At 59.8% G+C, this 49,482-nt stretch carries 50 protein-coding genes and 1 pseudogene; 30 read left to right on the top strand and 21 right to left on the bottom strand.

The window, feature by feature from the left end:
- The first annotated feature begins 248 nt into the window (after positions 1–248).
- Positions 249–1,154: a tetratricopeptide repeat protein gene (locus tag PKC81_RS08500; RefSeq protein WP_324335143.1), complete on the top strand. Its 906-nt coding sequence runs from the start codon at positions 249–251 to the stop codon at positions 1,152–1,154.
- A 10-nt stretch (positions 1,155–1,164) separates the two neighbouring features.
- The gene (locus tag PKC81_RS08505) at positions 1,165–1,782 is read left to right on the top strand and encodes an LON peptidase substrate-binding domain-containing protein (protein WP_324335053.1); all 618 of its coding nucleotides are present in this window, start codon (positions 1,165–1,167) and stop codon (positions 1,780–1,782) included.
- Positions 1,783–1,817: 35 nt separating this feature from the next.
- On the opposite strand, the gene PKC81_RS08510 is transcribed toward PKC81_RS08505, so the two are convergent.
- The 6 genes from PKC81_RS08510 to PKC81_RS08535 form a co-directional block, all read right to left on the bottom strand.
- On the bottom strand, positions 1,818–2,441 hold the full coding sequence (locus PKC81_RS08510; protein WP_324335054.1) for a MarC family protein: 624 nt from the start codon (positions 2,439–2,441) through the stop codon (positions 1,818–1,820).
- The gene (locus tag PKC81_RS08515; protein ID WP_324335056.1) at positions 2,438–3,160 is read right to left on the bottom strand and encodes a hypothetical protein; all 723 of its coding nucleotides are present in this window, start codon (positions 3,158–3,160) and stop codon (positions 2,438–2,440) included. Before PKC81_RS08515 ends, PKC81_RS08510 begins: the two co-directional genes overlap by 4 nt.
- Positions 3,161–3,167: 7 nt before the next feature.
- Positions 3,168–4,064, bottom strand: a complete 897-nt coding sequence (gene folD, locus PKC81_RS08520; protein WP_324335058.1) for a bifunctional methylenetetrahydrofolate dehydrogenase/methenyltetrahydrofolate cyclohydrolase FolD — start codon at positions 4,062–4,064, stop codon at positions 3,168–3,170.
- Positions 4,061–4,357 (bottom strand): YggT family protein, encoded by a 297-nt coding sequence (locus PKC81_RS08525; RefSeq protein WP_324335060.1) that lies wholly within the window; start codon positions 4,355–4,357, stop codon positions 4,061–4,063. The genes folD and PKC81_RS08525 overlap by 4 nt, the downstream gene beginning before the upstream one ends.
- A 175-nt stretch (positions 4,358–4,532) precedes the next feature.
- Complete coding sequence (gene argB / locus PKC81_RS08530; protein ID WP_324335145.1) at positions 4,533–5,435, bottom strand: acetylglutamate kinase; 903 nt, start codon at positions 5,433–5,435, stop codon at positions 4,533–4,535.
- 49 nt (positions 5,436–5,484) lie between these two features.
- A complete protein-coding gene (locus PKC81_RS08535) occupies positions 5,485–6,156 on the bottom strand; it encodes a queuosine precursor transporter (RefSeq protein WP_324335062.1) in 672 nt (223 codons plus the stop codon).
- 209 nt (positions 6,157–6,365) lie between these two features.
- Between PKC81_RS08535 and PKC81_RS08540 the strand changes: the two genes are divergently transcribed.
- Together PKC81_RS08540 and PKC81_RS08545 are read left to right on the top strand one after the other, a co-directional pair.
- Complete coding sequence (locus tag PKC81_RS08540) at positions 6,366–7,595, top strand: NupC/NupG family nucleoside CNT transporter (RefSeq protein WP_324335064.1); 1,230 nt, start codon at positions 6,366–6,368, stop codon at positions 7,593–7,595.
- A 118-nt stretch (positions 7,596–7,713) separates the two neighbouring features.
- The gene (locus PKC81_RS08545) at positions 7,714–8,007 is read left to right on the top strand and encodes a GIY-YIG nuclease family protein (protein WP_324335066.1); all 294 of its coding nucleotides are present in this window, start codon (positions 7,714–7,716) and stop codon (positions 8,005–8,007) included.
- Positions 8,008–8,121: 114 nt separating this feature from the next.
- Here PKC81_RS08545 and mutS read toward each other — a convergent pair whose 3' ends face one another.
- Positions 8,122–10,752 (bottom strand): DNA mismatch repair protein MutS, encoded by a 2,631-nt coding sequence (gene mutS / locus PKC81_RS08550; RefSeq protein ID WP_324335069.1) that lies wholly within the window; start codon positions 10,750–10,752, stop codon positions 8,122–8,124.
- A gap of 157 nt (positions 10,753–10,909) precedes the next feature.
- Between mutS and PKC81_RS08555 the strand changes: the two genes are divergently transcribed.
- On the top strand, positions 10,910–13,174 hold the full coding sequence (locus PKC81_RS08555; protein ID WP_324335071.1) for an NADP-dependent malic enzyme: 2,265 nt from the start codon (positions 10,910–10,912) through the stop codon (positions 13,172–13,174).
- Positions 13,175–13,184: 10 nt separating this feature from the next.
- On the opposite strand, the gene bamE is transcribed toward PKC81_RS08555, so the two are convergent.
- A complete protein-coding gene (gene bamE / locus PKC81_RS08560) occupies positions 13,185–13,670 on the bottom strand; it encodes an outer membrane protein assembly factor BamE (protein WP_324335073.1) in 486 nt (161 codons plus the stop codon).
- Between the two features lie 125 nt (positions 13,671–13,795).
- Here bamE and PKC81_RS08565 point away from each other — a divergent pair, with 125 nt between their 5' ends.
- Genes PKC81_RS08565 through PKC81_RS08575 form a run of 3 tightly spaced genes read left to right on the top strand, consistent with a single transcriptional unit; the run spans position 13,796 to position 15,465 of the window.
- Entirely contained in the window at positions 13,796–14,329 is a 534-nt protein-coding gene (locus tag PKC81_RS08565) for a ubiquinol-cytochrome C chaperone family protein (RefSeq protein ID WP_324335075.1), read from the top strand.
- Positions 14,326–14,862 (top strand): DUF177 domain-containing protein, encoded by a 537-nt coding sequence (locus PKC81_RS08570; RefSeq protein WP_324335076.1) that lies wholly within the window; start codon positions 14,326–14,328, stop codon positions 14,860–14,862. Before PKC81_RS08565 ends, PKC81_RS08570 begins: the two co-directional genes overlap by 4 nt.
- Before the next feature lie 9 nt (positions 14,863–14,871).
- On the top strand, positions 14,872–15,465 hold the full coding sequence (locus tag PKC81_RS08575) for a CDP-alcohol phosphatidyltransferase family protein (RefSeq protein WP_324335078.1): 594 nt from the start codon (positions 14,872–14,874) through the stop codon (positions 15,463–15,465).
- Here the strand turns inward: PKC81_RS08575 and PKC81_RS08580 are convergent.
- The 4 genes from PKC81_RS08580 to PKC81_RS08595 are packed head-to-tail and all read right to left on the bottom strand — an operon-like array spanning position 15,457 to position 18,568.
- Positions 15,457–15,855: an acyl-CoA thioesterase gene (locus PKC81_RS08580; RefSeq protein WP_324335147.1), complete on the bottom strand. Its 399-nt coding sequence runs from the start codon at positions 15,853–15,855 to the stop codon at positions 15,457–15,459. The two genes, PKC81_RS08575 and PKC81_RS08580, sit on opposite strands and share 9 nt — an antisense overlap.
- 2 nt (positions 15,856–15,857) lie before the next feature.
- Complete coding sequence (locus tag PKC81_RS08585; RefSeq protein ID WP_324335081.1) at positions 15,858–16,259, bottom strand: type II toxin-antitoxin system HicB family antitoxin; 402 nt, start codon at positions 16,257–16,259, stop codon at positions 15,858–15,860.
- Between the two features lies 1 nt (position 16,260).
- Positions 16,261–16,449: a type II toxin-antitoxin system HicA family toxin gene (locus tag PKC81_RS08590; RefSeq protein ID WP_324335083.1), complete on the bottom strand. Its 189-nt coding sequence runs from the start codon at positions 16,447–16,449 to the stop codon at positions 16,261–16,263.
- A gap of 43 nt (positions 16,450–16,492) precedes the next feature.
- The gene (locus tag PKC81_RS08595; RefSeq protein ID WP_324335149.1) at positions 16,493–18,568 is read right to left on the bottom strand and encodes a S9 family peptidase; all 2,076 of its coding nucleotides are present in this window, start codon (positions 18,566–18,568) and stop codon (positions 16,493–16,495) included.
- A gap of 139 nt (positions 18,569–18,707) precedes the next feature.
- Between PKC81_RS08595 and PKC81_RS08600 the strand changes: the two genes are divergently transcribed.
- Complete coding sequence (locus tag PKC81_RS08600) at positions 18,708–20,516, top strand: aminopeptidase P family protein (RefSeq protein ID WP_324335085.1); 1,809 nt, start codon at positions 18,708–18,710, stop codon at positions 20,514–20,516.
- A 61-nt stretch (positions 20,517–20,577) separates the two neighbouring features.
- Positions 20,578–21,411, top strand: a complete 834-nt coding sequence (locus tag PKC81_RS08605; protein WP_324335087.1) for a TauD/TfdA family dioxygenase — start codon at positions 20,578–20,580, stop codon at positions 21,409–21,411.
- On the opposite strand, the gene PKC81_RS08610 is transcribed toward PKC81_RS08605, so the two are convergent.
- Together PKC81_RS08610 and PKC81_RS08615 are read right to left on the bottom strand one after the other, a co-directional pair.
- On the bottom strand, positions 21,412–21,807 hold the full coding sequence (locus PKC81_RS08610; protein WP_324335089.1) for a type II toxin-antitoxin system death-on-curing family toxin: 396 nt from the start codon (positions 21,805–21,807) through the stop codon (positions 21,412–21,414).
- Entirely contained in the window at positions 21,804–22,025 is a 222-nt protein-coding gene (locus tag PKC81_RS08615) for an AbrB/MazE/SpoVT family DNA-binding domain-containing protein (protein ID WP_324335091.1), read from the bottom strand. The genes PKC81_RS08610 and PKC81_RS08615 overlap by 4 nt, the downstream gene beginning before the upstream one ends.
- Positions 22,026–22,133: 108 nt before the next feature.
- On the opposite strand from PKC81_RS08615, the gene yghU reads away from it, so the two are divergent.
- The 9 genes from yghU (at position 22,134) to purU (ending at position 29,534) form a co-directional block, all read left to right on the top strand.
- On the top strand, positions 22,134–23,045 hold the full coding sequence (gene yghU, locus PKC81_RS08620; protein WP_324335093.1) for a glutathione-dependent disulfide-bond oxidoreductase: 912 nt from the start codon (positions 22,134–22,136) through the stop codon (positions 23,043–23,045).
- Between the two features lie 52 nt (positions 23,046–23,097).
- Positions 23,098–23,466, top strand: a complete 369-nt coding sequence (locus tag PKC81_RS08625; protein ID WP_324335095.1) for a VOC family protein — start codon at positions 23,098–23,100, stop codon at positions 23,464–23,466.
- A gap of 59 nt (positions 23,467–23,525) precedes the next feature.
- Positions 23,526–23,924, top strand: coding sequence for a cupin domain-containing protein (locus PKC81_RS08630; RefSeq protein WP_324335097.1), 399 nt, complete (start codon positions 23,526–23,528; stop codon positions 23,922–23,924).
- Between the two features lie 43 nt (positions 23,925–23,967).
- Positions 23,968–25,014, top strand: coding sequence for a GTPase ObgE (gene obgE, locus PKC81_RS08635; protein ID WP_324335099.1), 1,047 nt, complete (start codon positions 23,968–23,970; stop codon positions 25,012–25,014).
- On the top strand, positions 24,999–26,117 hold the full coding sequence (gene proB / locus PKC81_RS08640) for a glutamate 5-kinase (protein WP_324335101.1): 1,119 nt from the start codon (positions 24,999–25,001) through the stop codon (positions 26,115–26,117). Before obgE ends, proB begins: the two co-directional genes overlap by 16 nt.
- Complete coding sequence (locus PKC81_RS08645; RefSeq protein WP_324335103.1) at positions 26,117–27,037, top strand: NAD(P)-dependent oxidoreductase; 921 nt, start codon at positions 26,117–26,119, stop codon at positions 27,035–27,037. Before proB ends, PKC81_RS08645 begins: the two co-directional genes overlap by 1 nt.
- An 89-nt stretch (positions 27,038–27,126) precedes the next feature.
- Complete coding sequence (locus PKC81_RS08650; protein WP_324335105.1) at positions 27,127–27,369, top strand: acyl carrier protein; 243 nt, start codon at positions 27,127–27,129, stop codon at positions 27,367–27,369.
- A 95-nt stretch (positions 27,370–27,464) separates the two neighbouring features.
- The gene (locus PKC81_RS08655; protein ID WP_324335107.1) at positions 27,465–28,664 is read left to right on the top strand and encodes an aminotransferase class I/II-fold pyridoxal phosphate-dependent enzyme; all 1,200 of its coding nucleotides are present in this window, start codon (positions 27,465–27,467) and stop codon (positions 28,662–28,664) included.
- Positions 28,665–28,673: 9 nt separating this feature from the next.
- The gene (gene purU, locus PKC81_RS08660; protein WP_324335110.1) at positions 28,674–29,534 is read left to right on the top strand and encodes a formyltetrahydrofolate deformylase; all 861 of its coding nucleotides are present in this window, start codon (positions 28,674–28,676) and stop codon (positions 29,532–29,534) included.
- A 116-nt stretch (positions 29,535–29,650) separates the two neighbouring features.
- On the opposite strand, the gene PKC81_RS08665 is transcribed toward purU, so the two are convergent.
- From PKC81_RS08665 to PKC81_RS08675, 3 genes are read right to left on the bottom strand one after another with little or no spacing between them, the layout of a single operon-like run.
- Positions 29,651–30,511, bottom strand: coding sequence for a hypothetical protein (locus PKC81_RS08665; RefSeq protein ID WP_324335112.1), 861 nt, complete (start codon positions 30,509–30,511; stop codon positions 29,651–29,653).
- Positions 30,512–30,550: 39 nt separating this feature from the next.
- Entirely contained in the window at positions 30,551–31,519 is a 969-nt protein-coding gene (locus PKC81_RS08670) for a diacylglycerol kinase family protein (protein WP_324335114.1), read from the bottom strand.
- Between the two features lie 16 nt (positions 31,520–31,535).
- Positions 31,536–31,967 (bottom strand): DUF2141 domain-containing protein, encoded by a 432-nt coding sequence (locus PKC81_RS08675; protein WP_324335151.1) that lies wholly within the window; start codon positions 31,965–31,967, stop codon positions 31,536–31,538.
- Positions 31,968–32,133: 166 nt separating this feature from the next.
- Between PKC81_RS08675 and lptF the strand changes: the two genes are divergently transcribed.
- The 4 genes from lptF to PKC81_RS08695 all read left to right on the top strand — a co-directional run bounded on the left by lptF (position 32,134) and on the right by PKC81_RS08695 (position 37,338).
- A complete protein-coding gene (gene lptF / locus PKC81_RS08680) occupies positions 32,134–33,354 on the top strand; it encodes an LPS export ABC transporter permease LptF (protein WP_324335116.1) in 1,221 nt (406 codons plus the stop codon).
- Positions 33,355–33,357: 3 nt separating this feature from the next.
- A complete protein-coding gene (lptG, locus tag PKC81_RS08685) occupies positions 33,358–34,452 on the top strand; it encodes an LPS export ABC transporter permease LptG (protein WP_324335118.1) in 1,095 nt (364 codons plus the stop codon).
- Positions 34,453–34,567: 115 nt separating this feature from the next.
- Positions 34,568–36,112 carry an oligosaccharide flippase family protein gene (locus PKC81_RS08690; protein WP_324335120.1) on the top strand — a complete coding sequence of 515 codons (1,545 nt, stop codon included), beginning with the start codon at positions 34,568–34,570 and terminating at the stop codon, positions 36,110–36,112.
- A 62-nt stretch (positions 36,113–36,174) separates the two neighbouring features.
- Positions 36,175–37,338: an N-acetyltransferase gene (locus tag PKC81_RS08695; RefSeq protein WP_324335122.1), complete on the top strand. Its 1,164-nt coding sequence runs from the start codon at positions 36,175–36,177 to the stop codon at positions 37,336–37,338.
- On the opposite strand, the gene PKC81_RS08700 is transcribed toward PKC81_RS08695, so the two are convergent.
- Both PKC81_RS08700 and PKC81_RS08705 read right to left on the bottom strand, forming a co-directional pair.
- Positions 37,335–38,180, bottom strand: coding sequence for an ATP-binding protein (locus PKC81_RS08700; RefSeq protein ID WP_324335124.1), 846 nt, complete (start codon positions 38,178–38,180; stop codon positions 37,335–37,337). The genes PKC81_RS08695 and PKC81_RS08700 overlap by 4 nt on opposite strands.
- 114 nt (positions 38,181–38,294) lie before the next feature.
- On the bottom strand, positions 38,295–40,025 hold the full coding sequence (locus PKC81_RS08705; RefSeq protein WP_324335127.1) for an acyl-CoA dehydrogenase: 1,731 nt from the start codon (positions 40,023–40,025) through the stop codon (positions 38,295–38,297).
- A 46-nt stretch (positions 40,026–40,071) separates the two neighbouring features.
- Between PKC81_RS08705 and PKC81_RS08710 the strand changes: the two genes are divergently transcribed.
- From PKC81_RS08710 to galU, 6 genes are all read left to right on the top strand, one after another.
- Positions 40,072–41,025: an L-threonylcarbamoyladenylate synthase gene (locus tag PKC81_RS08710; protein ID WP_324335153.1), complete on the top strand. Its 954-nt coding sequence runs from the start codon at positions 40,072–40,074 to the stop codon at positions 41,023–41,025.
- Entirely contained in the window at positions 41,022–42,005 is a 984-nt protein-coding gene (locus tag PKC81_RS08715) for a M48 family metalloprotease (RefSeq protein ID WP_324335129.1), read from the top strand. The genes PKC81_RS08710 and PKC81_RS08715 overlap by 4 nt, the downstream gene beginning before the upstream one ends.
- A 72-nt stretch (positions 42,006–42,077) precedes the next feature.
- Entirely contained in the window at positions 42,078–43,151 is a 1,074-nt protein-coding gene (locus PKC81_RS08720; RefSeq protein ID WP_324335131.1) for an efflux RND transporter periplasmic adaptor subunit, read from the top strand.
- A gap of 33 nt (positions 43,152–43,184) precedes the next feature.
- Positions 43,185–46,265 carry an efflux RND transporter permease subunit gene (locus PKC81_RS08725; protein WP_324335133.1) on the top strand — a complete coding sequence of 1,027 codons (3,081 nt, stop codon included), beginning with the start codon at positions 43,185–43,187 and terminating at the stop codon, positions 46,263–46,265.
- Positions 46,258–46,785, top strand: a complete 528-nt coding sequence (gene msrA / locus PKC81_RS08730; protein ID WP_324335135.1) for a peptide-methionine (S)-S-oxide reductase MsrA — start codon at positions 46,258–46,260, stop codon at positions 46,783–46,785. Before PKC81_RS08725 ends, msrA begins: the two co-directional genes overlap by 8 nt.
- Before the next feature lie 32 nt (positions 46,786–46,817).
- On the top strand, positions 46,818–47,687 hold the full coding sequence (gene galU / locus PKC81_RS08735) for a UTP--glucose-1-phosphate uridylyltransferase GalU (RefSeq protein WP_324335137.1): 870 nt from the start codon (positions 46,818–46,820) through the stop codon (positions 47,685–47,687).
- A 6-nt stretch (positions 47,688–47,693) separates the two neighbouring features.
- Here galU and aqpZ read toward each other — a convergent pair whose 3' ends face one another.
- Positions 47,694–48,395 carry an aquaporin Z gene (gene aqpZ / locus PKC81_RS08740; RefSeq protein WP_324335139.1) on the bottom strand — a complete coding sequence of 234 codons (702 nt, stop codon included), beginning with the start codon at positions 48,393–48,395 and terminating at the stop codon, positions 47,694–47,696.
- Positions 48,396–48,535: 140 nt separating this feature from the next.
- Here aqpZ and PKC81_RS08745 point away from each other — a divergent pair, with 140 nt between their 5' ends.
- A complete protein-coding gene (locus PKC81_RS08745; RefSeq protein WP_324335141.1) occupies positions 48,536–48,841 on the top strand; it encodes a hypothetical protein in 306 nt (101 codons plus the stop codon).
- A gap of 81 nt (positions 48,842–48,922) precedes the next feature.
- Here the strand turns inward: PKC81_RS08745 and PKC81_RS08750 are convergent.
- A pseudogene (locus tag PKC81_RS08750) lies at positions 48,923–49,482 on the bottom strand (DNA-directed RNA polymerase subunit beta'); the annotation flags it as partial.

Raw genomic sequence — 49,482 nt, forward strand, 5'->3', positions numbered from 1 at the left:
CGACCCCAACCTTGGCAAGGTTGTGCTCTACCCCTGAGCTACGCCCGCTCTGGCGGCTGGAATCAGGTGATGTCCAGCGGGTGAGGCGCGCCATTAGCAGGCGTCATCGGGGGCTGCAACCCCTTTAATCACAGGAAATTTGCTTTGCTTTTTTTCCGCTCTGCAAGCCAATCTCTTGGCATATCCGCGCCGCACCCCACATAAAGCGCATAGATGATTCGGATAACGGGAGCAGTATTTTGGCCAGCATGGGTTTGACCACCGAAGAACAAAAAGCGGTGCAGGCATTTCGGGACGAGATTGTCGAGCCGTCGATGACCAAGCTCGTCATCCTCGATTTCTGGGCCGAATGGTGCGGGCCATGCAAGCAGCTTACCCCGGTGCTGGAAAAGGTGGCGGCGGACTATGCTGAAAAGGGCGTGGTGCTCGCCAAGGTCAATGTAGACGAGAACAAGTTCATCGCCGCGCAATTCCAGATCCGTTCGATCCCCACCGTTTATGCGATGTTTCAGGGGCAGCCGGTGGCAGACCTGACCAATGCGCGCACCGAACCGCAGCTGTCCGCGATGCTCGACCAGTTGCTTGCCAAACTGCCGGTGCAGGCGGGCGCTGCGGCGGATGCCGGACCGAGCCTCGACGAAGTGGCCGCAGCAGGCGCAGAGGCGCTGGCTGAAGGGGCGAATGAAGAGGCCTATGCCATTTTTACCGAAATTCTCGGGCATGATCCCGAACATAAGGCTGCGCTGGCTGGCATGCTGGAGGCATTGATTGCGCTCGACAGAAAGGAAGAGGCGCAGGCGATTCACGCCAGCCTGACCGAAGAGCAGCGCGCCGCTCCAGCGCTGGAACGCGTCGGAACGATGCTCGCCATTGCAGCACAGGCGCGCGATCCGGACGAAATTATTGCACTGAAGGCGGCGGTTGATGCCGACCCCGACAACCATCAGGCGCGGTTTGATCTGGCCAACGCCCTGATGGCAGCGGGCGACCGCGATGGCGCCGCAGACGCGCTGCTCGCGGTCATTGCTGCCGACCGCGAATGGAATGACGGTGTGGCACGCAGCCGGTTGCTGGAGATTTTCAGCATGATCGGTCTTGAAGACCCCTGGGTGTCGGCGACGCGGCGCAAACTGTCGGCGATATTGTTCGGCTGATGGCAAGTTGATGACAGTCAAGCGGATCTCGATCTTCCCGCTGTCCGGCGCAATATTGCTGCCAGACATGCAATTGCCGCTGCATATTTTCGAACCGCGCTATCGAGCGCTGGTCAGCGATGCGTTAGCGCGCGACCGGATGATCGGGATGATCCAGCCCAAGGGCGGCGGCGAAACCCCAAGCCTGTTCTCCGTTGGCTGTCTTGGGCGTATCGGGGATGTCGAGGCGCTGGAGGACGGACGCTATAATATCGTACTGGAAGGGCTGCAGCGCTTCACCCTGTTGCGCGAACTCGATGTGACGACACCTTTCCGCCAGATCGAAGGCGAACTGTGGGAAGAAGATGAAATCGGTGAAACGCTGTCGCTTGGCGAACGTGCGGCATTGGAAATCGAATCGCGCCGTTTTGCCGATGCACAGGGCTATGCGGTGGACTGGAACGCGGTCGGTCAGCTCGACGATTTCTCGCTGGTCAACGTCATCGCCCAGATTGCGCCTTTTGATGTTGCTGCCAAACAGGCTTTGCTCGAATCGAAGGGGCTGGCAACGCGCAGCGAGCTGATCATCCAGTTGATGCAGTTTTTCGGGCGGCACGACGGATCGGACGACCGGGTTACGCTGCAGTAAGGCCCTCCTCCCGCAAGCGGGAGGGGAGAACAGCGTTACCCGCCGAAGCTGGCGCGCAAACCATCGATCACAAATTGCGCCGCCAGTGCGCCGAGCAACACGCCGAGCAGGCGGGTGATGACGGCTTCGGCCTTTGATCCCAGCACACGCATGATCGGCCCTGCCGCAACCAGTGCGATCAGTGTCAGCAGCAACACGGCACCCAGTGCGCCAAGCACCACCAAAGAGCGGTCGAGCCCCTGATTCTGGCTCATCAACAACATTACCGAGGCAATGGAGCCTGGGCCTGCAATCATCGGCATTGCCATCGGAAAGACCGAGACATCTTCGATTTCGGGCGTTTCGATGATTTTTTGCGCGCGCTCTTCACGCCTTTCGGTGCGCTTTTCGAACACCATGTCGATCGCGATCAGGAACAGCATGATCCCGCCAGCGATACGAAAGCTGTTGAGTTCGATATGCAACGCGCCGAGCAGGTCTTCGCCGAACAGCGCAAAAACGAACAATATGCCAGCTGCGATAATGGAGGCACGGATCGCCATGCTGCGCCGCTGCTGTGCCGACGCGCCTTTGGTCAGGCTGGCATAGATGGGGGCGCAGCCGGGCGGGTCGATCACCACGAAAAAGGTGATGAAGGCAGAGATGAACAGGTCGATCACGAGGCGGGCGCCGCTACATTGTCGGCAATTACAGTGTCAAAGCTCTCGCCATTCCACAACCGCACCACCACCGACCGGGCACCATTGGGCATCACGACCCAGGTAAAATTGAGGCTCTGGTCGCGCGACAACCCCATTTTCATTTTCGCGCCCTCGGGCGGGGCCGATAGCGGAGCACTCGGCTGACCCTTGCAGCTGGCCACGCGCGTTTCGATCATTTCCGGCGCGGCGCGCGGTGCGGTCAATGCGTCGCCATGATCGACGACCCATTTCCATTCGCCGTCGCCAATATAGGAAGGCGGGGCCTTATTCGGGCGTTTGCCCTTTTCATGCCATTGCCAGACAGTCGTGAAATAGCCCACCGATCCGTCAGGGCGCTGCCAAGCGCCGGTGGTCACTCCGGTCTTGCCGTCGCAGGACATGAAGGCCTTGTGCGGCTGCCATGTCACGGACTTGGGCGGGTTGGATTTTTCCCTCAGCCATTCCTGTGCGAGATTTGGCTCGGGTACGAACATGACCGCATCTTTTGCCGCGGTTTCGCGAAAGGCGGTCCATTGCCCTTTTTCTTGCGCAAGCCGGTTGAAGGCGATTTCGGCAGCGATGATCGCGCTGGGATTGGCACTGGGTGCAGTGGCGCTGCGCGGCATTGGTTGCGCTACGCACCCGCTGGCGATCAGGCTGGAGCCGACGATAAAGGGTAGCAGTTGTTTGCCGGTCATCACCGGATCATAGCCCTTCGGGGTCGGCGAGGCCAGCCCGGCGGTGCGCGGCGACCAGAGTGTTGCGCAACAGGCAAGCGATGGTCATTGGGCCTACGCCGCCCGGCACCGGCGTGATTGCTGAAGCCAGCTCGAACGCGCTTTCATAATCGACATCGCCGACAAGGCGGCCTTTGGCTTCACCAGCGGTGGGTTCAAGACGGTTGATACCCACGTCGATCACCACGGTGCCGGGCTTCAGCCAGTCACCCTTGACCATTTCGGCGCGACCGACAGCAGCGACGACAATATCGGCCTGCTGAACCCGTTGTTTCAGATCGCGGGTGCGGCTGTGTGCGATAGTGACGGTGCAGTTTTCGGCGAGCAGCAATTGCGCCATCGGCTTGCCGACGAGGATGGAACGGCCAATCACAATCGCGTCCTTACCCGACAGATCGCCGATATGGTCCTTGAGCAGCATCAGCGAACCGAGCGGGGTGCAGGGCACAAGACCGGGCAGGCCCAGCGCAAGGCGGCCGGTGCTGATCGGGGTCAGGCCGTCGACATCCTTGTCCGGACTAATCGCCTCAACCACCGCCTGTTCGTCGAGATGCTTGGGAAGCGGAAGCTGCACCAATATGCCGTCCACGCTTTCATCAGCGTTGAGTTGGCGCATCAGCGCAATCAGCTCTTCCTGTTTGGTATCGGCAGGCAGGCGGTGTTCGAAACTCGCCATTCCGGCGGCGACGGTCGCCTTGCCTTTGGAGGCGACATAGACCGCACTTGCTGCATCGTCACCAACCAGCACCACGGCCAGTCCCGGCACGCGACCGGTGGCAGCGGTAAAGGCAGGTACCGCCGTGGCGATGCGCGCGCGCAGCCCGGCGGCAAACGCCTTGCCATCAATAACCGTCGCTCCGCTCATGCAGAAAATGAATTTCTATATAGTTGTTCGAGAATGATCTGGATCGAATAAAGAGCAAATATCAGCGCCATAGGCGAAAAGTCGATCATGCCGGTGTCAGGCATGATCTTTCGGATCGGGCGTAAGACTGGATCGAGTATGGCGTTAAGCGCTTGCCACAAAGCGGCAACGAAATTGTTTGTCAGACTGACAACATTGAATGCAATTAGCAAACTTAGGATAAACTGTGCGATCACAACCGTGACTACGATATTGATCAACATTCCTAGTATCTGGATAAGCGCGAGGAGCATCTTGGTCTTCCGAAAAGGGAACGATGCGCCCGATTAGCCGAGGCTGCGCGCTGTATCAACTATCTAGAACACTAAAAACGGACGTCGCCCCGGCGCAGGCCGGGGCCGCTGTAGGTTTATCCAACGATGAAAGAGCAAGCCGATAGCGGCCCCGGCCTGCGCCGGGGCGACGGTTTTACTTATGCACGAGCGTGCCCGCACCCCTTGCGGTAAAGATTTCCAGCAGGCTCACATGCGGAACCCGCCCGTCGAGGATGACCGCCGCCTCGGTGCCGCCTTCGACCGCGGCGATGCAGGTTTCCAGCTTGGGGATCATGCCGCCGGTAACTGTGCCGTCTTCGCGCAAGGCACCAATCTGTTTGGGATCAAGATCGGTGAGCAGGTTACCCGATTTGTCGAGCACCCCGGCAACGTCGGTGAGCAGGAAAAGGCGCGCCGCGCCGAGCGCCGCTGCAATCGCACCTGCCATGGTGTCGGCGTTGATATTATAGGTCTGGCCGGTCTTGTCGACGCCGATGGGGGCGACGACCGGAATCATCCCGCTGCCCGAAATCGTGTCGAGCAGGCTGCGGTCGATATGCTTGGGTGTGCCGACAAAGCCAAGGTCGACCGCGCGTTCGATATTGCTGTCGGGATCGCGGGTGGTGCCTTCGACCTTCTCAGCGATCACGAAACCGCCATCCTTGCCCGATATGCCAACCGCGCGACCGCCGGCTTGCGCAATCCAGCTGACCAGTTCCTTGTTGATCGCGCCTGACAGCACCATTTCCGCCACGCGCGCGGTCTCTGCATCGGTGACACGCAGGCCATCGACAAAGCTCGATTCAACGCCCAGTTTTTTGAGCATCGCCCCGATCTGCGGCCCACCGCCATGGACAACCACAGGGTTGATGCCGACCGCCTTCAGCAAAACCACATCCTCGGCAAAATTGTGCGCCGCCTCCGGATCGCCCATCGCATGGCCGCCATATTTGATGACAAAGGTCTTGCCCGCATAACGCTGCATATAAGGCAGCGCCTCGGTTAGCGTTTCGGCCTTGGCGAGCATCGCGGGATCAGGAGCGTGGTTGGTCATAATGGCGCGCGGGTTAGCGCCCCATCGCTTTGCACGCAACTATATTGCAGGCTCAGGCGGTCTTGCCGTCCAATCGTTGCCCGAGCTTGACGCAGGCGGTGATCAGGATCGGCACGAACACCACCACCAAGGTCAGCTTGGCGATGATCTGGCCGGTCATGATGTCGACAATCGGCATTTCCTGGCCGCTGCCTGGATCGACCACGCCATAGAAGGCGATGGTGATGAACAGTACGGTGTCGAGTGCCTGCGAGAGAAGGCCGGCAATCAACCCGCGTAGCCACGCCGCCCGCCCGCTGCCTTCGCCTTTCAGCTTGGTGAAGACATAGACGTTCAGGGTCTGTGAAATACCATAGGAAATCAGCCCTGCCAGTTGCAGCCGCGCGCCCTGGCCAAGGATGCCCGCAAACTGGTCCTGCAAGGTCCAGAAAGGTGCGGGGGGCATCCGGATGACGATGAAGATCAGCGCCATCGATAAGATCAGCGGGATGAAACCATAGCGGACGAGCTTGTCGGCCGTGTCCTTGCCATGCAGCTCGGCGACCGCGCTCGACAGCACTACCAGCATTAGGAACGCGAAAATGCCCGATTCGACATGCAGCGGGCCGATCTCCGAAATCTTGGTGCCGAGTACGCCCGCCAGCACCACCAACCCTCCATAGAGCAGCGCATAGACGAACAGCGATCGCGGGATCATCGTTCCACTGGCTTGGTTGTCGGTCATTGCGGCTTCCCCCGTTTCTGCTTTGCTGGCCAATGGTTAGCGGCTAATTTTATTGGCGCAAGGCGGAAGGGCGCGCTAACAGCTTTGGCATAACACGTCGCCCCTGCGCAGGCAGGGGCCGCAGCAGGTTGATCCTGCTCAATCGGCTTGGGCCTCCAACGGCCCCAGCCTTCGCTGGGGCGACGACATGAATTTGGGGGAAGACGAGAATGCAAATCCTGATGAGCCTTGCCGGAATGGTGCTGATCCTTGCGATCGCCTTCCTGCTGTCCTCCAACCGCAAGGCCATCCGCCCGCGCGTCGTGCTGTCGGCCTTTGCGCTTCAGGCAGGGCTGGCGGCGCTGGTGCTATATGTGCCGTGGGGCAACCGGGTTTTGCAGGGCGCGGCGACCGGCGTTTCGAACTTGCTGGGCTATGCCAATGAAGGCACCAAATTCCTCTTCGGCGGTCTTGCCACCGATCCCTTGGGGCAGAATTTTGCGATCCAGGCGCTGCCCGTCATCATCTTTTTCGCGGCCTTCATCTCGATCCTCTATTATCTCGGGGTGATGCAATATGTGATCCGCTGGATCGGTGGCGGCCTGCAGAAAATCACCGGCATTTCGAAGGTTGAAAGCCTGTGTGCGGCCTCGAACATCTTTGTCGGGCAGTCCGAATCGCCGCTGGTGATCCGCCCTTATCTGGCGACGCTCAACCCCGCGCAGCTGTTCTGCGTGATGACGGTCGGCATGGCCGGGGTCGCGGGGACGATCCTTGCGGCCTATGCCTCGATGGGCATCCGCATCGACTATCTGATCGCTGCCGCCTTCATGTCGGCGCCCGGCGGAATCTTGATGGCAAAGCTGATCATGCCCGACGATCCGAACGAACCGGCGGTCGACGATCCCAATATCGCGCTCGACATGCATGACGATGAAAAGCCGGCCAACCTGATCATGGCCGCCTCGCAAGGCGCGCAGACCGGCGTGAAGCTGGCGGTAGCCGTCGGCGCGATGGTGTTGGCGTTCGTGGCCCTGGTCGCTTTGGCCAACGGCGTCTTGGGTGGCCTCGGCAATCTGGTTGGGCTCAAGGGGCTTAGCTTTCAGGGCATATTGGGGCAGGTCTTTGCGCCGGTCATGTACCTGCTCGGCGTGCCGTGGAACGAAGCGGTGCAGGCGGGCGGGCTGTTCGGCACCAAGATCGTCCTCAATGAATTTGTCGCTTTCATCGATCTGGGCGCGCTGAAAACACTGTCGGCACCGACGGTCGCCATCGTCACCTTCGCGCTGTGCGGCTTTGCCAATTTCAGCTCGATCGCCATCCAGATGGCCGTCACCGGCGGCCTCGCCCCCAACCAGCGCCCGATGATCGCCAAGCTGGGGCTGAAGGCGCTGGCGGCAGGGTCGTTGTCAAACCTTATGAGTGCGGCGTTGGCGGGGCTGTTTTTGTCGCTCGGGTGATTTCGAGCCCTAAACCCACCATCGTCATGCCAGCGTATGCTGGCATCTCAGGCGGAGACGCGCTTCGGCTTGAGGCACCAGCGTTCGCTGGTGCGACGGCTCAGAAGAGGGCGTGAGCGTGAACAAGGGCGGCTGGGTCTACATAATGACCAACAAGCGCTATGGCGTTTTGTATGTGGGAGTCACCGCAAACCTACTCGCGCGGATTTATCAACATCGCACTGGCCGCGGCGCTCAATTCACCCGAAAATATAATCTGAAGCGCTTGGTCTATTACGAATTCTTGCCGTCGATCGAGGAAGCGATTGTTCGAGAGAAACGGGTCAAGGCGTGGCAACGTATGTGGCGGATTGAACTGATCGAAAGCATGAACCCGGGTTGGAATGACTTGTGGGAACAATTGAATGCGTGATCGCCATTTTCCAAATGAGCGTCATGCCAGCGAAAGCTGGCATCTCATGCGGTAGTGTAAGGCGGCCTGAGACCCCAGCTTTCGCTGGGGTGACGTTTGAGGTGAGGGGAAAGGTTAAGTCTCTCCAGCCAAGCCCTTCAACTCATACAACAAATCCAGCGCCTGCCTTGGGGTGAGGGCGTCGATATCCATTCCCGACAGCTTTTCACGCACGGCATCGACCTTGGCTTCGGCGGCATCGAGCGCGGCGCCGAATAGGGGCATTTCGCCGAGGCCGGCGGCTAGACCGCCGGTTTCGGCGCGCCCCTTTTCCAATTTTTCAAGCACCTGCGCGGCGCGGGCCAGCACTGGTGGTGGCAGGCCCGCCAGCTTGGCGACCGCGATGCCGTAACTGCGGTCGGCTGGACCGTCCGAGACTTCGTGGAGCAAGACGAGGTCACCCTTATACTCCTTGGCGCGGACATGGTGGAGCGAGAGCGCGTCGAGCGTGTCCGCCAAACGGGTCAGTTCGTGATAATGCGTGGCAAACAGGCAACGGCAGCGGTTGGCTTCATGGATTCCTTCGACCACTGCCCAGGCGATGGCGAGACCGTCATAGGTTGAAGTGCCGCGCCCGACTTCGTCGAGGATCACGAAGCTGCGCTCGGTCGCTTGCGCCAGGATGGCGGCGGTCTCGACCATTTCGACCATGAAGGTCGAACGACCGCGCGCCAGATTGTCCGACGCGCCGACGCGGCTGAACAGGCGGTCGACCAGCCCTAGCCGGGCGGTGCTGGCAGGAACATAGCTGCCCGCCTGTGCCAAAATCACGATCAGCGCATTCTGCCGCAAAAAGGTCGATTTACCGCCCATATTGGGGCCGCTCACCAGCCAGAGTCGTTTCTCGGGTGCCAGATCACAGTCATTAGCGATGAAGCGCTCACCCAGCCGCGCAAGCGCGCTTTCGACAACGGGATGGCGCCCGCCTTCGATATGCAGTTCGTTTCCGGAAACAAATTCAGGCAGGCACCAACGTCCCTCTGCCGCGCGTTCGGCCAGCGCCGCCGCGACGTCAATCCGCGCGAGCGCATCGGCGCTCGCCGCAATCGCGTCACGTCGCGCAAGGACATGCCCGATCAATTCTTCCAGATGCGCCGCCTCCGCTGCCAGCGCATGGCCGGACGCCTGGGTGATGCGCAGCGCTTCTTCGTGCAGTTCGGGCGAGTTGAACCGTACCGCGCCTGCCATCGTCTGCCGATGGGTAAAGCCGCTGCCTGCCGCCATCAGCGGGTCGGCATTTTTGGAGGGCACTTCGACGAAATAGCCGAGCACGCCATTGTGCCGGATCTTGAGCGTGGAAATGCCGGTCGATGCACGGTAGCGCGCCTCCATCGCCGCAACCGCTGCCCGCCCGTCGCGCCCCGCCAGCCGCAGCGCATCGAGTGCAGCGTCATAGCCCTCGGCAATATAACCGCCTTGCGAGGCTTCGGTGGGCGGCGTCGGCACCAGCGCGCGGGTGAACAGGTCAACCATCGCGCCATGTCCGTCGAGTGCAGGAAGCAGGCTTTCCAGCAAAACGGGTCGCTCCGCCATCGCCCCTAGCCGCTCACGCAAGATGCGGGCTCCATCAAGACCGTCCCTTATCTGCCCAAGGTCGCGCGGGCTACCGCGTCCGGCGACTACACGCCCCAAGGCGCGGGCGATATCGGGCAGTTGGCGCAACGCAGCGCGCGTGCTGTCGCGCAACAAAGGCGCGTCGTGGAACCATTGCACCAGCGCGAGACGCGCCTCGATCGCGCCTTTGTCCATCAACGGGGCGGACAGGTCCGCTGCCAGTTGCCGCGCGCCCGCTCCGGTAATCGTCCGGTCAACTTCGGCGAGCAGCGAGCCTGCGCGTCCGCCGCCATTGGCCGATCGGGTGATTTCAAGGCTGTCGCGGGTCGCCTGGTCGATCAGCAGATATTGCTGCACCTCGCGGCGAACGGGCACTTTGAGGAAGGGCATCTTGCCCTGCCCGACATGCTCCAGATACGCCAGCAGGCCGCCTGCAGCGGCCAGTTCGGCTCGGCTGAGCGAAGCAAAGTCGGTGCCGCTAAAATGCGCGGCGAGGGCACCCTTGCCCGCCATGCTGTCAAAATCATCGCGCGGACGTTCGATTGCGCCAAAGGGTTGGGCGGCAAAGCCTTCGGGCGCGACCACTTCGCTTGGCCCTAGCCGCGCCAGCTCGGCCTCGAGTGCCGAGGCAGACACGCAACTCACCTCGAAATAACCGGTCGAAATATCGGCGGCTGCCAGCCCGATCTCGCCACCGGCTTCTGCCAATGCCACAAGGATGTTCGACGACCAGCTTTCGAGCAAGCTGTCCTCGGTCAGCGTGCCCGCCGTGACGAAGCGGATGATGTCGCGTGCAACCAGCGCCTTTGATCCGCCACGCGCCTTCGCTTCTTCGGGCGTTTCGGTCTGCTCGGCAATCGCGACCCGGTGTCCGGCCTTGATCAGCCGTGCCAGATAGCCTTCGGCGGCATGCACCGGCACGCCGCACATGGGGATCGGCTGCCCGCCATGTTCGCCGCGCGAGGTCAGCGCGATATCGAGTGTTTGCGATGCCGCCTTGGCGTCGTCAAAGAACAGCTCGAAAAAGTCGCCCATGCGGTAGAACAGCATGCAGTCGCCGGCTTTCGCCTTCAGTTTCAGATATTGCGCCATCATCGGCGTCGGCGTTTCGAGGCCTGGCAATGCGACATTTTTGGCTGGGCGCGAGTCCATACCCGCCTGATACCGGCTTGCCGGGGCAAGGCAACAGGGGCCTGCCGATGATTTGTGGAATAAGTTTGCCCGCCCCAGAAGCATGCAGACTTGCGCCCCTACCGTGCTTGCCGCTAGGGCGGGCGCATATCAGAAGAAAAACAAGGCAAGTAATCCCATGAGCGCAAGCGACGTCCCCTTTACCGCCCGCGAAGCATTGCTGTTCCATTCGCAGGGACGTCCCGGGAAGATCGAGATCGTCGCGACCAAGCCGATGGCAACGCAGCGCGATTTGAGCCTTGCCTATTCGCCGGGTGTCGCTGTGCCGGTGCAGGCGATCGCTGACGATCCGGCGACGGCCTATGATTATACCGCCAAAGGCAATCTGGTTGCAGTGATTTCGAACGGCACCGCGATTCTTGGTATGGGCAATCTGGGCGCACTGGCCTCAAAGCCGGTAATGGAAGGCAAGGCGGTGCTGTTTAAGCGCTTCGCCGATGTCGACTCGATCGATATCGAGGTGAAGACCGAGGATGCGCAGCGTTTCATCGATGCCGTTGAACTGCTCGAGCCGACCTTTGGCGGCATCAATCTGGAAGACATTGCTGCACCCGATTGCTTTGTGATCGAACAGACTCTGCGCGAGCGCATGAACATCCCTGTCTTTCACGACGACCAGCATGGCACCGCGATCATCTCGGCGGCCGGCCTGATCAACGCCTGTTTGCTGACAGGGCGTGAGCTGAAGGATATCAAGGTTGTCTGCAACGGTGCGGGTGCAGCAGCGATTGCCTGTACCGAACTGATCAAGGCGATGGGCGTACCGCATGGCAATGTGATCATGTGCGACCGTAAGGGCGTGATTTATCAGGGCCGCACCGAAGGCATGGACCAGTGGAAATCGGCCCATGCCGTCCCCACCGAGGCGCGCACATTGGCAGAGGCGATCAAGGGCGCCGACGTTTTCCTTGGGCTTTCGGCGGCGAATGCGATGACCAAGGATATGGTCCGCGACATGGCCGACCAGCCGATCATTTTCGCGATGGCCAACCCCGATCCTGAAATCACCCCGCCCGACGCGATGGAGGCACGGCCCGATGCTATCGTGGCGACGGGGCGTTCGGACTATCCGAACCAGGTCAACAATGTCCTCGGCTTCCCCTTCATCTTCCGCGGCGCGCTTGATGTTCGGGCGACGACGATCAACGAGGAAATGAAGATTGCCGCTGCCAATGCGATTGCCGAACTGGCACGCGAAACGGTGCATGAAGATGTGGCGGCGGCTTATGGCGGCAATGCGCAAAGTTTTGGCCGCGATTACATCATCCCCGCCCCGTTCGACCCGCGCCTGATCGAGGTTGTATCCTCGGCGGTGGCCAAGGCAGCGATGGACAGCGGCGTTGCGCAAAAGCCGATTGCCGATATGGATGCCTATCGCGCCTCGCTGCGCGCCCGGCAGAATCCGACGACGTCGGTGATGGCACAGGTTTACGAAGCCGCCCGCGCGAAACCGAAACGGGTGATTTTTGCCGAGGCGGAGGAAGATGTCGTGCTGCGCGCCGCCGTGCAGTTCCGTCAGGATGGCTATGGCACGCCGGTGCTGGTCGGGCGCGACGCAACCGTGCTTGCCAAGCTACAAGCCATGGGCGTTGCCAACCCCGAAAGCTATGAGATCCACAACAGCGTTTCCAGCCCGCTGGTGCCCGCGATGGTCGACCGGCTCTATTTGCGCTTGCAGCGCCGGGGTTATTTGCGCCGCGATATCCAGCGCATGGTCAACCGTGATCGCAATATTTTCGGCGCGCTGATGCTGGCAATGGATCAGGGCGATGCGATGATCACCGGTATCACCCGCACCTTTGCGCAAACGATGCGCGAATTGCGGCGCGTGCTCGATCCGAAAAAGGGCGAAATACCCTTTGGCATTCATGTGCTTGTCGGCAAGACGCACACCGTCTTCATGTCGGACACCACGGTTAATGAACGTCCGAGTTCGGAAGAGCTGGCCTATATCGCCGAACAGACTGCACAAGTTGCGCGCCGTATGGGGCATACGCCGCGCGTCGCCTTCCTGTCCTATTCAACCTTCGGCAATCCGGCGGGAAATTGGCTGGGCAATATCCGCGAGGCTGTGGCGCTGCTCGACAGCCGCAAGGTCGCCTTCGAATATGAAGGCGAAATGGCCCCTGACGTTGCACTCAACCCGGCGCTGATGGCCAACTATCCCTTCTGCCGCCTGTCAGGCCCGGCCAATGTGCTGGTCATGCCGGGGCTGCAATCGGCCAATCTTTCGGCCAAGCTGCTGCGCGAACTGGGCGGCGATCAGGTGATCGGGCCGATGCTGGTGGGCATGGAAAAGCCGGTGCAGATCGCGACCATGTCGTCGAGTGCGTCGGAAATCGTGGCCTTGGCGGTGCTCGCTTCAGCCGGGGTGGCGCAATAAGCGCTGCGGCTTATGGGCGACCGCCCGAGCTTCCAGCGCCGCCAGCCCCGGGGGCACCCACCGCACCGATATTACCAAACAGCTCTTCGAAGAAGCTGGTGTCACGGCCAAGCGTCGGGGTTTTGTCACCTTCAGGGCTCAATTGCGCAACATTTTCCATGCCGCGCTGGTTCACCGCGATAACATTGCCCGCATTGTCGAATTGCACATGCAATATGGTCTGTGCGGTCGGGCGCGGGTTGCGGAATGCGAGTTGCTTGGTATCGCGTGCATAATAATACCAGTCATTCGGGCTGAACTGGCCCACAAATGTCGGGCGCCCCAAAGTCCCCTGCACCGAATCTTTATTATCCACCCCGGCCTGAACCGAAGAGATCAGCGTTGCATCACCAATATAGCCCTGATGCCCGCGAAACTGCGTGCAGCCTTGTGCCAACAGGGCGGTCCCCGCCAATGCGGCTAGTTTCAGGGCAGTCGAAATTCGGGTCTTCGGCATGTTTGGGCCTTTTAAGTCTTTAAGCGGCATTGCCATTGCATCCTTGGGCGGCAATGGCAATATCCATCGCGAAATGAACGGCGGATGAGCCGCCAGTCTAGCGCACCTATCGGGAGTTTTTCATAATGTTGCTGTTGCAGCGCCTGTTCGGAAAGAAAGAGGCCGATCCGCGTGATGCCCTGCGCCCGCTTTATGCGCAGATCATCGCCACCGCGCGCCAGCCACACTGGTTTGTCGAGGGCAAGGTGGCCGACACAATCGAAGGCCGCTTTGAAATGGTCGCAACCATATTGTCGCTGGTGCTGCTGCAATTGGAAAAAGATGTCGAGCAGGCCGGTGCGACCGCACTGCTGACCGAACTGTTTGTCGAGGATATGGACCCGCAGCTGCGCGAAGTCGGAATTGGCGATATGATCGTCGGCAAGCATATCGGGCGATTGGTTAGCGCACTGGGTGGCAGGCTGGGGGCGTATCGCGACGCACTGGATGCACCGGACAGAGCGGCTGCTTTTGAAGCGGCGCTGGTCCGCAATCTTTATGCGGGGGTGGGGCCTGGCGCTGCGGCGCTTGCCCATGTGCGCGACACCGCATTGGCCTTTGCCGACCGGCTGGCCAGCACGGAAGCAGATGCCATCCTCGCGGGCGGGATCGACGGATGACCTCCCTTCCTGCCCCTGAGTTCAGCGTCACCGTGCCCTTGTCGGAGATCGGTTCGACCGTGGTCCGTCGACAGCTTGCCGCCAACGCCACCGAGCGCGCCGCGCTCGCCAAGCGTTTTGACCTTTTGGCGCTCGACCTGCTTGAAGCGGACGTCCGTTATCACCGTGAAGGTGAGGCGATTGTCCTTGAGGGCCAGTTGCGGGCCGAGGTGCAGCAGGCTTGCATTGCCACCGGAGAGGCCGTGGCGGTCAAGGTACAGGAGCCGCTCAACATCCGCTTTGTAGCCGATCAGGGCCATGAACCCGATGCCGAAATCGAACTTGCCGCTGATGATTGCGATACGCTGACGCATGATGGGCGGGTGATTGATCTGGGCGAGGCCGTGGCCCAAAGCCTTGCTCTCTCGCTCGACCCCTTTCCGCGCAGCCCGAACGCCGATGCCGTCTTGAAGGCCGCCGGGGTGAAGGATGAAAGCGAGGCCGGCCCCTTCAGTGCGCTCGCGGCGCTCAAGGAAAAGCTGGAAAAGAAATAGGCTTAAAGATTGTTCGACACCCGCCTGCGCCAGCTGATTGATCCTTTGCTCAACCGGATGGGCGCGTGGGTTGCACGCAGCGGTATCGGCGCGAATGCCATTACATTGACGGGTGCAGCGCTGGTCGTGCCGCTTTTCTATTCGCTGCTGCTGCAAAATTGGCTGGCGGCGCTGGCTTTGCTTGCGGCCAACCGTTTGCTCGATGGCCTCGACGGCGCAGTTGCGCGCATTCGGGGCCCGAGCGTGTGGGGCGGCTATCTCGATAGCCTGTGCGATTATCTGTTCTACATCGCCGTGCCGCTGGGTTTCGCCTTTGCATCCCCCGCCAATGAGCTGTCGGCGCTGATTTTGGTGGCGAGCTTCACCCTCACCGCCGTCAGTTTCCTCGCGCTCGCCGCGATCCTGGCGGGGCGCGATTTGGGGCATGGGGCCAAGGCCTTTACTTACTCGACCGGACTGATGGAGGGGGGCGAGACAATCGCCTTATTCATCGCGATGTGCCTGTTTCCGGCGCTGTTCCCGCAATTGGCGATGCTGTTTGCAGCCTTGTGCTTTGTCACGGTGCTTCACCGGTTATGGCAGGCGCGAAGCCTGTTACGCTGACGCGAGAAAAGGCGCCGCCACTTCGGCGGGCACTCGCATCAGCCGCCCTGATGCCCGGTCGAGCATCGCCCAGGTGGTGTTCGCGCTGACAATGACCTTACCCGCCGCATTCACAAACTCGACCCGCCGGTCAAAAGTTGCCCCGCGCGGCGGCTTTTCGATCCAAGTTCGCCCGGTCACGCTCTCCCCTAGCGCCACATTGCCGCGATAGTCGATCTCGTGCCGCGTCACGACCCAGATATAGGCATCGACATGCTCGGGCGCTGCGGTCGCCGCCCAATGCGATGTCGCCATATCCTGAATCCACCGCACCCACACGGCATTGTTGACATGGCCCAGCTCGTCAATGTCTTCAGGGGTGGGGATGAAAGGGCGGGTGAAGGGTGTCAGACCTAAGCCGCTTTCTTGTCTTCAAGTGTCAGTTGCGCCACATAGCCCGAACGGCTTGATCCAGCTGCTTCTGCAAGCGCATCCAGTCGTTTCAGGACGCGACGCGGCAATGTGATGTTCACGCGTTCGATTGTATCATCAAGCAAGGCAGGATCGATGGACACAATAGCAAAAATCCAGCCCTCAAATTCCGGATTCAGACGAATATTATCCAAACTGGAGGGCGTGGGAATGGCATCCCCCGCATCCAGCGTAGAATCGATCCAAAGCGCAATCGCTTCTTCGGCATTTGACATCGCCTCGTCCAATGTATCGCCTGCCGAAAAGCAGCCGGGCAAATCGGGAACGACCACGCCGAAGGCCGTTGTTTCATCTCCCGGTTCGATCGCAATGGGATAGCGCATATCAGCCTCCTTTAGTTCCAGCCTGTTTGCGGATTGATGCGATCAGACCTTTGCCCAAGTCCTTTTTAGGGTGCGGCACGGACACATGCCCCGGTCGCTCCGCATGGACAAAGATATGGTGCGATCCGCGCACACGATGAAGGGTCCAGCCGATCGCCTGAATTTCACGGATCAGGTCGGCACTCCTCACAGTGTGTATAGCACACACACATTGAGATTTGTCAATGCCAATCTCACTCCCCCAACCCCAATTGCCAAACCAGAAACGCGGCCTCCTCGGCATTTTCGCGCAAACGGTCAAAGCGCCCGCTCTTACCGCCATGGCCTGCGCCCATATTGGTTTTGAGCAGCAGCACATTGTCGTCGGTCTTCATCGCGCGCAATTTTGCGACCATCTTGGCGGGTTCCCAATAGGTGACCCGCGGGTCGTTTAGGCCGGCGGTCCAAAGCATCGGCGGATAGGCCTTTGCCGCGACATTATCGTAAGGCGAATAGCTGCGGATATAGTCGAACGCCGCCTTGTCGGTGATCGGGTTACCCCACTCAGGCCATTCGCCGGGGGTCAGCGGCAATGTCTCGTCGAGCATGGTGTTGAGCACATCGACAAAAGCGACATGTGAAACGACCGCGCCGAAAATTTCGGGGGCCTGGTTCACCACCGCACCCATCAGCTCGCCGCCCGCCGAACCGCCGCTCGCAGTCAGCTTGCCTTTGCTCGTATAGCCCATCTCGATCAGCGCCTTTCCGGCGTCGACAAAGTCGTTGAAGGTATTGGTCCGCTTAGTCAGCTTGCCGTCGAGATACCATTGATAGCCAAGGTCATCGCCGCCCCGGATATGCGCGATCGCATAGGTAAAGCCGCGGTCGACATAGCTCAGCCGGTTGGCCGAGAAGCCCGGCGGCATCGCATAGCCATAGGCACCATAGGCATAGAGGTGGAGCGGCTGGCTGCCGTCCTTTTTGAAGCCCTTTTTGGATAGGATCGACACCGGCACCTTAGTGCCGTCGCGCGCGGTGATCATCACCCGCTCGGTCTGGTACTGGCCCGCGTCATAACCGCTGGGGATTTCCTGCACCTTCAGCGTTTCGAACGCGCCGGTGGCGACCGTGTAGTCGAACACCGTGTCGGGGGTGACCATCGATTCATAGTCTAGGCGCAGTTTCTGCACATCATATTCGGGGTTGTCGCCAAGCCCCGCGACATAACTCGCCTCGGCAAATTTGATGGGCTCGGCCTTGGTCGGGCTGTCGTACCGCCGCACCTCGACTTGATCGAGCCCGTCGATCCGGCCCTCGGTAACAAAGAAATCCTTGAACAGCGAAACGCCGGTCAAATAATGCTTGTCCGATCCCGCGATCAACGTGGTCCATTCGCCGGGAGCTTTAAGGCTGGCCGTGGCGACCCGGAAATTCACATGATCGTCGTTGGTCAGGATGTAGACCGTGCCGTCGCGGACATCGACGCTATATTCGCGGCCCACCTTGCGCGGGGCAACGAGGATCGGCTCGGCCAACGGATTGTCGGCAGGTACCAGCCGCACTTCGCTGGTCACATTGTCGCCGGTGGCGATGATGATCCAGTCCTCCTGTGCGGTGATGCCGACGCCGACGCCAAAGCCGATATCAGCTTCCTTGTAGAGCAGCTTGGCGTTCTTCGGATCGTCCCCCAGCCGGTGGTAATAGGCATTGTCCGTGCGCCAATTTTCGTTGGCGAGGCCATAGACAAGGCCCTTGCTGTCCTTGGTCCAGACGATGCTCGACAGCGTGCCCGGAATGATGTCGGCCAGCTCTTCGCCGGTTTCGAGGTTGCGGACGTGCAGGTCGAACCGTTCGGAGCCATTGTCGTCATAGGCATAGGCCAGCAGCTTGCCGTCCGGACTCACCTCGGCTGCACCCAGCCGGAAATAATCCTTGCCCTCGGCCAGTCTGTTTTCATCGAGGATCAGCTGGTCGGCGCCGCCCTTGACCGGCTTCCGGTAATGCTTCCGATACTGCGTGCCCTCATCGAATTTCGACCAATAGATGTAATCGCCGTCCTTCTGCGGGACCGAGCTGTCATCTTCCTTGATCCGCCCTTTCATCTCCTGAAAGATCGTTTCGACCAGCTTTTCCTGTGGCTTCATCTGCGCTTCGAAATAGGCGTTTTCCTTTTCGAGATGCGCCAAAATCTCTTCATTCTCGATCTTCGGATAGCCCTGATCGCGCAGCCAATGATAATCGTCGGTTATGGTCACGCCATGCACGGTGGTGCTGTGCGGGCGCTTTTCGGCGATGGGGGGCTGGACTTGGGTGTCGGTCTTGGCGGTCATGCTGTCTTTCTTCATATCGTCAGCCAGCACCGGTGCGGCGCTGATGCAAAGGGCAATCGAGGTTCCGAGTTTCAGGAGCAGTTTCATATGCGCGATGTCCTCACTATATGGGACAGACAATTAGATTCAGGAATCAGCCATGTCCACCTATGAAGCCCGCCTCGCTGCCTTGCGCGAACAGTTGAAGACTGACCGTTTGGACGGTTTCGTCATCCCCATCTGCGACGAGCATATGAGCGAGTATATCGGCGAATATGCCCAGCGTCTGGCATGGCTCACTGGCTTTGGCGGTTCGGCGGGGACGGCGGCAGTGCTTTCCGAGGAAGCCGCGATTTTCGTCGACGGGCGCTACACCATCCAGGTGCGCGAGCAGGTCGATGGCAAGCTGTGGCAATATCAGCAGGTGCCGCAGACGAGCGTTGCCGACTGGTTGAAGAACAATGCGAAGCAGGGCGCACGGATCGGCTATGATCCATGGGTGCATACAAAGGGATGGGCCGATGCGGCGGCTAAAGCACTGAAATCGGTCGGGGCGGAACTCGTCGCGGTCGGCGAAAACCCGATCGACAAGGTCTGGGCGGGCCGCCCCGATCCTTCCGACGCCAAGCTGATCGTGCTCGGCGACGAATATACCGGGCAGGGCAGTGCGGAGAAACGCGCAGCAATTGCTGACTGGCTGGCCGAACGGAAGCTGGATGCCGCAATCCTCTCCGCGCTCGATAGTGTAGCATGGGCGTTCAACATCCGGGGTAGTGACGTATCGCGCACCCCGGTCGCGCTCTCCTTTGCGGTGATCAATGGCGATGGTACAGCCGATTTCTATGTTGAGCCCGACAAGATCACCGACGAGGTGCGGCAACATCTGGGCAATGCCGTGCGGCTGCACCCACGCACCGCCTTTGCGCCTGCGTTGCAAGCGATGCAGGGCAAGAAGGTTGCCGTCGATCCCGAACGCGCGGTCGCGGCGATCTTCGACAAGCTCGCGGCGGGCGGGGCAGAAATTGTGCAACTGCGCGACCCCACCGTCATCCCGCGCGCGCAAAAAAATCCGGTCGAACAGGCCGGGCACCGCGCCGCGCAGGCACGCGATGGCGCGGCACTCACCCGCTTCCTCCACTGGCTGAGCATTGCAGCCCCCAAAGGCAGCGAGACCGAATTGAGCGCTGCCGCCAAGCTGCAAAGTTTCCGCGAGGCGACCGGCAAGCTGCGTGATCTGAGCTTCGACACCATCTCAGCCGCCGGGCCCAACGCCGCGCTGCCGCATTACAGGGTCGATGAACAATCGAACCGACGGATCGAGCCAGGCAGCATCTATCTGGTCGATAGCGGCGGGCAATATCTCGATGGCACCACCGACGTCACCCGCACCGTCTGGGTCGGTCCCGGGGAGCCCACTGCCGAGATGAAGGACCGCAACACCCGCGTGCTCAAGGGCCATATCGCGCTCACCCGCGCGGTCTTTCCCGAAGGCACGGCAGGCAGCCAGCTGGATGCCCTCGCGCGGCAATATCTTTGGGCCGCAGGTGTCGATTATGCGCATGGCACCGGCCACGGCGTCGGCGCATTCCTCTCGGTCCATGAAGGCCCGCAACGCATCGCCAAATCGGCAGGCGGTCAGGCCGGAACCGGCGAAACCCTCCTCCCTGGCATGTTCCTTTCGAACGAGCCCGGTTATTACAAGACCGGCGCCTACGGCATCCGCATCGAAAATCTCGTGCTGGTCGAAGAACGGCAGATCGAGGGCGCGGAAGGCACCTATTATGGCTTTGAAAACCTCACCTGGGCACCGATCGACAAGGCATTGGTGGATACGGACTTGCTAACCCGCGACGAACTGCGCTGGTGGGATGAATATCATACCCGCGTGCTGGAGATTGTCGGGCCGCAGCTGGAAGGCGACGCCAAGGCTTGGCTTGAGGAGGCTTGTGCGCCGCTAGGGCGGGGGTAACCACCCCTAAGATTGACAAACTACCTGCACAAACTAGCCTCTCCGCAGAGGAGAGGCCCCAATGCAAATAACCCCATCCGGCCAGGCATGCGGCGCCACCGTCACCGGTGTTGACCTGCACCAGCCCTTGTCGGCCGATCTGGTCGGCGCGATCCGCGCGGCTTGGCTGCAGCATCATGTGCTTGCCTTTCCCGGCCAGGATTTGACCGACGACGATCTGGAGCGCTTCACGCTGCATTTTGGCGGCTTTGGCGATGATCCCTTCATTGCGCCGGTGCCGGGGCGCAAGCATGTGATCGCGGTCGAGCGGCTCGCCGATGAAACCTCGCCCTTGTTCGCCGAAAACTGGCATAGCGACTGGAGCTTTCAGGTGCGGCCCCCGGCGGGCACCTGCCTCTATGGCATCAAGATTCCGCCGGTCGGCGGCGACACTTTGTTCGCCAACCAGCATGCCGCACTCGATGCGATGCCCGATGCGCTGCGTGCGCGGGTGGAGGGACGGATGGCGATCCATTCGGCGAAGCGGGCCTATGCCCCCGATGGGGCCTATGGAGAGGGCGACAAGGCGAAGCGATCGATGGATATCCACCCTTCCAAGGATGCCGAGGCGACGCAACTCCACTCTTATATCCGCGCGCATCCCGAAACCGGGCGGCTCGGGCTGTTCAGCTGCTTTGGCTATATCATCGGCTTTGAAGGCATGGACGATGCAGAAGCGCTGCCGCTCCTGATCGAACTCTACCAATATCAGGGGCAGGAGGCGTTCCAATATCGCCACAAATGGCAGCCCGGAATGCTGCTGATGTGGGACAACCGATCAGTCTTGCATGCCGCGACGGGTGGTTATGATGGATACCACCGCCTGCTGCACCGGACGACGATCGCGGCGGCGTGATTAAACCAATCGTTTCCGAAACCAGTCGGCAACAGTTTCTTCTTCCAGTTCACCCGCCGCCAACGCCAGCATCATCTGGATGGCATCAATGGCGTTGAACTCAAGCCGGTGCCCATTGATCGCCAGAAAAAGGCGAGCCAGCACCCATGCTGTCCGCTTGTTGCCATCGACAAAGGGGTGGTTGCGCGCAACGCCATAGGCATAAGCGGCGGCGAGCGACGCTGGATCAACGTCGCCATAATTCCAGCGATTGACGGGACGCGCCAAAGCGGAATCGAGCAAACCCGCATCGCGCACGCCCACTCCACCGCCATGTTCGGCAAGCTGCCGATCGTGGATGGCATTGGCGTCGCGGGCATCGAGCCATTTTGGCTCGCTCCGCTTTTTTGCGTTCATTTCGCCAATACGCGCAGGATTTCTCGGTCTTCGCGCATGATCGCCTCTGCAGCCTCCATTTTCGCCTCGAATTCGGGGTCTGCGGCGGAAATGTGAAAGCCGGTCGGTGTTTCGGTGAAGTAAACGCGGTCACCCAAGCCCAAGCGCAGCTTGGCGAGCATTTCCTTTGACAAGGGAATGGCAGCGGAATTTCCATGTTTTGAGATTTTGGAGCTCATGTTCATACAAGTGTTATAACGACATTCTCCGAAATTGCAATCTCTCTATCCAACCTTCTTAATCCCATTATATCAGTAGCAAAGAACAACCCAATCGAGGAGCGCCGCATGCCCGAAACGCCGAACCAGACCCTGTCCGAATTTGTCCCGCCCGCGGTGTGGGAATGGAACAAGGAGAGCGGCGGGCGATTTGCCAATATCAACCGGCCAATCGCGGGCGCTACGCACGACAAGGAGCTGCCCACCGGCAAGCATCCGCTGCAGCTTTATTCGCTCGGCACGCCCAATGGTGTGAAGGTGACGGTGCTGCTTGAGGAGCTGCTCGCGCTGGGCCATACGGGCGCAGAATATGATGCCTGGCTGATCAATATCGGAAATGGCGACCAGTTCGGGTCGGGCTTTGTCGATGCCAACCCCAATTCCAAAATTCCGGCATTGGTCGACCGGTCAGGCCCGACGCCGCAGCGTATTTTCGAATCGGGTGCGATCCTGCTCTATCTTGCCGAAAAATTCGGTGCCTTCCTGCCGACCGACCCAGCCAAGCGCACCGAGGCCTTAAGCTGGCTGTTCTGGCAGATGGGCAGCGCGCCTTATCTCGGCGGCGGCTTCGGCCATTTCTATGCCTATGCACCGTTCAAGATCGAATATTGCATCGATCGTTTCGCGATGGAAGTGAAGCGGCAGATGGATGTGCTCGATCGTAATTTGGCGGAGCGCGAATATATGGCGGGCGACGAATATACGATCGCCGATATCGCGATCTGGCCCTGGTACGGCGCGCTTGCCATGGGGCTGGTCTATGAAGCGGGCGAGTTCCTGGATGTCGCCAGCTACAAAAATGTCCAGCGCTGGACCAAACAGATTGCCGCGCGCCCGGCGGCACAGCGCGGGCGGATGGTCAACCGCGTGATGGGTGATCCCGCCACCTGTCTGCCCGAACGGCATGATGCGGGTGATTTTGAAACGCGGACAATCGAAAAGCTGACAGCGGCGGGAGAATGGCCGCCCAAGCAGGATTGACTTCAGCTCCATGTTCACATAATGTTCCAATCATATTGGAGGAGATGATTCGATGATCGGTTATGTGACTTTGGGCACCAACGACCTTGCCCGTGCCGCCAAATTTTATGACGCCATTGCGGCCGAACTCGATACACCGCGGATGATGGAATTTGACGGTTTCATCGCTTGGGGCACGCCGGGCGGGGCTGCAGGAATCGGCCTGACGAAGCCGTTTGACGGCAATGCCGCCACGGTCGGCAATGGCGTCATGGTGGCGCTCGAGGCGAAGGACAAAGAGCAGGTACACCGGCTCTATGACATCGCGCTTGCCAATGGCGGCACCTGCGAAGGCCCTCCGGGACCGCGCGGTGATGAAGGCTTTTACGCGGGCTATTTTCGCGATCCCGATGGCAACAAGTTGAACGCCTTTATCATGTGACAGGCTTCGGCCTGCATTGGTGTCATCTTTGTAGACTTTGAGCGGGGGAGTTTCTCGATATGAGCGTTCGAAAACTGGAGAAACACCCGCTCCATCTTGGCCTTGGCGCAACCGCAATTCCCCAGCCCGAATTCACCGGCGGGATGGAATGGTATATGGGCTATGGTGGCCGCCACGGAGGCGATGGGGCCGAAGGACGGCTGGTTTCGATGCACCATTTCACCCAAAGTTGGGACAGCTGGGAAATGCATCCGGCGGGTGACGAGGTTGTGGTCTGCACGTCGGGCCAGATGACGCTCATTCAGGAATTTCCCGACGGCACCACCGCTTCGGTGACGATTGGTGCTGGTGAATATGTCATCAACCCGCCCGGCGTCTGGCACACCGCTGATATTGATGGCGATGCAACGGCGCTGTTCATCACAGCGGGATTGGGCACCGAACAAAGGCCAAGATAGGCCAAGGCTGGTAAAAGCAGCCACTCTCGCCTAAGGGCGGGCCATGCACTTCCTTGATCAGGCGAAAATCTACATCCGCTCCGGTGCCGGTGGCCCCGGGGCTGTCAGTTTTCGCCGCGAAAAATATGTCGAATATGGCGGTCCTGATGGGGGCAATGGCGGCAAAGGCGGCGACATCATCTTTGAAGCCGTTGCCGGTCTCAATACGCTGATCGACTTCCGCTACACCCAGCATTTCAAGGCCCCGCGCGGCGGCGGCGGCGCAGGCCGTGATCGTTATGGCGCAGGCGGCGAAAATCTTGTGATCAAGGTCCCCGTCGGAACACAGATCCTTGCCGACGACGACGAGCGCAGCTTGCTTGCCGATCTGACCAAGGTCGGCCAGCGCATCACTTTCCTCAAAGGCGGGATGGGCGGTCGGGGCAATGCCAGCTACAAAACCAGCACCAACCGCGCCCCACGCCAGCACCAGCCGGGCGAGGACGGACAGGAATTATGGGTCTGGTTGCGGCTCAAGCTGTTGGCAGACGCTGGTCTGGTTGGACTGCCCAATGCCGGCAAATCGACCTTCATCAATCAGGTGACCAACACCAAGGCCAAGGTCGGCGCATATGCCTTCACCACGCTGCGCCCCCAATTGGGTGTTGTCAGCCATAAGGGCCGTGAATTCGTCCTCGCTGACATTCCGGGCTTGATTGCAGGGGCTGCCGAAGGGGCAGGTGTTGGCGACCGTTTTCTGGGCCATATCGAACGCTGCCAAATATTGATTCACCTTATCGATGCCACCGGCGATGATCCGGTTGCTGCCTGGCACACGGTTTGTGACGAACTCGAAGCCTATGGCGCGGGCCTTGAAGACAAACCGCAGATTGTTGCGCTCAACAAAGGCGATCTGCTCGACGAAGAGTTGATGGCCGATATATCCGCGCAGCTTGAGGCGGCAGGCGCGCAAGAGGTGATCGCGATTTCTGGCGCAACCGGACAAGGCGTTGACAAGGTGCTCGACCGCGTCATTGCGGCACTGCCTGACAAGAGCAGCGTTGAAACCTCCAGCGGGGATAATGAGGAAGGCGAATGGTCGCCCATCTGAGTCCCGCCACGTGCCAGCTTCTGGTGGTAAAGGTCGGCTCGTCCCTGCTGGTCGAATCCGATGGTTCCGTTCGCCGGAATTGGCTCGAAACGCTGGTGGCCGACATAGCTGCGCGACACAAGTCAGGCCAGAAAATCGTGGTGGTCAGCTCGGGTGCGATTGCGCTGGGGGCGCGGCGGCTTGGTTTTGAAAAAGGAGGCCGCGCCAGCCTTGCCGATGCGCAGGCATCGGCGTCGGTCGGACAAATCCTCCTCTCCGGTATCTGGGCTGAGTTGCTTGGCGGGCAAGGCCTGACTGCGGCACAGATGCTGGTGACCCTCGACGATCTGGAGGATCGCCGCCGCTACCTTAACATTACCGCAACGCTGGACCGCTTGCTGGGTGCCGGGGCGGTACCTGTCATCAACGAAAATGACAGCGTCGCGACCGAGGAAATCCGCTTTGGTGACAATGACCGGTTGGCCGCACGGGTCGCACAAGCGGCAGGTGCGCATGGCGTCGTCTTGCTATCCGATGTCGATGGACTTTATGATCGCGATCCCAAGGACCCCGCGGCGCAATTGGTGCCCGAAGTGGCCAAGGTCGATGGCCGCATCCGCGTCATGGTGACGGGCGACTCCTCGTCCGGCATGGGTTCGGGCGGAATGGCATCGAAACTCGATGCCGCCGATATTGCCACCCGCGCAGGGATCGGCCTCGCCATCGCCTCCGGCCTGCACGAACATCCGCTCGCCGCTATGGAAAATGGCGCTCCTTACACTTGGTTCGCGCCCCGCGAAGGCGGCAGTGCACGCAAAAGCTGGATCGGTGGCAGGCTGTCGGTCAAAGGCAGCATCAGCGTCGATGCCGGTGCGGCCAAAGCATTGCGTGGCGGGGCAAGCTTGCTGCCTGCCGGGGCGACAGCGGTGGCTGGTGCGTTCAAGCGAGGCGATGTCATCGACATCGTGACGGCGGAAGGCGAAACGCTGGCGCGCGGTCTATCCGAATATGACGCAACCGATGCCGCGCAGATTTGTGGCAAACGTTCCAGTGAACTGGAAAGTATATTGGGCGCCGTTCCGCGTCAGGTGCTGGTCCACCGCGACCAGATGGTGCTGCTCTGATGGCAGGCAAGGGCGTGGTCGCCCTGACCGGTGCGACCGGATTTGTTGGCGGTGCGACGTTGAACCAGCTTGTTGAGTCAGGCTGGCAGGTGCGCGCCCTCACCCGCCGTAGCCAACCAGTGAAAGCAGGCATCACTTGGGTGGAAGGTGCACTCGATCAGCCCGAAAGCCTTATGGAACTCTGTGACGGCGCTGATGCGATCCTTCATATTGCTGGCGTAGTCAACGCACCCGATGCAGCAGGATTTGAGGCGGGCAATGTCACCGGGACCGCCCATCTGGTCGGCGCTGCGAAGCAATCGGGCATAAGCCGCTTCGTCCATGTGTCCTCGCTGTCTGCCCGCGAACCGCAGCTTTCGGTTTACGGCGCCAGCAAGTCAAAGGGCGAGAAGCTGGTGGCGACCAGCATGCTCGACTGGACGATCATTCGCCCACCCGGCGTCTATGGCCCCGGCGACACAGAGGTGTTCGAAATGTTCAAAATGGCCGCGAAGGGCTTTTGCCTTCTCCCCCCTGCAGGCCGAGGATCGTGGATCCATGTCGATGACCTCGCGCGGTTGCTGGTTGCGCTGCTTCCCGCCCATGACGATGCTACAGCGCAAATCTTTGAGGCGGATGATGGTGAACCGGGCGGGTGGGAGCATAGCCGCTTTGCGCGTGCGATTGGCATGGCGCTTGGTCGGCGGATCGCCACAATATCCGCGCCACGCCCGCTGCTCTTTGCCGCAGCGTGGGGCGACCAGCTGGTGCGTGGTGCGAAAGCCAAGCTGACGCCGGACCGAGCCAGCTATATGAGCCATCCTGATTGGGTGATTGACCGACAAGCCGCCCCTCCGACTGCACTTTGGCAGCCGCAAATCGGAACACTGGATGGCCTGAAAGCGACCGCGCGCTGGTATAAGGCGCAGGGATGGCTATAGAAGCCGGTAATCGATAGGGACCAGAAATCGCCCTTTTGCCGCCTCATTCGGCTGGCAATGGCGCAACAGACTATAGTTAGGGACAATATATGACCGACCGCAGCGAAATGTTCGACAAGCTCAAGGGTTTGATCGAGCGGTTCAACAAGAAAGGCGTCGAGCTGAGTGATGCAACGACCTTTGCCGGCGATCTTGAATGGGACAGCCTGACCGTCATGGATTTCGTCGCCGAGGTTGAAGACACATTCGACATCGTGATCACCATGAACATGCAGGCCGAAATCGAAAATGTCGGCCAGTTGGTCGATGCGGTTTTGAAGCTGACTGAATAGACTCCAACTATCGTCATCCTGAACTTATTCAGGATAGCGAGCCACCCTTGCGTGTTATCCCGAAACAAGTTCGGATGACGAAATTGGGATGATTTATGACTGACCTGTTTTCCAAATTCGACCCCTTGATCGAACAGCGTCGCGCGCTGCTTTCCACCGGTGTTACTGATCCGTTCAGCCTGGTGATGGAAAAGGTTCTGTCGCCCACCGTTGCGATCTGCAACGGGCGGGAAACAATCCTGCTTGGCACCTATAATTATATGGGGATGACCTTCGATGAGGATGTCATCGCGGCAGGTAAGCAGGCCTTTGATGATTTCGGCGCAGGCACTACAGGAAGCCGTGTGCTGAACGGCACATTCGATCCGCACAGGGATGTCGAAGCCGCGCTGCGCGAATTTTACGATATGGACCATGCAATGGTCTTTTCGACCGGCTATCAGGCCAATCTGGGCATTATCAGCACGATTGCGGGCAAGGGCGACTATATCATCCTCGATATCGACAGCCATGCGTCAATCTATGATGGCTGCAAGATGGGCGATGCCGAAATCGTCGCCTTCCGCCACAATGATATCGAGGCGCTGGAGAAGCGATTAAAACGTCTTCCTGCTGAAGCGGGCAAGTTGGTCGTCCTCGAAGGCGTCTATTCGATGCTCGGCGATGTCGCGCCGCTCAAGGAGATGGTTCGCATCTCCAAGGAAAACGGCGCGATGGTGCTGGTCGATGAAGCCCATTCGATGGGCTTTATCGGGCAGCATGGCCGCGGCGTTGCCGAGGAGCAGGGCTGCATCGACGATGTCGATTTCATCATCGGCACTTTTTCGAAAAGTGTCGGTACCGTGGGTGGGTTTTGCGTATCGAACCATCCCAAGTTCGAAATCCTGCGCCTTGTCTGCCGACCCTATGTCTTCACCGCCGCTTTGCCGCCGAGCGTGATGGCGTCGAGCGCGACATCGGTGCGCAAGCTGATGCATGGCAGCAACAAGCGCGCGCATCTGTGGGAAAATTCGAAGACACTGCACAAGGGGCTGCGCGATCTTGGCTTCCAGCTGGGTACCGATGAACCGCAGTCGGCGATCATCGCCGTCATCATGCCCGATCTGGAACGCGGCGCGATGATGTGGGAAGCGCTTCTGAAGGAAGGGCTCTATGTCAATCTGGCTCGACCGCCAGCAACCCCTGCCGGTATGACGCTGCTGCGCTGCTCACTCTGCGCCGAGCACACCAGCGAGCAGGTGCAGGACATTCTTGGCCGGTTCGAACGTGCGGGCAAGGCTGTCGGCATCATCTGATTTGCAGCGATGACGAAGCGCTACACCCTTACTTTATCCTGCCCGGATGCCCCGGGTCTGGTGGCGGCTGTCTCCGGCTTCCTTGCCAACCATGGCTGCAACATCCTTGAATCGCAGCAGTTTAACGACCGTGAAGATGCGCAATTCTTCATGCGGGTGGTGTTTGAAGCTTTGCCGGGTGCGCCTGATGCTGATGCCCTGAGAGCACAATTCACGCCTTTGGCGGATCGGCTGGCCATGCATTGGCAGATCCGCGATGCCGATGCGCCGCGCAAGGTGTTGCTGATGGTCTCCAAATTTGACCATTGCCTCGAAGACCTGCTCTATCGCGTGCGGGTCGGGGAGTTGAAGATGGATGTGGTGGCGATCGCCTCCAACCATCCACGCGATGCCTCGAAACCCTCGCTGGTCGGCGACATTGCCTGGCACCATTTTCCAATTACGCCAGATACCAAGTCTGACCAGGAAGCCGCAATCAAAGCGCTAATCTCCGAAACGGGTGCGGAGCTGGTGGTGCTTGCGCGGTACATGCAGATATTATCAGACGACTTCGCCGCCTTTCTTTCTGGCCGCTGCATCAACATTCACCACAGTTTCCTTCCCGGCTTCAAGGGTGCCAAGCCCTATCATCAGGCGCATGCGCGCGGGGTTAAGATGATCGGCGCGACCGCGCATTATGTCACCGCAGACCTCGACGAAGGCCCGATCATTGCGCAGGATGTCGAGGCGGTCAGCCATGCCGATACTGCCGAGGATCTGGTGGCGAAGGGACGGGATATCGAGAGTCGCGTGCTCGCCGCCGCCGTTCGTGACCATCTGGAGGACCGGGTGCTGCTCAACGGCAGCAAGACCGTCGTTTTCCGGAGCTAGAGTTGCCCTTGTCCAGTTGAATCATCACCGTAGCACTGGGCCTGTCGAAGGGCGTTTGTCGGCTGGGCGTGCTTCGACAGGCTCAGCACTACGGTTCTATCCAAACGGCGCAAAGTCTAGCGAACTGCGCCTTTGACAAGCAATTTGGGAACCAGCACGAAGGCCGCCACGAGTGGCCATTTGCGTTGCCAGGGCTTGATCTCGATCTGCGTGCCGGCATGGCGGTTGATCTTCCAGGCCAGATAATCGATCCCGCCCGAATAGGTGAAGGCTGCCTTGACAAGTCGCGCGACCGAAAGCAATTTGCCTTCGATACGGCGCCTTGCCCATCCCCCGCCAGTCGCGTCCGACGGAATTTCCGTAATGGCTGGCGCGCTAAATTGCTCATAGCGTGCCGGGTCTGCGTCCACCACCGAGTTGGAGCGGCTTTTGCGCTCTGCGCGCAGTTCGACCGAATAAGTAAGCGCAAAGGCACGGCGCCACCAGTCGAGCGGTGCTTCGCCGTCAATTGAACCGGCTGCCGCGAGCAAAGTTGGCGCGGCGCGCGAAACGGCATCAATCGCCTTTGCTTGAGCATCGGCATCCGCACTCCACACCAGCCGTGATGGTTGCGCAAAGCGGGCCCAGACGGAGACATTGCGGGTTTCAGGGCTGTTCAGCCGGCGAAAGTCCGCCTCGCTCAGCACCGCATATTTGGCCATCAGCCCGTCATGTTCGAATGGAAAGACATTGGGCGGAACAAGTCTATTGGCCCGTGCCAGCCAGCTGTCGCCATAGGCCGCTTCATAGTCTGAAACGATCAAGTAGAAATCGAGCATCAGCCCGTCGAGCTGGCTTTCGCGCAGGCAGCTTCCGTAGAATAATACGGCCTTCGAAGCGTCCGGATATTTGGCGGCCAGCGCCTTGGCCATATTGCTTACGCGCGGGTCAACCGGCTGCGCTAGTTCTTCGGCGACAAGCTGTGCGAGCGGAGACATAGGACGGCCTTAGCGCCTTTTTGCGGACTGTGCGATGCCTCAGGCGGCAAGCTTGAGGAACGGCACTGGCGGGGTCGAACGGAGCACAATTGGCCGATCGGTGCCCGCCTCAAACACTTCGCCATCAAGGATCACATTGCTTCGACCACCATCAATCTGGATGATATCGCCATTGCTGATGTGGATGCCATCCATGCGCCGTTTGCCCAAAAGGCCGAGCAAGGATGCGCCTATCATGCGCAACAGCACCCAGGGGCCTTGATCAACCGCCATCAGCTTCAGATGCCCGCTGCCTTCGGTGCGCACGCGCCCGCCGAGCAACAGTTTTTCGAGCGTCGTGACGATCAGTACCGAGAAGCGCCCCTTGAGCTCACCGTCGCGGATCAGCGAGATCCGGATTGATTCGGTACGCTGCGGCAGGAAATCCGCTTTCAGGCCGAACAGCACCGTGAAAATGGCGGCAATTGCGGCAATAACATGGCTGATACCGTTGGGCAGGCCCAGCGGATAGATTTTGTTGCGGCAATAAAGAATCGTCTCGGCGAGATAGGCCCCGCCAAGGAACATGCCGATCACGGGGCGAACATTGTCGGTACCTTCGGACAGCGCGATCAGCTCGCGCGCGACGACATGGCCCGACAGGTCGCCCTTCGCCAGTTCCAATATGTCGGCCAATGCCTGCAATGCATCCCCGCTTGCACCCAGATCAAGTGCGATCAGGTTTGTCTTGCCATTGGGTAACACCGCTACAGGGGGCGGCGTGCCTTTGAAATGGCCACCATGATAGAGCTCGGTCAACGCCGCCTGAACGGTTCCGTCTCCGCCATTGACGACAAGCACCTTGGGCTTGACGCGCGCGATCATTTCAAGTGCGCGGGCAATCTGGCCTATCTCTTCAACCTCATAGTGGAAGATATCGGGGTTCTTCGCGCAAAAGCTCCGCACTTGCGGCAACAGGCTCTTGTTGCCGGTCGAATGCGGATTGGAAAGAAGCGCGACTAGAGCCAAATTACCCCCTGGAACCTCACATATATTTCATGTTGATGGTAACCGTCGTTACGCCGGAACCCACGTAAAAGCTGACTTTTCCGACCGAAGGCTTGCCCAGGTTGAGCACATTGATCGACGGGTTGTTCGAAAACCCGCCACCATCGGACGAGATGTCGGTGCTGCCATTACCATTTTTGTCGTGGCGAACCGCGATGGCATAATTGCCTGCGGAACCCACCGGCAGGCAAAAGCTCATCGTGCCGGCGCGGGCGCCGGTTTCGATGCGTTGCAACCAGCGACCCTTGGTCAGCCACGCAGCCTTGGTTGCCGGATAACTCTGGACGCGCATCTTGCCCGTCGAGCTTTTGACACCCTGTACAACCACCTTCACTGCAGGGCCCCGACCGGCACTGCAGCGGCTCATATCGTTAGAAATCACGCTTCCGGCCGAGGCCGTACCCGTCATGGCGAGCGCGGCGGCGGCGGCGAAAGCGGCAATGAAACGTGCCATTGCTGAAACTACTCCGTACCATTTGCGTTGATCATATTACGACCAACGATATTGCTCCTGATCTTGATCGGGTATATCGGGACGATTTGCGGCCAAATTAGGGTGACAGGGCGACCATAAGTTGAAATTTTTGACCGCCACCGACCGCTATATTGCAAGGCTTGTCCTGCTACCCCTTCTCAGCACGCTGGTGATCGCCGCGATGCTGTTGCTGCTCGACAAGATGCTGCGTCTGTTCGATTTCGTTGCCGCTGAAGGCGGCCCGGTCAGCGTCGTCTGGCGCATGCTCGCCAATCTGATCCCTGAATATATGTCGCTTGGTATTCCCATCGGGCTTATGCTGGGGATATTGCTTGCATTCCGTAAGCTCGCAACCACCTCTGAAATCGACATATTCCGGGCGGTTGGCCAAAGTTATTGGCGGCTGTTGCGTGTGCCTTATCTATTCGCCATCGGGCTCGCGTTGGTCAATTTTGCCATCGTCGGCTGGGTGCAGCCCACTTCGCGCTATTTGTATGAAGAGCTGCGGTTCGATCTTCGCTCGGGCGCGTTGGGTGCGTCGATCAAGGTCGGCGAGTTCAACAATCTGGGCGATAATCTGACGGTGCGGATCGAGGAAAGCCGCAATCAGGGTAATGACCTTTCGGGCCTGTTTGTTTTTGCAGAGAATAAAAAGGGTCAGTCGATTTCGGTTACAGCGGAAAAGGGGCAGTTCCTGCGTACTGATGATCCCGATACAATTATCCTGCGGCTGACCAACGGAACGCTGGTACATGATGCTCCCAATTACCGTAGTGCCCGTGTCCTCAGCTTTTCCAGCCATGACGTTCCCATCGATCTGCCGCAGATAGAACAGTTTCGTGGGCGAGGTGGCAAGGATCGCGAATATACGCTGAACGAGCTGGTCAAAGTGGGCAATGACATGGAGCGACCCAAAAGTGAGCGCAACGCGGCATGGTCCAATTTCCACTTCCGGCTGGTTGAAGTGGCGATGATGTTCCTGCTGCCGCTGCTGGCGCTAGCGCTGGCGATACCACCCAAAAGGTCGACTTCAGCGCTAGGGGTGTTCCTGTCGATCGTGATGGTGGTGACCTATCACAAGATAAATGAATATGCAGAATCGCTGGGTGCCCTGGGGCAGGTTCCGCCTGCCGTGGCATTGTGGGTGCCCTGCTTCGCCTTTGCTGCCCTGATTTTCTGGATGTACCATGTCATCGCGCATGTACCGGGAGGCCAGCCGATAGGCGCGCTGGAGGTCTTTGCTGCCAAAGCGGGCAAATCGATCAAGAAGCTGTTCCACTTTGGACGTCGCAAGTCGCGGCTGTTGGCGCAGGAGGTTTGATCGGTGCGGCTTCAATTCTTTCCGTCCCGTCAGATCGGTTGGTATATGGCGCGGCTGTTTCTGGTCCGCACCCTTGCGGTGCTGCTGATGCTGGTGCTGGTGTTGCAGACGCTCGACCTGCTCGGCGAAAGCGGCAAGATCCTCTCGGTAGCGGGTAACAGCGAGTCTGACCTTTGGCGCTATGTCGGGATGCGCGCGCCGCAGATCATTGCGCGCTTCCTGCCCTTTTCGGTGTTGCTGGCGACTTTGATCACCTTTGCGACACTCAGCCAGAACAGCGAAGTCGTGGCGATGAAGGCAGCAGGCCTTTCGGCACATCAAATATTGGTGCCGATGCTGGCGGCCAGCTTGGTTGTCGCTTGTGTGTCTTTCGCGTTCAATGAAACGGTGGTCGCCCCCGCAACCGCGAAACTGAAGGTCTGGCAGGATGTCGAATATGGCCCTGTGCCCAAGGATGATGGCATCCGCACCAATGTCTGGGTGCGCGAGGGCCGTGATCTGGTTCAGGTGCGCACCGTTTCAGGAAAGGGCGCCGATACCCAATTGCAGGGCATTCGTGTTTACCAGCGCGCCGACGGCAGCCTGAAACGGGTCATTCAGGCAGAAACAGGCAGACTCAGCGACGGCGCATGGAAGCTTGAGAATATTGAAATTTTTGACGTCGCAAAGGCCGAGCAGGAAAAGTTGCCTGAACTGGTCGTTGGACGCGGTATAGAGCCGGAACGGTTCAATCGACTGAAGGTCGATGGTGACGCTTTGGGCTTCCTGCCGTTGATGCGTGCGATTGACGACCTCAAGGCAGCGGGGCGGAGAACCGACACGCTCGAAGGCATATTGTGGCACAAGATATCAGGGCCTCTATCTGCGTTGCTGATGCCTTTGTTAGGGGCTGTGGCCGCTTTCGGCCTTGCGCGATCAGGCGCACTTTTCCTGCGTGCCGTAATCGGCATGGCCTTGGGCTTTGCCTATTTCGTCGCTGACAATTTCGCGCTGGCGATGGGCAATCTGGGCGCATACCCACCCTTCATCGCCGCTTGGGCGCCTTTTCTTCTGTTTCTCCTGATTGGTGAGACGGTGCTCGTTCGCACCGAGGAATAATGAGCGGGCGTTATTCGAAGTTTGGCGGCACCAGCCCACGCCCCCACCCGACCTCCCATAGCATACACTGTTTGGGAGGTCGGGTGGGGGCGTGGGCTGGTGCCGAAACCTATTAATGAGCGGGCCGCAGGAAGAGGCGCTGGTCGAGGCACAGGCACAGACCATCGACAGAAAAGATGTTGCCAAAGGGGCGGGCCTTGCTGCGGTGGCACGTCTGGGGGCGCTGATCGAGGTGATCTCGCAGCCGGCCTATACATGGATGTTCGGGCTTACAGGTTACGGCGTCTATGTCGTGCTCTGGGCAGCGGTGAACATATTGGCGAACCTGCTCGATCTGGCTCTGGGGCAGGCGTTGCAAAGAATCGTGCCCGCCAGCGCAAGCCGCGAAGACCAGCATGGGGCGGTTCGCTTTGCGCTGGTGGCGAGCACCGGGCTCGGCATCGTCGCTGCGATGGCAATCTCGCTCTCCGCGCCAATGCTTGCGGGCTGGGTCGCCAGTGCACCCGGCGATGCGTCGAAACTCCCTCAGGCCATCGCCATCTTTGCGTGGAGCTTACCGCTATGGATCTTCGTCGAAACCGCCACGGCTGCTGCACGCGCCATGCGTGCCTTCGGGCCGGAAATCCGTTTGCGGATATTCTGGGAGCAGGTGGCGCGTTTAATATTTGCCGCCGGTTTCTTTTTCGCCGGGACGGGATTTGAGGGCCTGCTCTTCGGCCATCTCGCCTCCTTGGCATTGACGGCATGGTTGAGCTGGAAATTGCTGGCCCGTTATTATGATCCGGCCTTGCTTTTGCGGGCACCCTTGCCGCCGTCTCTGCGCGCTGAAACATTGGCGACAGGTTTTGCGATGCTGCCGCCAGCTCTTGCCCGCCGTGCCTATAACGACCTGCCACCGATCCTGTTGAATGCGATGATCCCCGGCGCGGGCGGAGCCACAGCGGCCGGACTTTTCGGCATCGCTCGAAAGATTGCATCAATCCCGCTGATCGTGCGCCAGTCCTTCCTCTATGTACTTGCGCCGCTGGCATCAGCGCAGGCAGCAGTCGACCGCAAAGAGATTGCGCCTTTGTACAGTTTCTCGACCCATATCTCGCTGCTGCTTGCGGTGCCTCTGGCAGGCTTCCTCATCCTGATAGCCGCTGACCTGTTGACCGCTTTCGCACCTGGTGCAGAGGCCGCCCTGATGGTGCTTGTCATCCTGCTCGCTGCCCGTGCGGCAGAGGCGGCGCTGGGCCCCGCAACGCCTATCATTGAAATGATCGGTCATCGAGGCCTCCCGCTCGCCAACAGCCTAGCGGGATTGGCCATCTGGCTGGCGCTGGGTATCTGGCTGGTGCCGGACATGGGCGCGACGGGAATGGCCATCGCCGTTTCCGCTGCCGTAGTGTTCACGGCGCTGCTGGCGATTGCCGAGCTCTATTGGGCCGACCGCGTTTCCCCGTTCGGGCATGGTTTCGTGCGCGCGCTGGTCGCTGGCGCAGGTTGCATCGGGCTTCTTTGGGGCGTCGGCGAAGTGCTTGTGCCCTTTGGCCAGCGTGTAAGGGCGCTCTCGCTCTTTGCGCTCTTCTGGCCGAGTCTGTGGGTCGCACTGCGCTGGGGTTTGCTGCCGGAGGATAAGCAGGGGCTGGGCAAACTCGCGGTCAAGTTGCGGCTGTAACCGGTTGCCCTTCGCGCACTTGCGCAGCATAAGGCCGCCAATAATGGACAGGGATTGAACTTATGCAGGCAGGTGAAGTGCGGGTCACACCGGTGGCAGGGAAGAAGGCGCTGGCGGAGTTTGTCGACTTGCCTTTCCGCCTTTACGCCGATGATCCCAACTGGGTGCCGCCGCTGAAGGATGAGGTTTACGGCCTGCTGACACCCGGCAAGAACCCCTGGTTCGAACATGCCGAAGCCCAGCTTTTCCTGGCGCGCCGCGCCGGGCAGGTGGTTGGTCGTATTTCGGCGCATATTGACCATCTCGCACTCAAGCAGCCAGTCGAACAGGGCATGGGCCCCGGCACCGGCTTCTGGGGATTTTACGAAGCTGAAAACGCCGAGATCGGCAATGCACTCCTCGCTGCGGCGGAAAAATGGCTACGCGCCAAAGGCATGACTAAGATGCTGGGTCCGGTCAGCTTCGCGATGTGGGATGAGCCGGGTTTGTTGATCGAAGGGCATGACCATCCGCCGACGGTGATGATGGGCTTCAACAGCGCCGCCTATCAGGTGTGGATCGAAGCCGCAGGGCACCAAAAGGTCGAAGATCTCTTCACCTACGCATTGCCTATCGATCAGGGATTCCCCGAACTCACCAATCGCATTGTCGCGATGGGTGAGAAGAGTGGGAAGATTCACATCCGTCGGGTCAACAAGAGCAAGTTCGACCAAGAGGCGGCGCTTATCCTGTCGATCCTCAATGATGCCTGGAGCGACAATTGGGGATTTGTCCCCTTTACTCCGGCAGAGGTCGCCTATGCGGGGAAGAAATTGAAGCCCATCGTTTTCGAAGACCTTATCCGTGTCGCCGAAATAGATGGCGAGCCGGTAGCCTTCATGATGACCATTCCCGACCTGAACGAGCAGCTTGTGAAATATGGCGGCTCGCTCTGGCCGTTTAACTGGGCGAAGCTGCTCTGGTGGCTCAATGTCGGCAAGCCGCAGGTGACGACGATGCGCGTGCCGTTGATGGGCGTAGTCAAAAAGCTTCAGGGCACCCGCACCGCAAGCCAATTGGCCTTCATGCTGATCGAGTATATCCGCCGCGACGCGATTGCCAAATTTGGTGCGACGCGGGGCGATTTCGGTTGGGTATTGTCGTCCAACGGACCGATGGTCTCTGTGGGCGAGGCCGTCGGCGGCAAGGTGAACAAGGTGTACCGGATTTACGAAAAGGCGCTTTAGAGGCTGCGACCGGCCCTTCCGGCCAGTTCCACCGCATAATGCCAAGCTATGCGACCGGAGCGACCACCGCGCTGGTGGGCGAAGGCGAGTGCATCGGCCTCTTCCCATTCCAGTCCAAAATGCGCGGCATAAGCGGCGACCATTTTCAGGAAGGCGGGCTGATCGGGATATTGGAAGCCCAGCTTGAGTCCGAAGCGGTCGGCGAGGGCGAGCCGGTCATCGGCGACATCGCGGGCGTTCACCGCGGCATCCTCTTCATCCTGCCGCCGCTCGACTATGTTGCGCCGGTTCGAAGTGACATAGAGCCGGACATTGGCGGGCCGTGCTTCTGATCCGCCTTCGAGCATCGAACGCAGGCGACGCGGGCCCGCATCGTCGCCTTCGAACGCCATATCGTCGATAAACAGGATGAAGCGGCGGTCCGATTGGTTGAGCAATGCGAACAAATGCGGCAGGCTGGCCAGCTGGTCCGCCGTGGTTTCGACCAATGCGAGAGGCAATCCGTCTGCCCGCAAAGCGCCAGTCACCGATTTGACCAGAGCAGACTTCCCCATGCCGCGAGCGCCCCAGAGCAGCACATCATGCGCGGCATGACCTTGTGCGAGACGGCGGCTGTTTACGGTGATGGCTTCCTTTTGCCGGTCGACGCCGACGATCAGATTTTCAGGCAGCGGTGCGAAAGTGGCAACGGCTGCGAGCACCTGGCCGTCCCAATGATAGGCAGGGTGGGCAGAAAGGTCAGCCGGTTCGCCCGTTGGCGGCGCGAGCCGTTCCAGCGCTTCGGCTATCCGGCGGAGGGTTTCGCTGTTGTCGGTCACTTTCCCACCATAACCTATTGTCATTCCCGCGAAAGCGGGAATCCATGGTCTGAGGCCAAGGTTTAAGCCGACATTTCGGACCATGGACCGCCGATCAAGTCCGGGGTGACATTGTTTAGGGACTGCAACGGCAGAAGGTCAGGCTGCAAGCCCTTCGACATCCAATGCATAAAGCAAGTCCGCCCCCGCCATAGCGCTACCTTTCAGCGAGAGCGCTTCAGGCACCATCACATCGAGATAATAGCGGCAGCTGGCGATCTTGGCCTTCAGGAATGGCGAATTGCCGCCTTCGGCTTCGGCCACGCGTAACTGCTTCGCCATCAGGCTTCCGCAGGTCGCAACCGCCATCATCGTGGTGAAGGGATAGCTGCCAGCCAGCTTGTCATCAGTCGACGCGCTGCCGATCATCCATTCGGCAACTTCGGTGCAGGCGCCGGCAAGTGCCTTGAGCCCGGCATGTTCGGCCGCTTCCTGTCCGATACGCGTCAGATGCTCGCGCACGGCATCGCCGCTGCGCATGCCGAGCTTGCGCCCGACAAGATCGGCGGCCTGAATGCCATTGGTGCCTTCGTAAATCGCCGCGATGCGGATGTCGCGATAGAGCTGCGCCGCGCCGGTTTCTTCGATAAAGCCCATACCGCCATGGACCTGAATACCCAGCGAAGCGATTTCGCTGCCCATATCGGTGCCATAGGTTTTCGCCAGCGGGGTCAAAAGATCGACCATTTCCTGCGCGCCTTCGATACCTAATGCCGCGCGGTCAACGAAACCGCTCGCGCAATAGAGCAATGCCCGGATCGCCTGTGTCCCCGCCTTCATCCGCATCAGCATGCGGCGGACATCGGGATGCTCGATTATGGGGACCGAATCGCGACTGGTTCCGCCTGCGCGGGCCGATTGGACGCGCTCGCGGGCAAATGCGACCGCCTTTTGCGTGGCAGCCTCGGCAATCTGCACGCCTTCGAGGCCGACATTGAGGCGGGCATTGTTCATCATCGTGAACATGGCGCGCATCCCGCCAAATTCCGGGCCTATCAACTCGCCAATGCAGTCGCCTTCATCACCAAAGGCGAGAACGCAGGTGGGCGAAGCATTGATGCCCATCTTATGCTCGATCGACACGACTTTGATGTCATTGCGCTCGCCCAATGAGCCGTCTTCATTCACACGATATTTGGGAACGAGGAAGAGCGAGATTCCCTTGGTTCCCGGCGGTGCATCGGGTGTGCGCGCGAGCACGAGGTGGACGATATTGCCCGCCATGTCATGATCGCCAAAGCTGATGTAAATTTTTTGTCCCTTGATCTGGTATGTGCCGTCCCCTCGCGGCGTTGCTGTTGTCTTAAGCGCGCCGACATCCGATCCCGCCTGTGGCTCGGTCAGGTTCATTGTGCCGGTCCATTCGCCGGTCGACAGCTTCGGCAGGAACATTGCCTTTTGCGCGTCCGAACCATGATGGTTGATCGCTTCAATCGAACCGACCGACAGGATCGGGCAAAGCGCGAAGGCCATATTCGCCGCCCCCAGCGAATCGAGCGCAACAGTCGCAAGGCTGAACGGCAGGCCTTGCCCGCCGAAATCTGCCGGCGCGTTGATAGAACCCCAGCCATTGGCGACATAGGCCTTATAGGCATCCACAAATCCTTCAGGCATGACCACTTGCCCATCGATCAGTCGTGCGCCCACGGTGTCGCCAATCCGGCGCAAAGGATAGAATTCCGCAGCGGCAAATTCGCCAATGCCGCCGACAATTGCTTCCACCATATCGGGGCTGGCGTCGGCAAAGCGTTGGTGCGCCGAAAGCGCATCAATGCCGGTGATGTGCTTGAGGACGAAAAGCTGTTCGGTAACCGGTGCGGTGAATGTCATTTTGGGGCCTGTTGCTTGCGGATTTCCCGGCCTATAGCGCGGTATGATGGCAGGCTCAAATCCCCTAGGACATGGCCGGATAGCGAAGGCCGACTCCGCCGCAATAGCAGAGGCGGTGGAGCGTCTGCGCGCGGGCGATATTGTCGCGATTCCCACCGAGACGGTCTATGGGCTGGCGGCAGATGCGTCCAACGCCGAAGCCGTTGCCAATATCTATCGCACCAAGGGACGCCCGGATTTCAATCCGCTGATTGTCCATGTGCCCGACCATGCAGCGGCGGAACAACTGGCGCAATTCGACGAGCGGGCGGCGATGCTGGCTTTTCATTTCTGGCCAGGGCCGTTGACACTGGTGCTGCCGTTGCAACCCGGTGCGCCGGTGGCGAAAGCCGTAACGGCTGGATTGCCGACAATTGCGCTCCGCTGCCCCGCCCATCCGGTGATGCAGGCTGTCCTTAAACAGAGCGGGCTATTCCTTGCAGCACCCTCGGCCAATCGCAGCGGCGGGATCAGCCCGACGCGAGCAGAGCATGTCGCGCGCAGTTTCGGCGATGCCATGCCGCTGGTTCTCGATGCCGGTTCGTGCAGCGCGGGTCTTGAATCGACCATCGTCGCGGTGCGGGAAAATGGCTGGCAATTGTTGCGTCCCGGGCCAGTCACCTTGGCCGAAATATCCGAGCTTCTCGGAGAACCGCCCTTGCCGGTCACTGAAGCGAAAATCGAGGCTCCCGGCCAATTGGTGAGCCATTATGCGCCTTCCAAACCGGTTCGGCTCAATGCTGCCCTGCCAGCACCTGGCGAATGGCATATCGGATTTGGCGACACGACCGGAGACGATAATCTGTCACCCGAAGGCGACCTTGCCGAAGCGGCGGCGCGCCTGTTTGATGCCTTGCACACCGCGGATGCAAGCGATCGTGTCTCAATAGCCATTGCGCCGATCCCTGATGAAGGCATCGGAGTTGCGATCAATGACCGGCTGCGCAGGGCGGCAGCGTGAAACTGGTTGCCGCTGTCCTAGCCGCTATGGCTTTCACCGGTGCACTCGTGGCTACACAAAAAGAATCGCCCAAGGACTCGGTCAAAACTGCTTATCAAGACCTGATCGCCAAGGATTTGCGGCTTGCGACCATTGGCTACCATCTGGCCAAAGGCAGCGCAGACTTTTGCCGGAACAGATGGCGCAATCCGGGCTGGGTGCTGCACGATGAACGTCAATATCCTGACCTTGGCCTTGCCCGCCGCGCCTTCACTTTCAGACAGCCAATTAGCATTGCCGCGCTGGTTGCAGATGGGCCTGCGGAACAGGCAGGTCTGGCAGCAGGGGATGGGCTTCTCGGTGTCGACGGAAGTGTGGTGTGGTACGACCCTAGGCCGGTAAAATCCGGCCCCTCGTCGGAGCGAATTGATAGGCTGCGCGAAGAGTTTATGACCCGCCTTTCGGAAGGACGGCCCATCGCCTTCCAGATCGACACTGCAACCGGTCGGCGCGATTTTATCCTTGATCCTCCACCAATCTGTGCCTCCGATTTCTGGGTCGATGTTCGCCCGAAACGCGACGCAGGTGCTGACGGGGCGCGTGTGCGCGTGACCAGCGGACTGATCGAATATGTGTCGGATGACGATGAATTGGCAGCGGTCGTCGCGCACGAAATGGCGCATAATTTGCTCGATCATCGCCCACTGATCGAGGCAACCAAAAGCGGCAAGACCAAAGTCATTAAAGCCACCGAAGCGGAAGCCGACCGGCTTTCGGTCTGGCTGATGGCCAATGCGGGCTATGATCCGGAAGCAGCGATCACCTTCTGGGAACGCTATGGCAAGGCTACGGGCCTCGGCATTTTCAGCGCGCCAACCCATTATCGCTGGCAGACACGGGTCGCAATGTTGCGTGCGGAGATTGATCAGATGGCGTTGTTACCCGCCCTTGAAGGCAGGCGAGATCCGCCCTTGCTGGCGGCGCATCGGGCGAAGCAATAATTTCGATTGCGAAATGCAATCGACTGTTCCCTTGCGGCTTCGATTATCCTACCAAGTGGAACCAAGGATATAATGGGAGGGAACGTGGCCTGTCGCGCACATCGCCTTGCTATCGCTGCACTTTTACTGCCGCCGCTGCTATATGGCTGCGGCGAGAAGGAAGCTGGCAAAACCGAAATAAGCGAAGAGATCTTCCCCGTTCAGGTTTTGACCGTTCAGCCGAGCAACATGCTGCAAACGATCAGCGCCGTCGGGACGGTGCGCTATCGCCGCGAAACGCCGCTGGGTTTTACTACGCCGGGCAAGGTCGCAACCGTCCGGTTTGAGGAAGGCGATTATGTGAAGCGCGGCGCTTTGCTCGCTGCGCTCGATACCACCAGCGTCGGGGCCGACCTGAATGTGGCCGAGGCCGAACGCGGCCGGGCGCAGGCCGAGTTCGAACGCATCAAGCAATTATATGCTGACGGCTGGGTCACCAAATCACGCTTTGAAGCAGCCGAAGCTGCAGCCAAGGCTGCCGGGGCCCGCGTTGCCCAGGCCGGGTTCGCGCGGGGTACGGCCCAACTTTATGCCCCGTCAAATGGTGTCGTGCTGATGCGCAACGTCCAGCCGGGGCAGGTGGTTGCAGCCGGAACACCGGCGCTGATCCTGGGCGAAGGCGATGACGGTTTCGTTTTCCGCGCGCCTGTCATCGATCGCAGCGCGTCGAAACTACGCATCGGTATGGCTGCGGAAATCAGCCTCCCCGCTTTGGGCTCTGCCCCCATTACCGCGACCATCAGCGAGATTGATGGTCGCGCCAATCAGGCGACGGGTGCGTTCACCGTTCAATTCAGTCTTCCGTCTTCGGCACAACTCAAATCCGGCCAGATTGGTACGGCGAGTATCAAATTGCCCGCGGGTGACGACGGCGCGCTGCAGATTCCGGCGAGTGCGATCTTTGGCATGCGTGCCAATGAAGGGCTGGTATATATTGTCGATGCCAAGACCGAACGGGTCGAAACCCGCAATGTCGCCATTGAACGGGTGACCGACGGATTCGTTATCATCACCGGCGGGCTGAAGCAGGGCGACTTGCTGGTGACATCCGGCGCAGAGAAGTTGCGCACCGGCGCCAAAGTGCGCATGACGCGGGCGCCCGGTTGATATGCGGCACATTGCGGGTCCGGCTGTGCGCGGATGAACGTCACCGAATTTGCCATTCGCCGCTGGCAACTGACGCTGGTGATGTTCAGCCTGCTGATCGCGCTCGGCTATTCGGCTTTTACATCTATTCCGCGCGCGGTCGACCCGCACTTCCCGCTGCCCGTGGTTGTCATCACGGCAGTCCAGCCCGGTGCCGATGCCGAGGAGATGGAGCAAACGGTCGCCAAACCCATTGAAGAGCTGATGCAGGGGCTGGAGGACGTCAAAGAAATCGTTTCGACCAGCAATGACAGCAGCGCCGTCATCCGCGCCGAATTTGACTGGTCGGGCGATCCGGATCGCTATTTCAATGATACCGTCCGCGAAGTGACGGCGATCCGTAGCAGGCTGCCCGCCGATCTGGCCCGGCTCGATTTCAAGAAGATGCGGACCACCAATGCCTCTGTATTGCAGATCGCGCTGGTCAGCGAGACGGCGAGCTGGCGGCGCATGGAAAAATATGGCCGCGACATATCAGAGGCCTTTTCGCGCTATACGGCGGTGCGTGAATCCGAAGTGCACGGATTGTCGCAGCCCGAGGTTACAGTTGCGATCAAGCCCGAACGGCTTGCCGAATTGCGCCTGCCAGCGAGCAGTGTCGCCGATGCGCTGAAGCTGGGCGGTGCTGATGTTGCGAGCGGCGCCGTGGTCAGCGGCACCAAACGCTTCAATGTCGAGGCAGGCGGGGCGTTCAAATCGCTCGATACCATTCGCAACCTGCCGCTTCGTTCGAACGAAGGCACGATCCTGCGCGTCGGCGATGTCGCCGATGTCTTCTGGGGCGCGGAAGAAACGCGATCGCGGGTCTATCACAATGGAAAAAGGGCAATCTGGATCACCGCCAACCAAAAGGCGGGGACTGACGCTACCAAATTGCGCAACGCGTTGATAGACGAGCTGGAAAACCAGAAGAAAGTGCTCCCGCCCGACATTGATGTGGTGCTGCAATTCGACCAGAGCCGCGACATCGCAAAGAGGCTCGCCGAACTGGCGCGCGATTTCTCGCTCGCGCTTGCACTGGTGTTGATCACGCTGTTGCCGCTGGGTTGGCGGGCTGCGGTGATTGTCATGGTTTCGATCCCGCTCTCGCTCGCCTCGGGACTGGTTGCGGTTTATGCCATGGGCTTTAACCTCAGCCAGTTGGTGGTGGCCGGTTTCATCTTGTCGCTTGGCCTGCTGGTCGACGATTCGATCGTGGTGATTGAAAATGTCTCGCGCCATTTGCGGATGGGCAAGGAACGGGTGCAGGCCGCCATAGACGGGACCAGGGAGATCAGCCTTGCGGTGCTGGGCTCCACCGGCGTCCTGGTATTTGCTTTCGTCCCGATGCTCTTCCTGCCCGAAGGAGCGGGAAAGTTTACGATGAGCTTCATCGGTACGATCATCTTCACCGTGACCGCGTCACTGGTCATCTCGCTCACAATCATTCCCTTCCTCGCCAGCCGGCTGCTCAAGCGCGACGGTGATGAACATGGCAATGCGTTGCTGCGTTGGTTGATGGAAAAGATCGATCGTTTCTACCGGCCTGTGCTGCACAAGGGGCTTGAAAATCCGAGACGAAGTGTATGGGGCGCGCTGGCTGTTACGCTGGGAGCATTTGCGCTCGTGCCTGTTCTGGGATTCAGCCTGTTTCCCAACGCCGATTCATCCTATTTCCGTGTGACGGTGCAGGCAGAGCAAGGTTCCAGCCTTGATGAAACCGGCCGGATTGTGCGCAAGGTATCGGAAATCCTGGCGAAGGAGCCTTCGATACAGGTTCGCGCCGAAAATGTTGGCCGCAAAAACCCGTCAGTTTTTTACAACAGCTTTGAAACTGCAGAGACCAGCACCATTGGTGAAGTGCTCGCCGTGATGGACAAATGGCGCGGGCAGGAAAGCATGGCGATGGTCGAGCGGATCCGGAAACAGCTTGACCAGATCAGCGGTGCCCGGGTGCGGTTGGTGCTCTTCCAGAACGGTGCACCTATAAACGCACCCGTCGAATTTCGCGTGGTCGGCCCAGACTTGGAGGTGCTGAAGCAATTGGCCGGAAAGGTTCAGGAAAGCCTGCACAAGGTGCCGGGAACGCGCGATATTGTAAATCCGGTGGCCACCGACCGGCTCGACCTTGATATGCAGATTGACGAGGGCAAGGCCGCTTTGCTCGACATTCCGGCTGGATCGCCACGTCGGATCATCCGGCTGGCGCTATCCGGCGAACGGGCCGGCAGTTTCCGCGACAATGAAGGGGATAGCTATCCGGTCACCGTCCGCTTGCCACTGAACAATACCCAGCCGGTTTCCGCGCTTGACCAAATCTATGTAGCTACACGGGCAGGTGCCCCGGTTGCCTTGGGCGAGATTACCGATCCGAAGCTGGTCGCGGTGGCGCCGTTAATCACGCGCCGCAATCTGGAAAGGACGGTGGAGATCACCGCACAAACCCAGGACGGTGCGCTGCCTTCGAAAATCACCCAAGCGGCCAAGGCGGAATTGGACAAGATCAAACTTCCGCTCGGCTATTCCATCCGGGTCGGTGGTGAGGCAGAGAAGATCAACGATACTTTCTCCGGCTTCGGCCCGGTCATCCTCATCGCATTGTTCATCATTTTCGGCATTTTGGTTGCGGAATTCGGCGAGTTTCGCGAGGCGCTGGTGGTCGCGGGGGTAATCCCGCTCGGAACCTTTGGCGGCCTGATCGCCCTGCTGGTGACGGGGAACAACCTTTCCTTCCTCGCCGTGATCGGCTTTGTTGCGCTGATCGGAATCGAGATCAAAAATTCGATCCTGCTGGTCGATTTCACCTCGCAGTTGCGCGAGCGTGGGCTGGGACTGCGCGACGCCATCGAGCAAGCGGGCGAGGTGCGCTTCCTGCCGGTGCTCCTGACTTCGGTTACCGCCATCGGTGGCCTGCTGCCGCTCGCGATGTTCGGGGGCAATCTTTATGGCCCGCTGGCAATCGTGCTGATTGGCGGACTTATTTCCTCGACCCTCTTGTCGCGCATCGTCACGCCCGCCATGTATCTGCTCGTGGTACGCGGCCGTGAGGAAAAGAAGGAGGCTGCACGTTTGACAAAGGAAGCGACAAGTGGCTGAGGCAATTTTTGCAGGCGGGTGTTTCTGGTGCACCGAGGCGGTGTTCAAACAACTGGATGGCGTCCAGTCGGTGGAAAGCGGCTATATCGGCGGAAGCGTTGAAAATCCGGATTACAAGACGGTGTGCAGTGGTACGACCGGCCATGCCGAGGCGATCCGCATAGGCTATGACGCGGACGTAATCGGCTATTCCGACCTGCTCGATATCCACTTTGCGACGCACGATCCGACCCAGCTCAACCGGCAGGGCAACGACATCGGAACGCAGTACCGCTCGGCAATTTTCCCGCTCGACGATGAGCAACGCGCCGAGGCCGAGGCGGCTATCGTTCGCGCCCAAGCCGATTGGCCAGCGCCCATAGTCACAACCATCGAAGGGCCTGCCACATGGTATCCAGCCGAGGATTATCATCAGGACTATTGGGATGGCGAAGGTCAGCGTAATCCCTATTGCCTTGCCGTAATTCCACCCAAGCTCGCGAAGCTTAAAAAGGGTTTTGCCGAAAAGCTGGTATCATAGACATTTAACCATGTTTCGCTATGGTTTAGGGCATGACGCACAAACCCATCCGCAAGGCCGTGTTTCCCGTCGCCGGACTTGGCACACGCTTTCTGCCTGCAACCAAAGCGATCCCGAAAGAGATGCTGCCGGTGGTCGATCGCCCGCTGATCCAATATGCGGTCGATGAAGCGCGCGAAGCCGGCATCGAGCAGATGATCTTCGTCACCGGTCGCGGCAAAAGCGCGATCGAGGACCATTTCGACATCGCCTATGAGCTTGAGCGGACGATGACCGATCGCGGCAAGGATATTTCCGTACTGGAACCGACCCGTTTGGGGCCCGGCAATTGCGCCTATGTGCGCCAGCAGGAACCGATGGGGCTGGGTCATGCCATCTGGTGCGCGCGCGATATTGTGGGGGATGAGCCTTTCGCCATTTTCCTGCCCGATGAGTTCATGCACGGCTCGCCCGGCTGCATGGCGCAGATGGTGGAGGAATATGAACGCGTCGGTGGCAATTTGCTGAGCGTGCTTGAAGTGCCGCACGTACAGGTGTCGAGCTATGGCGTGATTGATCCCGGCAGCGCGCAAGGCAAGCTGACCGAGGTCAAAGGCTTGGTTGAAAAGCCTGCGGTCGAGGCTGCGCCGTCAAACCTGATCATCTCTGGTCGCTATATCCTGCAGCCGGAGGTGATGCGCGTGCTTGAGCATCAGGGCAAGGGTGCGGGCGGTGAAATCCAGCTGACCGACGCGATGGCGCAGATGATCGGCAACCAGCCCTTCCACGCGGTCACCTTTGATGGCGCACGCTATGATTGCGGGTCGAAGACAGGCTATATCGAGGCCAATCTGGCTGTGGCGCTTTCCCGGCCCGACATGGCCGACGAGGTGCGCGCCATGGCACAGCGCCTCGTCGGTTAGTTTCGTTCAAGCCGCAGTCTTGTTCAGTTCCTTATAGACGAAACCGCCGAGCAGGCCGCCAAGGATTGGCGCGACCCAGAACAGCCAAAGCTGTTGCAAAGCCAACCCGCCCACGACCAGCGCCGGGCCAGTGCTGCGCGCCGGATTCACCGAGGTGTTGGTCACCGGAATCGAGATCAGGTGGATCAATGCCAGCATCAGACCGATGGCGAGCGGCGCAAAGCCTGCCGGTGCCTTGGCATCGGTCGCGCCCATGATCACGAACAGAAAGAAAAAGGTCAGCAGCAGCTCGACCAGAAAGCCTGTCATCATCGCATAACCGCCGGGTGAACCCTCACCCACCCCGTTGGCGGCAAGGCCGTTGGTCACCAGCGAATAGTCTGCCTTGCCGGTCGCGATGACAAACAGCGTGAAGGCAGCGGCAATCGCGCCCAATGTTTGCGAAATCACATAAAGCGGGATGTCTTTGGCGTCGAAACGCCCGCCAGCCCACAACCCGAAAGTGACCGCCGGGTTCAGGTGACAACCCGAAATATGGCCAATGGCAAAGGCCATGGTGACAACCGTTAGCCCAAAGGCGAGCGAAACGCCCAAAAGGCCAATTCCGACCTCGGGAAAGGCAGCTGAGATTACCGCGCTACCGCACCCGCCCAGCACCAGCCAGAATGTGCCGATAAATTCGGCGATCCCCCGTTGAATATTGCTCATGAACATCCTCCTCTTGCGCCGACCAAGACGCGGCGCAGCAAGGCTATCACGCTTTGTCCGAATTCAAATGTCAAAGCGTCTAATGTTCAGAGACAGGACAGTATGAGTGCGCTATTCTGCAAAAAGCTTGGAGATTGTGCATGCGCCCCATCATTATTCTGCCCTTGTTCGCTTTACTCCCGGGCTGTGTGGCTTCGGTAGTCGGAGACGTAGTGACGGCACCTATCAAGGTAGTCTCCAAAACCGCCGATGTGATGACCACCAGCCAGTCCGAAGCCGATGAGAAGCGCGGACGGGAAATGCGCAAACAGGAAGAGCGGCTGGGCAAGCTGGCGCGCAAGCGCGACGAAGCGCGCAAGGATTGCGCTGATGGTGATCGCGAGGCGTGCATCCAATATGAAGCGCTGGAAGCCGAGATCGCGGCGGAGAAAGAGCTTGATATCTAACTTGGCCATGCGACGATAACCCAACAAAAAACCCGCCGAAATTGCTTCCGGCGGGTTTTTATATGTTGGTTGCGAGGGGGATTATGCCTCGGTGTCGCCTTCGAAATCCTCAACGGTTTCGGGCGTGTGCTCCATCATGCCGATCGGATCGTCACCAAGCGCGGCTTCGGGGCCCTGGGCCAGTTCGGCCGCATGCTCTTCAGCGGCGGTTTCTGGAGCAATCAGGCTTTCCTGCAGCTTGCGATAGCTGGCGCGGAGCGCTGCATCACGGCTGGTTGCAGCCACGCGGATGCGGTTCATTGCCGAGCCGGTACCGGCCGGGATCAGACGACCAACGATGACGTTTTCCTTGAGGCCGGTGAGGACGTCTTTCTTGCCCTCAACCGCTGCCTGCGTCAGCACGCGGGTGGTCTCTTGGAACGATGCTGCCGAGATGAAGCTGCGGGTTTGCAGCGACGCCTTGGTGATGCCGAGCAGGACAGGATTGCCTTCGGCAGGCTGCTGACCGGGCTGCAGCTTGGCGTTGATCGCATCCATCTCTTCGCGGTCGACCTGTTCGCCGGCCAGCAAAGTGGTGTCACCGCCATTGGTGATTTCAACCTTCTGCAGCATCTGGCGAACGATCACCTCGATGTGCTTGT

The organism is Sphingorhabdus sp., from assembly GCF_035329025.1.
Taxonomy (GTDB): domain Bacteria; phylum Pseudomonadota; class Alphaproteobacteria; order Sphingomonadales; family Sphingomonadaceae; genus Sphingorhabdus_B.

Excerpts from the sequence above, each read along its gene's own strand:
- PKC81_RS08500 (WP_324335143.1), top strand. The coding sequence starts at position 249 with ATGGGTTTGACCACCGAAGAACAAAAAGCGGTGCAGGCATTTCGGGAC.
- PKC81_RS08505 (WP_324335053.1), top strand. The coding sequence starts at position 1,165 with ATGACAGTCAAGCGGATCTCGATCTTCCCGCTGTCCGGCGCAATATTG.
- PKC81_RS08515 (WP_324335056.1), bottom strand. The coding sequence starts at position 3,160 with ATGACCGGCAAACAACTGCTACCCTTTATCGTCGGCTCCAGCCTGATC.
- folD (WP_324335058.1), bottom strand. The coding sequence starts at position 4,064 with ATGAGCGGAGCGACGGTTATTGATGGCAAGGCGTTTGCCGCCGGGCTG.
- PKC81_RS08525 (WP_324335060.1), bottom strand. The coding sequence starts at position 4,357 with ATGCTCCTCGCGCTTATCCAGATACTAGGAATGTTGATCAATATCGTA.
- PKC81_RS08535 (WP_324335062.1), bottom strand. The coding sequence starts at position 6,156 with ATGACCGACAACCAAGCCAGTGGAACGATGATCCCGCGATCGCTGTTC.
- PKC81_RS08540 (WP_324335064.1), top strand. The coding sequence starts at position 6,366 with ATGCAAATCCTGATGAGCCTTGCCGGAATGGTGCTGATCCTTGCGATC.
- mutS (WP_324335069.1), bottom strand. The coding sequence starts at position 10,752 with ATGGACTCGCGCCCAGCCAAAAATGTCGCATTGCCAGGCCTCGAAACG.
- PKC81_RS08555 (WP_324335071.1), top strand. The coding sequence starts at position 10,910 with ATGAGCGCAAGCGACGTCCCCTTTACCGCCCGCGAAGCATTGCTGTTC.
- bamE (WP_324335073.1), bottom strand. The coding sequence starts at position 13,670 with ATGCCGAAGACCCGAATTTCGACTGCCCTGAAACTAGCCGCATTGGCG.
- PKC81_RS08565 (WP_324335075.1), top strand. The coding sequence starts at position 13,796 with ATGTTGCTGTTGCAGCGCCTGTTCGGAAAGAAAGAGGCCGATCCGCGT.
- PKC81_RS08570 (WP_324335076.1), top strand. The coding sequence starts at position 14,326 with ATGACCTCCCTTCCTGCCCCTGAGTTCAGCGTCACCGTGCCCTTGTCG.
- PKC81_RS08585 (WP_324335081.1), bottom strand. The coding sequence starts at position 16,259 with ATGCGCTATCCCATTGCGATCGAACCGGGAGATGAAACAACGGCCTTC.
- PKC81_RS08595 (WP_324335149.1), bottom strand. The coding sequence starts at position 18,568 with ATGACCGCCAAGACCGACACCCAAGTCCAGCCCCCCATCGCCGAAAAG.
- PKC81_RS08600 (WP_324335085.1), top strand. The coding sequence starts at position 18,708 with ATGTCCACCTATGAAGCCCGCCTCGCTGCCTTGCGCGAACAGTTGAAG.
- PKC81_RS08605 (WP_324335087.1), top strand. The coding sequence starts at position 20,578 with ATGCAAATAACCCCATCCGGCCAGGCATGCGGCGCCACCGTCACCGGT.
- PKC81_RS08610 (WP_324335089.1), bottom strand. The coding sequence starts at position 21,807 with ATGAACGCAAAAAAGCGGAGCGAGCCAAAATGGCTCGATGCCCGCGAC.
- PKC81_RS08615 (WP_324335091.1), bottom strand. The coding sequence starts at position 22,025 with ATGAGCTCCAAAATCTCAAAACATGGAAATTCCGCTGCCATTCCCTTG.
- yghU (WP_324335093.1), top strand. The coding sequence starts at position 22,134 with ATGCCCGAAACGCCGAACCAGACCCTGTCCGAATTTGTCCCGCCCGCG.
- PKC81_RS08625 (WP_324335095.1), top strand. The coding sequence starts at position 23,098 with ATGATCGGTTATGTGACTTTGGGCACCAACGACCTTGCCCGTGCCGCC.
- PKC81_RS08630 (WP_324335097.1), top strand. The coding sequence starts at position 23,526 with ATGAGCGTTCGAAAACTGGAGAAACACCCGCTCCATCTTGGCCTTGGC.
- obgE (WP_324335099.1), top strand. The coding sequence starts at position 23,968 with ATGCACTTCCTTGATCAGGCGAAAATCTACATCCGCTCCGGTGCCGGT.
- proB (WP_324335101.1), top strand. The coding sequence starts at position 24,999 with ATGGTCGCCCATCTGAGTCCCGCCACGTGCCAGCTTCTGGTGGTAAAG.
- PKC81_RS08645 (WP_324335103.1), top strand. The coding sequence starts at position 26,117 with ATGGCAGGCAAGGGCGTGGTCGCCCTGACCGGTGCGACCGGATTTGTT.
- PKC81_RS08650 (WP_324335105.1), top strand. The coding sequence starts at position 27,127 with ATGACCGACCGCAGCGAAATGTTCGACAAGCTCAAGGGTTTGATCGAG.
- PKC81_RS08655 (WP_324335107.1), top strand. The coding sequence starts at position 27,465 with ATGACTGACCTGTTTTCCAAATTCGACCCCTTGATCGAACAGCGTCGC.
- purU (WP_324335110.1), top strand. The coding sequence starts at position 28,674 with ATGACGAAGCGCTACACCCTTACTTTATCCTGCCCGGATGCCCCGGGT.
- PKC81_RS08665 (WP_324335112.1), bottom strand. The coding sequence starts at position 30,511 with ATGTCTCCGCTCGCACAGCTTGTCGCCGAAGAACTAGCGCAGCCGGTT.
- PKC81_RS08675 (WP_324335151.1), bottom strand. The coding sequence starts at position 31,967 with ATGACGGGTACGGCCTCGGCCGGAAGCGTGATTTCTAACGATATGAGC.
- PKC81_RS08690 (WP_324335120.1), top strand. The coding sequence starts at position 34,568 with ATGAGCGGGCCGCAGGAAGAGGCGCTGGTCGAGGCACAGGCACAGACC.
- PKC81_RS08695 (WP_324335122.1), top strand. The coding sequence starts at position 36,175 with ATGCAGGCAGGTGAAGTGCGGGTCACACCGGTGGCAGGGAAGAAGGCG.
- PKC81_RS08700 (WP_324335124.1), bottom strand. The coding sequence starts at position 38,180 with ATGACAATAGGTTATGGTGGGAAAGTGACCGACAACAGCGAAACCCTC.
- PKC81_RS08705 (WP_324335127.1), bottom strand. The coding sequence starts at position 40,025 with ATGACATTCACCGCACCGGTTACCGAACAGCTTTTCGTCCTCAAGCAC.
- PKC81_RS08710 (WP_324335153.1), top strand. The coding sequence starts at position 40,072 with ATGGCAGGCTCAAATCCCCTAGGACATGGCCGGATAGCGAAGGCCGAC.
- PKC81_RS08720 (WP_324335131.1), top strand. The coding sequence starts at position 42,078 with ATGGGAGGGAACGTGGCCTGTCGCGCACATCGCCTTGCTATCGCTGCA.
- PKC81_RS08725 (WP_324335133.1), top strand. The coding sequence starts at position 43,185 with ATGAACGTCACCGAATTTGCCATTCGCCGCTGGCAACTGACGCTGGTG.
- galU (WP_324335137.1), top strand. The coding sequence starts at position 46,818 with ATGACGCACAAACCCATCCGCAAGGCCGTGTTTCCCGTCGCCGGACTT.
- aqpZ (WP_324335139.1), bottom strand. The coding sequence starts at position 48,395 with ATGAGCAATATTCAACGGGGGATCGCCGAATTTATCGGCACATTCTGG.
- PKC81_RS08745 (WP_324335141.1), top strand. The coding sequence starts at position 48,536 with ATGCGCCCCATCATTATTCTGCCCTTGTTCGCTTTACTCCCGGGCTGT.